The sequence below is a fragment of the Pseudoalteromonas nanhaiensis genome, from assembly GCF_051235485.1.
Taxonomy (GTDB): Bacteria; Pseudomonadota; Gammaproteobacteria; order Enterobacterales; family Alteromonadaceae; genus Pseudoalteromonas; species Pseudoalteromonas lipolytica_C.
This window is the reverse complement of the sequence record NZ_JBPNYQ010000024.1, coordinates 1-56,027: the sequence shown is the minus strand read 5'-3', so window position 1 is coordinate 56,027 and position 56,027 is coordinate 1. Positions and strand designations below refer to the sequence as shown.

The following is a 56,027-nucleotide window of genomic DNA, read 5'->3' as shown; positions in this document are numbered from 1 at the left end:
ATATTTATCATTAAAGTCGAGAGCGACGTCAGTTGTTTCTGAAATACGCGGGTAAAGAGCATTTGCTAGGTTTTGGCTTTCAGGGCCTTTCTCTTTGCAGGCTTTTGCGATGTCGTCATATATTTCAAAGTGACCAGCAGAAAGATAATCCATTAGAATTTGGCAAAAATTCTGAATTTGCAGTTGATCCGGTAGGGCGTGATCTTTCTTCTCGTACGGTGAAAAGCCAGCAATACGACAGAATAACACCAATAATTCTTGGCGCTCTGTTAGCCATTTGTCTATTACAGAGTGACTGCCACCCCATTTTTGTTGAGCTTTTTCCAAACGCGTCAGCATATTTCATCTCCTCGCTGAGTAGGTTTTCCTTTGTATATATAAAAAGGAAATATGACACAAAGATCAACTAAATTCTTAGTGTCTAATTGCAACAGATTGTAAAAGCCATCCTAAGCACGTAATTTTTTACAATGAAATTGCAACGCAACGACACCTGAGGCTAGCTTTTATGCTCTAACAGCAGTGTATGGGAAATAAATCAAAACTACTAGTGTTAATTTTGCATTACTTATCTAATGGGAGAAGGGGTTAATTTGCTGATTCTAAAAAGAAAAAACCACCTATAAAGGTGGTTTAATTCTTTTTCTATGACTTGTTAAAACAAGCGTTCTTATTGTTATGGGAAGATTATTGTTCTTCTTGTTATAAGATTTTTATTGTTGTTATTGTTAACGCGGGATAAGTTATACCAAGCTTTTTGGTATGTTGCAAATTTATTAATGAAAAGTTTTAAAATTATTTTATTTTCGCTCAAAAAACGCACTATAGGCTTAGGCTGACCTAAAAAACATGATCTATATCTAGCCATGATTATCTATCCATAGTGAGACGTGTAATATGGTGGTACAATCTGCACAATTTCATTCAGTTCTAGGATTCTATACGCATGAGCGAATTAAAAAACGATCGTTATTTACGTGCACTACAAAAGCAACCTGTTGATGTCACACCGGTATGGATGATGCGCCAAGCTGGCCGTTATTTACCTGAGTACCGCGCTACACGTGCCCAAGCAGGCGACTTTATGAGTTTATGTAAAAATGCTGAACTTGCTTGTGAAGTAACGTTACAGCCATTACGTCGTTATCCGCTTGATGCTGCTATTCTATTCAGTGATATTTTAACTATTCCTGATGCTATGGGCTTAGGTCTTTACTTTGAAACAGGTGAAGGTCCGAAATTTGAACGTCCGATTTCTTCATTAGCAGATGTTAAAAAAATCCCAAATATCGATCCAACTGATGAGCTTGGTTATGTGATGAATGCGGTAAGTACGATTCGTCGCGAATTAAAAGGTGAAGTACCGCTAATTGGTTTCTCTGGTTCACCTTGGACACTTGCCACTTATATGGTTGAAGGTGGCAGCAGCAAAACATTCGGTAAAATCAAAAAAATGGCCTTTGCTGAGCCACAGACACTGCACTTACTACTTGATAAATTAGCTGACTCAGTGATTGACTATTTAAACGCGCAAGTTAAAGCGGGCGCGCAATCGTTAATGGTATTTGACTCATGGGGCGGTGTATTAAGCCCACGTGACTACAATGAGTTTTCATTACAATACATGCACAAGATTGTTGATGGCTTAATTCGCGAACACGATGGTCGTAAAGTGCCAGTGACGTTATTTACTAAAAATGGTGGTCAGTGGATTGAAGCAATTGCAGCAACAGGCTGTGATGCAGTAGGTCTGGACTGGACTATTAACATCGGTGATGCAAAACGTCGTGTTGGCGATAAAGTCGCGCTGCAAGGCAACATGGACCCAGCAATGCTGCATGGCACGCCTGAGCGTATTCGCCAAGAAGTTGCCACTATCCTAGAAGACTTTGGTACAGGCTCTGGCCATGTATTTAATCTAGGTCATGGTATTACACCAGATGTTGATCCAGAAAACGCAGGTGTATTTATTAACGCCGTTCATGAGTTCAGCGGTAAATACCACAAATAAGCAACAGCTAATCGTAAAAAAAGCCCGCATTAAGCGGGCTTTTTTATTTATTTAAACAAACGATTTAAACCATTTAATGCGGCTACGCGATAGGCTTCGGCCATGGTCGGGTAGTTGAACGTGGTATTTACAAAGTAATCAATGTTATTGCCGCCGTTCTTTTGTTCCATAATTGCTTGCCCGATGTGAACGATTTCAGAGGCACGCTCACCGAAGCAATGCACACCAAGAACTTCTTTGGTATCAACATGGAATAGAATCTTTAAGCTACCTACCTCGGTGCCAGCTATTTGCGCACGCGCTAAATGCTTAAATTGAGCACGGCCTACCTCGTAAGGGATTTTCGCTGCAGTTAGCTCTTGCTCTGTTTTACCCACTGAGCTCATTTCAGGAATTGTATAAATACCTGCTGGAATATCAATGATCAGCTTCTCATCGCAATTACCACATGCAATCGCATCGGCAGCAATACGGCCTTGGTCAAATGCTGCACTTGCAAGGCTTGGGTAACCAATTACATCACCTACAGCATAAATATTATCGACTTCTGTTTGGTATGTTTCATTTACTCTAAGCTGGCCACGACCATCCGCTTTTAGGCCCACGGCTTCAAGGTTTAACGTATCTGTATTACCAGTACGACCATTAGCAAATAAAATACAGTCAGCTTTTACTCGCTTGCCTGATTTTAAGTGCATCACCACACAATCATCACGGGTTTCTACTCTATCAAACTCTTCGTTATGACGAATAACAATGCCGCTATTCCAAAAGTGATAGCTCAGAGCATCTGAGATTTCCGCATCCATAAAGGCAAGCAGGCGGTCGCGGGTATTCACTAGATCAACTTTTGCACCTAAACCTTTAAAGATAGAGGCATACTCACAACCAATTACACCTGCACCATAAATTAGTACGCGATGAGGGTCATGCTCAAGGCCTAAAATTGTATCGCTGTCGTAAATGCGTGGGTGGGCAAAGTCTACACCAGGTGGACGGTAAGGGCGCGAGCCAGTAGCAATAACGATTGTTTGTGCGGTGATAGTTTCAAATGAACCGTCTAAGTGAGTCACCTTAATGGTGTGTTTATCAATAAACTCAGCATCGCCTTGATACATATGAATGCGGTTACGCTCATAAAAGCTGCTACGTAAATTAGATTGCTTTGAGATGACGTTACTTGCATGGTGCAAAATATCAGGGAAAGTTAGGCGGTTAGGACGCTCGCTGATATTAAATAGCGGGTTTGCTTTGTATTCAATGTAACGGCTTACTGAATGACGTAATGCTTTAGACGGGATAGTACCCCAGTGCACACAGCCGCCACCGACCGCTTCTTGACGCTCAATAACAGCCACTTTCTTGTTACTTTTAGACAGGTTCATGGCGGTACCTTCACCGCCAGGACCTGTGCCTATGATGATCGCATCATATTGATAAGATGGAGTATCTTTTTGCTTTACTTGTTGTTTGGCCACAGCCGCTCCTATGTTAACTAAAAGAGGCTTTTAACAACCTCGCATTTAGTGCAAGCCAAGCCTGCTTTTGGTTTTCCCAAGCGGCTTCAAGCTCGTGATATTGTGTCATTAATGCTGATTTTTCGCATTGTTTCATCATTTTGCTTTTCTTGATGTCTAACACGCGTTTTTGCAAGGCACAAAAATGCTGCAACTTCTTCAGCAATAAATCATATTCAGATTGTAGTAATGTAAGCTTATCTTGCGCTAAAGGCAATTTTGCAAGGCGAACTTGGGTTTTATTCATTAAGGTTTCGGCTTTGGCTTTTTCAATACGTTCCACAGGGGTGCGTTTTAGTTTTGAAGCCAGGCCTAGCGCTGCTAATGAGCGGATCATCCACTTCGTAGGATCATAGTGATACCACTTAATGCCATTGCGATAGTCACTAGCAAAAATATGGTGGAAGTTATGGTAGCCTTCACCGTAGGTGAATAATGCTAAAAAGCCATTATCACGTGCCGTGTTTTTTTCGGTGTAAGGGCGAGAACCCCAAATATGCGCAACTGAGTTAATGAAAAAAGTAAAGTGCTGGCTTAATACTAAACGCAGTAAACCGGCTAGTAATAACATACCCCATACATCGCCAAGCATTAAACCTAGCAATAAAGGAATACCAAAATTAGTCGCAATAACTAATTTCATATAATGACGATGTTGCCACATTACTACTTTATTTTTTTGTAAGTCACGGCAGTTGTTGTAGTTACTGTATTCTTCACCTTGATAATCGCGCAGCATCCAACCAATGTGGCTATACCAAAAGCCATTTGTTGCAGCGTAAGGGTCTTTGATTGGATCATCAACTTGACCATGGTGAATACGGTGATCGCTACTCCAGTGCAACGCACTGTTTTGTAATGCAAATGCGCCACCAAAGGCAAAAATCACTTCAATAACTGGGTGAACATCATATGCTTTGTGCGCCCATAAGCGGTGATAACCTGCAGTAATCGATAGTCCTGCATAAAACATACAGCCAACAAATGCGATCCAGTGTGTACTGGTAAAACCGTAAGTCAGACCATACCAAGGTACAAGAGTGATCGCGGCTAAAAATGTCAGGCTAAAAAAGAGGACGTTAGTCCAAATAATAGGTGGTTTTTTCATCTAAATTAATCTCGGCGTACAACTGTACGCTAAAATAGTATTTCAAACTCTTCGCGTCAAGTATTAGACTGTCTCATTAACCGAAAATCATTAAAAGTTCACGCTGGGAGTTTCCATGTCGGGTGTTAGGGCACAACAGAAACAAAAAACACGACAAGCACTAATTGAAGCTGCATTTAATCAACTAAGTGCAGATCATAGTTTTTCAAACCTAAGCTTACGTGAAGTTGCCCGTGAAGCAGGGATAGCGCCAACCTCTTTTTATCGCCACTTTAAAGATATGAATGAACTTGGTTTAACAATGGTTGATGAAGCCGGATTAACGTTACGTCAACTAATGCGTCAAGCTCGTCGCCGAATCGCCAGTGGTGGCAGCGTTATAAGTACTTCCATAGTGACTTTTATGGAGTTTATAGATAATTCAAGTAACCAATTTAGGCTGTTATTACGTGAGCGCTCTGGCACTTCAAAAGCATTTCGTGCTGCAGTAGCACGCGAAATTAAACACTTTATTTTAGAGCTTGCCCATTATCTTGAAAGCGAAACTCCTTGCGATGCGACTCATGCTTATATTCAAGCAGAAGCCATGGTTACGCTCGTTTTTAATGCAGGTGCTGAAGCGTTAGATATCGAAGGCCAGCAACGTGAAGAATTAGTAGAGCGACTGATCTGGCAATTACGTTATATTGCCCGCGGTGCAACTTTGTATGTACGTGATAACCATCAATCTTAAAAGTTAATCTAAACAATACAGTGATTGCTGAACGAATATTTAAACGCCGTTCTCATTAGTTTTGGATATTATATTCATTTTCAATGATTCTTTAGGTTTGTTTTTTCTATTTTGTGTAAATAAAAATGTGATTTTTGAAAAAATTATGCTTGCAAGCTGGTTTTTTGAATGTTAAAAATACAGCTCACTGAACACACATTTAGATAAATACAATGCAAATGATTCGTTTAATTACATTAAAACTAAACCTCTTACTGCTTAAATCAGTGAGCGGGGCTTAGTGTATTTGCATTTGTAGAACATTAAAAAACCCCGCAAACGCGGGGTTTTTTTTATCTCGCTAATGGGTCATTGGGAACGAGGACAGTTTTATGAAAGATAAGGTTTGGATTTTTGACACAACGTTACGTGATGGTGAGCAAGCATTAAAAGCAAGCCTAACCGAAGACGACAAAATTCAACTTGCGCATACCATTAGCCGCTTAAATGTGGATGTAATGGAAGTAGGTTTTCCGGTATCAAGCCCGGCAGATTTTCGCTCTGTACAGCGAATTGCGACTGAAGTGAAAGGGCCAATTATTTGTGGTTTAGCTCGCGCTGTAGCAAAAGACATAGAAGCCTGTGGTGAAGCACTTCGCCCGGCAGAGCAAGGCCGTATCCATACTTTTATCGCAACCAGCCCATTACACCTTGAACACAAATTACGTATGAGCTTAGACGATGCAACAGCGATGGCTGTTAAGTCGATTAAACTTGCGCGTAACTATACGGATGACGTTGAATTTTCTTGTGAAGATGCTGGCCGCACACCGCATTGGGATTTATGTCGTATCGTTGAAAGTGCTATTGATGCGGGTGCATCAACTATCAACTTACCTGACACCGTAGGTTATGTAACGCCAGACGAATACGCTGCGATGATCCATCACTTAATGAACAATGTGCCAAATATCGACAAGGCGCGTTTAAGTGTGCATTGCCATAACGATTTAGGCTTAGCGGTTGCTAACTCAATTGCTGCGGTACAAGCCGGTGCTCGCCAAATCGAATGTACTATTAATGGTATTGGTGAGCGTGCAGGTAACTGCTCGCTTGAAGAAGTGGCGATGATCATGAAGATGCGTGAAGACCACTTAAAAGTGCATACCGATATTCGCAGTGAAGAAATATACCGTGCTTCGCGCCAAGTCGCGAAGATTTGTAATATGCCAGTGCAGCCAAACAAAGCAATTGTTGGTGAAAATGCCTTTGCACATAGCTCAGGAATCCACCAAGACGGCGTATTAAAAGCGCAAAACACTTACGAAATTATGTCGCCAGAAAGTGTCGGTGTACCAAATAACCAATTAAACATGACCTCGCGTTCAGGTCGTCATGTTATTGAGCATCGTTTAGAAGAGTTAGGCTATCAAAAATCTGATTATGATATGGATAGCTTGTATGAAAGTTTCTTAGCATTAGCAGACCAAAAAGGCACTGTGTATGACTACGACTTAGAAGCGATGATTTACTTTAATCAAATCAAAGATAAAGACGAGAAGTACCAACTTGAGTTTGTTAACTCTACGTCTAACTCGCAATCAGTGGCGAGCTCAACAATCGGCATGACAATTGATGGCGAGTCTAAGCAAGAGGCAGCAACGGGTAATGGTCCTGTTGAAGCATCATTCTTAGCAATTGAGCGCTTAACGGGTATGTCGGTCGAAATGATTGAATACAACCTAGAAGCAACAGGCCAAGGTGCCAGCTCACTAGGGCAAGTGAATATTATCGCTAAATACGATGGCCGCCCTTATCACGGCGCGGGCATTGCAGCGGATGTGGTTGAAGCGTCGGTACGCGCCATGATCCGCGTTTATAACTTAATTTATCGTGCACAAAAAGTGTCTGATTTAAAACAACAGAGGAAAGCAGGATGAGTCAATCGAATTACAGTATCGCAGTATTAGCAGGCGACGGGATTGGTCCAGAAGTTATGGCAGCAGCAGAAACCGTCTTGGATGCTGTAAGCGAAAAGTTTGGTTTTACATTGACTCGTCATCACCACGCGATTGGTGGTGCTGCCATTGATGAGTTTGGTCAGGCACTGCCGCAAAGCACTCTTAGTGCTTGTGAAAATGCCGATGCGATTTTATTTGGCTCGGTAGGTGGTCCTAAGTGGGAAAACTTACCACCGAACGAGCAACCTGAACGAGCTTCGTTGTTGCCACTTCGTAAGCACTTTGGTTTGTTCTGTAATTTACGCCCAGCACAATTATTACCAGCACTAAGTGCTGCATCACCGCTGCGTGCAGATATCAGCGCACAAGGCTTTGATATCTTATGTGTGCGCGAGTTAACCGGTGGTATTTATTTCGGTGAAAAAGGCCGCAGTGGCGAAGGGGAGCAAGAAGCCGCTTTCGATACCCAAACATACTCACGTAAAGAAATTGAGCGCATCGCCCGCTTTGCATTTGAAGCCGCTAAGCTGCGTAGCAATCACGTTACTTCGGTTGATAAAGCGAATGTGTTAGCGTCAAGTGTACTTTGGCGTGAAGTGGTCACTGAAGTGAGTAAAGACTACCCAGAAGTGAGCCTTGACTACATTTATGTTGATAACGCGGCGATGCAATTAGTAAAACAGCCAAGCCAGTTTGATGTACTACTTTGCGATAACTTATTTGGCGACATTTTGTCAGATGAGTGCGCGATGATCACAGGTTCTATGGGCTTATTACCATCAGCAAGTTTGAATCAGTCTGGCTTTGGTTTGTATGAGCCAGCTGGTGGCTCAGCACCTGATATCGCAGGTAAAGGGGTGGCAAACCCTATCGCACAAATTTTAAGTGCTGCGCTTATGCTGCGCTACTCACTAGGTCAAGATGAAGCGGCTCGTACCATTGAAAAAGCGGTAGCAGAAGCAGTTGAAGCCGGTGTTGGTACGCCAGATATCTACCCAAATGCAGGGTATACCACCAGTGATGTTGCTGCGGCAATTGTGGCACGTATTTAATTAAAAATTGTTTGCGCTGAGCTCGTCACTCAGCGTAACTAAAATGAGGGAATAGCAAGTGGCCCAAACCTTATACGATAAAATCTGGCAAGCTCATGTAGTCGCCAGCATTAATGATCAAACCGATTTACTTTATATCGACCGTCACCTAGTTCATGAAGTTACATCGCCGCAAGCCTTTGCTGGTTTACGTGAGAAAAACCGCAGAGTACGTTGCCCAGAAAAAACCTTTGCGACCATGGACCATAACGTTTCAACAAAAAGCCGCTCATTAGATGCTGCGAGTGAAGTGTCGAAAAATCAATTAATGGCACTGGATGCAAACTGTAAAGAGTTTGGTATTCAACTTTATGATTTAAATTCGATTAATCAAGGTATTGTGCATGTAATGGGGCCTGAGCAGGGCATTACTTTACCGGGCACAACCATAGTGTGTGGTGATAGCCATACCTCTACTCATGGTGCATTTGGTGCACTAGCGCACGGTATAGGTACTTCAGAAGTTGAGCACGTTCTTGCAACTCAAACGCTACAGCAGAAAAAAGCCAAGTCGTTAAAAATTCAAATAAATGGTCGCCTACGTCCAACTGTTACTGCTAAAGATTTAATCATGGCGGTGATCGGTAAATTAGGCACTGCGGGTGGAACTGGCTATGTTGCTGAATTTTGTGGTGAAGGAATCGAAGCGCTGTCTATGGAAGCGCGCATGACGCTATGTAATATGAGTATTGAAATGGGCGCAAAAGCGGGGTTAATCGCACCAGATCAAACAACTTATGATTATTTAAAAGGTCGCCCATTCGCACCACAAGGTGCTGACTTTGATAGTGCCGTTGCCTACTGGCAAACACTAAAAACTGATGATGGCGCAGAGTTTGATCATGTTGTTGAATTGGAGGCTGCTGACATTCAACCGCAAATTACTTGGGGTACCAGCCCTGAGCAAGTGATTGGCGTAGATGAATGTATTCCTGATCCTGAGCAAGAACCAGATCTAATCAAAGCTGATGCAATTCGTAGCGCACTAAAATATATGGGCTTAAAAGCGGGTGATAAATTATCTTCAGCGACTGTTGATACCGTATTTATTGGCTCATGTACAAATAGCCGTATTGAAGATTTACGTGCTGCTGCGCAGATTGTAGAAGGCAAGCAAGTTGCAGCGGGTGTTGAAGCTCTGATTGTTCCAGGTTCTGGTCTTGTTAAAAAACAAGCCGAAGACGAAGGCCTTGCTGATATCTTCAAAGCGGCTGGTTTTGAATGGCGTGAGCCGGGTTGTTCAATGTGCTTAGCAATGAATGATGACAGATTAGAAGCAGGTAAACGCTGTGCATCTACTTCAAATCGTAACTTTGAAGGTCGCCAAGGTCGCGGTGGACGCACGCACTTAGTGAGCCCAGCAATGGCTGCGGCAGCGGCAATTCATGGTCGTTTTGTTGATATCAGAGGAGAAGCCTAATGAGCGTATTTTTTAGTGGCTTAATGGCCCCGTTAGATAAAAACAATGTTGATACTGACCAAATAATTCCAAAGCAATTTTTAACGTCGACCAGCCGTGATGGTTTTGATGCGGCACTTTTTTACGATTGGCGTTATTTAGATAACGGTGAGCCAAACCCTGAGTTTATTTTGAATCGCCCTTGTTACCAAGGTGCGCAAATTCTTTTAACTCGAGACAATTTTGGTTGTGGTTCATCGCGTGAGCACGCGCCATGGGCATTAAAGCAATATGGTTTTGAAGTTATTTTAGCGGAAAGCTTTGCCGATATTTTCTTTAATAACTGCGGCAATAATCAAATGCTTGCTATCGCATTACCGGCACAAACACTTGAGCAATTATTTGTACTGAGTGAACAGCATGATGATATTCATATTGAAGTTGATTTAGAAAACCAACAACTTCGTAGCGATAAGTTTGACACTATTCACTTTGATATTCGCCATGATATTAAAGAGCGCTTATTAAGCGGCTTAGACTTTATCGGTGTGACTGAAACACTTAACAGTCAAATCGATGCCTTTGAGCAGCAACTTAAAGCTGAGCGTCCTTGGCAATAAGTAGGTTTTACATGTGGAACTTAAACGCGGCGAGAGCCGCGTTTTTATTTTTGGGAACATTTTAGCCAATAACTATGTAAGGTTATGATTGATAGAAGCTTTGCTTTTGGTGATTGGCACTCTTTATTAGTCTAGTAGTCAAAATAAAATAACTCAGCTGTTTAAATTGTCTGTGTTATTTCTGCAAATGATACTCATGTGTTTAAATCCTTTTAAGAATTAATGGTTTAGTTGTTTTGTATGAGCGCAGTCATTTTTAGCGGTTGTTTTATATTGCAATTTGTTGGCGGTATATGAGCGTGCTCACCAGATGGTTTTAGGTTGTTTAGCTAATTTATTTCCTTTCTGCTTAGGGGCAGGCTAGGCTAGCGACATTATAATTCAAATAAAGGAGCACACCATGAAATACTTAGTGGCATCGATACTCGTAGCAGCATCATCAGTAGCGGCTGCACGACCTGCGCCGTTAGTGTCAATTCCAAGCCATGACGGCTTTTTTGATAACATTGCGGCCCATTGCGGTAAAGCTTACGAAGGTAAAGTGAGCGTTGATAACGCTGCAGGCCCTAGCTCGTTTGCGGGCAAAAAGTTAGTAATGCATGTACGTCGTTGTAACGAGCGTGAGTTACAAGTGCCATTTCATGTGGGTGATGATGCATCTCGTACTTGGATCATCACAAAAACGGGCAGTGGACTTAGTTTAAAGCATGATCATCGCCATGAAGATGGCAGCGATGACAAATCAACCATGTATGGTGGTCATACCCTTGATGCGGGGTTTGCTAATGCGCAGTCATTCCCGGCTGATCAATATTCAAAAGAATTGTTTGCAAGCCAAGGTATTCCCCAATCAATGGGTAACACGTGGCAAATGTATATTTATCCAAAGCAATTTACGTATCGCTTAGTACGTGAAGGACGTGAGTTTCGCGTTGATTTTGATTTAACTAAACCTATTACGCCGCCAAGCGCACCATGGGGATATGAAGACTAGTACTATTTAGCTTCGTCTTCACATTGCAAAACAACCGTTAAAGGTGGCTGATAGGCACGTGGTTTAGTTGGAAAACGTTCATACTCCTGCACCCCATCAGTCACTCTTAACATAAACGGTTCATCTTTACAGAGCCGACTTGCGTGACGTAATAAAAAAACGCTTTGGTTTTTGAAGTGTGCGTAATCATCCGATTGAATTTCTAGATGATAGCGGCCATCTGCTAGTTTGGTTTGATAGTAGTGCACCTTTTCGTCGAAGTCGTAGAGCTTTTCTGTTTCGTCTTTTGCTGCGTGCGCATTACTGCAAACCACTAACATTAAAAAGGCGCTAATTAATAGTGCTGGTGTACTTCTCACTTCACTCATAAACACTTAACTCCATGTGATTAAAACCTTGTTTCATAATGATGTTGAACCTGAATTAGCATCCATAGTCAAACTAAGGTAACGTAATGTCTTATACGTAGTCTAACACCCATAGGGGACAAATGTGATGCTCAACAAAATAAAACAACTTTTTTCAACTATGAGTGAGTCGCAATCTAGTATCAGTGAGCATGATCTCAAAACTGCTGTTGCTGCGCTGTTAATTGAGGTTATGCGTGCCGATGATGAATTACAGGATGATGAGCAACAGACCCTGAATGAGACCTTAAAAAAATATTTTTCTTTAACGGATGAAGCTGTTGAAGAGCTTATTGAAGGTGCTTCACAAAGCTTAGATGATGCTATTGATTACTTTCAGTTTTCTAAGCAAATTAATGCTCAGTGCAGTGCCGAGCAACGTATTGATATTATCGAGCTGTTGTGGCGTTTGGCCTACGCTGATGGCAATTTAGATAAGCATGAAGAAATGGTTATTCGCCGCGTCGCAAGCTTACTGTATGTTACCCATGAAGACTTTATCGCTGCTAAGTTAGCAGCGACAAAGCTAAGCTAGGGCGTGTTGACCTTTGTGGATTAAAATTTGTTCACTCTAGGGGCGATTTTATCGCGGCGCGAGATTTGTAACCTAGTGGGCTAAGTAAAAATCGAGCAACAAAGAGTTAATCGTCCCTAGGAAGAACCCGAAGGGCAGCGCGTGTTTGGCATTGATACTGCGTTATCGCCTATTTATGTGGAACAACCACACTACATAGGCTCTGCCTTGCCTAAATACCAAACACACTGCTGCAAAATTAATCATAAAAGGTCAACACGCCCTTATATTACTTATTTAATTTGCTCGCTACGCTGACAAGTTGCTGGGCAAGGCTAGCAACTTTTTCGGCTGTATCAGCATCGCTTATGCGGCCTTGCTCATCTAATTTAGTGTGGATAGCAGGTACTGCGAGTTGATCGGCAAGCACTAAACTACCAATACCCGATAAAATATCACGTACGTGATTTAAACCACGTAAGCCACCTAAGCCACCCGGCGAAGCTGCATAAAGTGCTGTAACTTTATTGCGAAATGCAGGTACTGCACCTTGCTCTGTACGAGATGCCCAATCGATTGCGTTTTTAAGTGGCGCTGTAATTGAACCATTATATTCTGGGCTTGCTAGTAAAATGCCATCAGCTGCGCGAAGCTTATCTTTTAATAATTGTGCGCCAGCAGGTGTACCTTGCGCTTCAATATCTTCATCAAATAAAGGTAAGTTTAAATCGCTTAATTTAATCACTTCTACTTCAGCACCACTTTCGAGGGCGAAGCGTGCAGCTTCATTAATCAGTTTTTGATTAAAGCTGTCTTTACGTAGGCTGCCTGCTAGGGCAATAATTTTAGGTGCTGTCATGATGGCTTCCTTTTTAAGCTTCACTGTTGATATGCTCACTTTAGCAAAAAACAGCTTGCAGAAAAGCCAAATAAACGCAAAACTTATGTGCGTATATGCACACAAGGAGCCGTTATGGCGATTCAATTTGATGATTGGCAAGATGTAAAAGTCGCTTTTGAAGTGGCAAGGCTCGGCACGTTAACCGCTGCTGCCGAATCGTTAGGTGTTCATCACAGCACAGTGCTTAGAAGAATCAACAATTTAGAAGATAACCTTGATGCGCGGTTATTTCACCGTCATGCTCGGGGTTATACAGTGACAGAAATTGGCGCTAAGTTGTTTGCGACTGCGAAATCGATTAACGCTGAACTTGAAAAGCTTCATAACGATATTGTTGCTGCAGATAGCCAACTGCGAGGCAGTTTATTATTAACTACGGTCAGTGGTTTTATTGATGTGCTGAGCGATGTGTGTGAGCAGTTTCAAAGTTTGCACCCGCAAGTGCAACTCGAAGTTATTCTTGATCAAAACCGTTTACGTCTTGACCACGGTCAAGCGCATATTGCTGTGCGAGCGGGCCCTCGCCCTGACGAAGGTGACTATATTGCCCAGCATTTAGCTGAGCTTTCATCAGGATTTTATGCTTCTAAGAGCTATATTGAAAAGTATGGTATGCCAAAAAACCTTCAGCAGTTGCAGCAGCATAGTTTTGTATCTGGGGTGGCTGGCTATAACGGTAAAGTGCCTTATTTTGCATGGGTAGATCAGCACATTGAGCCGGCGCAAATTAAGTTAAGGGTGTCTGAAACATCAGAAGCAACACGGGCGATTGTCAGAGGCTTAGGAATTGGTGGTCTACAGCATGAAGTGGCAAGCCAATACCCTGATCTGCTTCCAGTACTTCCTAAAGAGCTAAACTGGCCAACAGATCTTTGGCTGGTGACACATCACTTGGTGCATCGCACAGCCAAAGTACAAGCATTTAGTCAGCTTTTAAAAGCGTATTTTAAAGCGTTAAAAGCTTAAACAGACTTTTTAACGCTAATGCCTAGCCGTTTGGCTAGGCGCACAAGGTTGGCTCTATCAACGCTTAAGCTGCGTGCTGTGGCTGCCCAGTTGAGGTTGTGTAGTTCAAGCTGTTGCATAATCAACTGATAACTAAACGCATCGGTTGCCTCTTTCAGCGATAAGCGAGCGGTTTTTTGTTCGTTAACAGCAATTGGACTTGGTGTTGCAACCGCTGTTTTAGCAATATCACAATGCTCAGGCTCAATAGTGACAATGCTTTGTTGCCATTGCTGTTGCTTGGCTTTGAGTGCTGCGCGGCTGATCACATGTTCAAGCTCTCTCACATTGCCCGGCCAATTATATTGGCGCAGCAGTAATTGTGTATCGCTACTTAGCTTAAGTTGTTTAATCCCTAGTTTTTTAGACGTTTGTTCAACAAAAAAGCCTGCCAGTAAAATAACATCGTTGTCGCGCTCTTTTAATGGTGCAACATGCAATGGGTAGACGCTTAATCGGTGATAAAGGTCTGCACGAAAGCGTCCTGCAGCGACTTCTTGTTTTAAGTTTCGGTTGGTTGCTGCAATCACTCTAACATCGACATAACGGCTTTGGTCTTCTCCCACCGTTTGTACTTCACCACTTTGTAAAACGCGCAATAGCTTACTTTGCATAGCAAGCGGAAGCTCGCCGATTTCATCTAAAAATAGCGTGCCGCCATCGGCAAGTTGAAACTTACCCTGACGCGCAGTATGTGCGCCAGTAAACGCGCCTTTACTATGACCAAAAAATTCACTTTCGGCTAAGTTCTCTGGTAATGATGCGCAGTTTAAGTGGATCAACGGCATATCACGGCGTTTTGAGTTTAAATGGATATTGCGTGCAACCAGCTCTTTACCGACGCCTGTGTCGCCTTGTATCAATACGCTAAATTCTGAGGCAGCTACGAGCTGGATATCATTTTTAAGGGTCTGCATTGCTTGGCTATTGCCAATAATTTCGACACCTTCTCGTGTTAGCGCTTCAAGATTAAGCTGTTGTGCAACTTGATGGCTGTGCTGTGCGTGTTGCATAAGATGCTGCAAGGTTAGGGCATGCTCAACATAGCCTGCTGCTAGCTGTTTTAGTTGATTGAGCTCGTTCACTGCTAAAGCGTCAAAGGCATGTTCATCTAAACTATCAAAGGTCAAAACACCCAATAGTTCGTTGTTATCTTTGCTGCTCAGCAGCGGCACGCCCATGCAGGCATGAACAGGAAAGTCTCCATGCTGGCTTTGTAATAAACCATCGTAGGGATCGGGTAGGCCACAATCTTTGGCAAATTTAAGCGGCTCACTGCCACGGCATATTTCAAATAAGCGAGGATGCTCTGCTATTTTAAAGCGCCTTCCTAACGTATCGTCCGACAATCCATGCTGGGCTACGGGCTTTAACACATCACCTTGTTTCAATAACAAGGCAACGGCATCACATTCAAGCCAATCATTAATGCAACTCAACAAATAACTGAAATTGTGATCAACTCTGCTTGCCTTGGTAAGGGCAAGAGCAACATCAAGAAGGGATTTTTTGAGTGCCATGTCAATTTGACCTGAATGTGTGTTTTTGATGCTTTTAATGGTGTGTCATTTTGACTTTTTTATCAAGCGTTAAAGTTTAATTGCCTGATATTTAATGGTTTTTATTTTTGGCTTGAACTGTGCAATAGCTAGGGAAATTAAACCCTGAGAGCACTAATGAAAGTCATTAATTTAACTGAACCTATGCCAGCTAAAATCAAATTTTATCAACTCAGCCAGTGGCCGTTATGGGCATTAGCATTTCGGCCTTTTTTCTTGGCAGCGGGTGCCTTAGCTGTGTTTGCAATGAGTTACTGGTTTTTAGTCTTAGCGGGTTATGCACAGTGGCATCTAACAATGCCCGCAACACTTTGGCATGCCCACGAAATGCTGTTTGGCTTTGCAGGGGTCGTTGCTATGGGCTTTTTGCTCACCGCTGCACAAACTTGGACAGGTGTGGCGAGTGTAAGTGGCATTAAGCTCTGTTTGCTGAGCATAATTTGGCTTGCTGCACGACTTAGTTTTTTTATTGATATTGCAGGGTACGAGCAGCTAAACCTTTATATTGTAAGTGCATTACAACTCGTTTGGTGGCTGGCTGGAATTGTTATTTTAGCTGACATGCTGATACAGGCGAAAAGCCGCCATAACTATTTATTTATTGTCATCGCATCTTTGCTCTGTGCACTCAATGTGATTTTTTTGAGTTTAGTTGTGCTTAATAAAATGTCGCTGGCACTGGGGGTTGTTGATACTGGCGTACTTATCATGACGCTGCTGGTTGGTGTTGTGGCTGGGCGAGTTGTGCCATTTTTTACCGCGCGCGGTCTTAACTTAAGCGAACAAGTTAGAACCCCCAAGCTCGATAAATTAGTCCTATTTAGCTCATTGTTCGCCATTGCATGGTTCTTTATGAGTCAGCTATTTTTTAGCGCAATGAGTACTGGTTGGGTTTTTGCTTGGCTTGCTTGTTTACATGGTGCTCGGTGTGTTGTGTGGTGGCATAAAGGGATTTTAAAAGTGCCTTTGCTATGGTCATTACACTTGGCTTATTGGGCTTTATCGGTTGGTTTTGTGCTTATCGCGCTCAGTTATTTCAGCCCTATTATCTTATTCAAAGACGCGCTTCATCTGATCACTGTTGGCACCATCGGTTTAATGATCATCGCCATGATGATACGTGTCTCTCACGGTCACACAGGGCGCATATTACAAGCCCCTGCGTTTATTAGTTTGGCATTTTTACTCATTGCGTTAGCTGCCATTGTACGTTCGTTACTTCCCGTTTATTTAGGTCATCACCTTGCATGGCAGTTAAGTGCGTTGCTTTGGATTGCTGGCTTTAGCTTATTTTTATTTCATTGTGCGCCCATTTTAGTCAATCGTCGTGTTGATGGTCGCCGCGGTTAATCTCTCCAATAGGAAAAACTATGTTATCTGAAAAAACGATCCAGATTGTTAAAAGTACTTTGCCTTTGCTTGCACAGGCAGGACCTCAAGTTACGGAATATTTTTATGATCGTATGTTTAGCTACAACCCAGAGCTTAAAAATATTTTTAATATGACACATCAGCAATCGGGCACTCAGCAATTCGCGTTGTTTAATGCTTTGGCGGCCTATGCTGCAAATATTGATAACTTGGCAGTGTTAAAAGGAGCGCTTGCGCGCATTAATCACAAACACACCAGCTATCATATTTTGCCAGAGCATTACCCTATTGTTGGTGGGCATTTGATTGCGACTTTAAAAGAGTTGCTGCCTGAGCAATTTACCCCTGAGGTCGAGTACGCGTGGCGTGAAGCTTATTCTTTATTAGCGGATGTATGTATCACCGAAGAGATGGCGTTATACCAAACGACCAAAAAGGCGCCGGGAGGCTGGTTTGGTACCCGTACTTTCACCATTACAGAAAAACGGATGGAATCAGCGCAAATATGTAGTTTTACATTAACACCTGTCGATGCAAAACCTGTTGTGGCGTATTTACCGGGCCAATATTTAGGGATAAAAGTTACGCCAGTAAACAGCGACTTAACTCAAGTTAGGCAATACTCATTGTCGCAACAAAGTAACGGTCGAAATTATCGAATTAGCGTGAAAAAAGAAGGCTTAGTATCTAATTACTTACATAGCTTAACAGAGGGAGATGAGGTAGAGGTTTACCCACCCGCGGGAGACTTTGTGCTTCGCGAAATTGATTTTCCTGTCGTGTTGATTTCGGCAGGTGTTGGTCAAACCCCAATGATGGCCATGCTCGAGACATTATTAAGTAATCAACATAACCAGCCAATTCATTACCTGCATGCTTGTGACAGTGAGACGCAGTTTGCTTTTAAAGAGTATTTATTAAAACAACAGCAAGCGCACGCTTCATTACATTGTGTTACTTGGTTTAAAGATGGCAAGGGGGGAGATTTTGCGGGTTTGATGGATGTAAATCACATTGCTGCTAGCTTACCAATTAGTAAAGGTGATTTTTACCTGTGTGGTCCAATCGCATTTATGGCAATGATAAAAGAGCAGCTACTTAGTTTAGGGGTTGCAAGTGAGCGAATTCATTATGAGGTGTTTGGCCCTCATCAACAGTTATAAAACAACGAAAGGCCCAGTGGGTCACTGCGCCTTTATTGTCTATTCTGCTTCACATTCTACATTTGGTAGTGGTACTCGCAGCTCTTTTTTTGGGTAATAGAGCAAACACTGTTCACCCATTTTTTGCAGCACAAATTTTTCTGAAGGGATACTATGCGCCCCCATAATTGGCAATCCATCGGGCCCTTTATTTGTTCCATGATCTATCAATAGTTCAGCACTTTTAGTAAACACATTATCAGCTAAAGTAACCAATGGGCCCCCTTTAGCTGATTGAATCGCTTGTTGTATTTCAGTGATTACGCCAGGATTTACGCGCGTTAACGTGGCGTTTTGTGGCTCCTCTGCTTGGGTGCTTTTACAGCCCGTTAAACTCACTAATAGTGCGCAAGTGAAAAGTGCTTTATTGTTCATTGTTGTCGTCCTTAGCCGGTGATGGACGTGTTAAGTCCATGTTTTCCTTATAAAGCGGTTGTTTATAAGAAAGTGGGATTCCACTGGCTTGTTCTGCTTGAGAGGCAAAGCTTGGTTGTTTGATGCTATTTGTTTGTACAACAATAGGACAGCTGCCATTCTCAATATGATGTATTGCTGTTGAAAATAAGCGTTCTTGTGTATCACCTAGTTTGTTATCAAAATCATCAGCAACTACGCAGCCTTTAACATCTGCATCAAACTGAGGTGAAGGAGTTGGTTTAAAACCGTCCGCATATTCCCCAAAGCCTTTATCATTAGCTCCAGAGAATTGGATAGTGTAGTAAGTAGTGGCGCAATTATGAGTGGGTGTAAAGCCATAAGGCTTGCCGCAGGTCGTATCACCAATAAGTATGACTTCTGCATCTATACCTTTTAAACCATTTATAAACGCTTCTGACGCAGAACAAGTTCCTGCTGTACTTAGTACATATACTTTAGATAAGTTGAGATCAGGAAGTCTGCTATTGGTTGTTTGAAATGTAGAGTAATCTATTTCACGGTCAATAAATGGGTAAGGAGCCTCTTGTGGTTGCTTGTCGTTTTTGATGGTTTGATAGTAGTAATAGTCATCAGTATTAGCTGGGCCGGCAACCATGTAAGCAAGCTGAGATGATAACGCTAATAAGCCGCCACCATTATACCTAAAGTCAATTACTAGCTCGTCAATGTTATCGCTTTTAAACTTGTTAACAGCGCTTATCAGCTCTGGTTGAGCAATACTAATAAAACTATTAAATTGCATATAGCCGATTTTTGTACCATTGGCGGTAGTGATGGTATTAACATTCTGAACAGGTGTTTGCGCGATATTGCCCGCTACAAGTGTGAATGATTTTTCACTGCCATCGTTACTGCGCACAACAAAGTTATGCGAATCCCCCGCTGTTGGTCCAAAAAGCGCTTCATTTAAAATATCTACGCCTTCTTGGGTATTAGTGTTAATACTAACGCCGTCGACCATTAAAATAGTATCACCGCGCTGTAATCCGACATTTTTAGCTGGTGAATCATCTTCTAAATAAGCAATACGTAATTCACGAGGGGGGACATTGCTTAAAAATGCCCAGTTAATACCGTAGCCAGAAACCACGCCTGATTGTGCTTCTTTATAGTACTCTTCGGTTGGGCGACTGAAGTGGAAGTTATCTTTATATGCCCCTGAGTCAGTTGTTTGATATGTTTTTAATTGCGCAAAATAAGCGGCGACAGAGTTGAAGTTGTCTGGGTCGTTATCTTCAATCTCATCGTACCAAAGGTAAGTTTCATCACTCCATGAACGTAACCACATTTTTTCTGTAAACTCACTGCCAGCAGTATCTGGGTAAGGTCTATTATTATTGTAAGGGTCATTGCCTGTTCGAGGAACCGCACATTGGTTTTTAAATTCACTTGATGGGGCGAAAACTCCTGCCGTCCAAGATGGCTCAGAAGTTGTTGGCGGTGGCGGATTAGTTGTACTATCAGACGAGCCACTTCCTCCTCCGCATCCTGTTAAAGAGAAGCCAGACACTGCCAGAAACACCGCTAGAGCAAGTTTATTACAATTAAACATATGAATTACTTTCCTGTAAATATTTGCTTAAAACGTATCAATAACTATAGCCCATAGCAATAGATAGCCGCCCCTTTTTTATGAACATTATTGCTCTAAACTAGAGTGCTTTACGGTCATTTACTTGAGCCACTTCAAGTCGTTGCCATGCCTCGAATAGCTGTCGTTGTTTATCTGAAATTTTTAATCCGTAGGTTTGCTGCATGTAGAAATAGGCATCAGCAATACGTTTTCGTGCATAAATAGGAGGCTCAAACACCCGTTGCTTAAAATCTATTTTAATAGGACAAGCACCGTATTTAGGACTATGGGATGTGACCATTCCATAGCGAAAATTAGAGCGATCAGCGTTGATTTCACCTATTGCAGGTGCCAGATTATTGATATCAGCTTCCATTTTTCGGAATTTTTCGCTGACTTTTCGGCAATTTTTGCGTCCGCCGTTCTGCCAACATTGTAACTGATGGCCAAATTCCCACGCAGGTACTATGTGCTCCCACTCAATTCGTTTTGCGCGAACATTTTCTTTGCCTGAACGTGTCATTGCATTTCGAGGTATATAGCCACATCCATTAGGATCTGGTACGAGTTTCTTACCTTGGCGTTTTATGTCACATCCACAGTAAAGGCTTTTACTATTGTCTGGTAGGGTTTTTATTAAGTGCTTTTTGGCACTAGAAAAGCTTGAAAATTGCTCTGCATTTACAGAGAAATTGATTATTAAACAAAGGGTAAAGTAGAGAAATAAACGCATATCCATCACATCAGTGAACTACAGGAAAGCTCATTTTAGAGTGACTATTCTAAAAGGAAAAGTTTTTCAACTCAGCTATAGTTGTTAGGCCGTTTTCATTAAAGGAATTACAACTATGTTACTAGGTGCTTTTTCTGTGAGTTTAAATGTAAAAGATATCCATGCCTCTAAGCTGTTTTATGAAAAGCTGGGTTTTAAAGAGTTTGCCGGCGAAATAGAGCAGCATTGGCTAATTATGAAAAACGGTGAGCATTTAATTGGTTTGTTTCAAGGAATGTTTGATAAAACCATGCTGACCTTTAACCCGGGTTGGGATCAAAATGCTAAAACGTTGGCTGAGTTTGCTACTTTTGAGCAATTAGCTCTGCATTTTCAGCAGCAAGGTTTAGCAATACAAAAGGCCGGTGAAGCGAGCTTTATTATCACCGACCCAGATGGCAACCCTATTTTGATAGACCAACACGTGTAGCTGGTTTTTTACGCTTTATACGAACGTTTTGCAGTAACAAAACAATTCCGGTAATACAAAACAGCACGCTGGTGGCTGAGAAGCTGATAAGCAGTGGGTTATTAAAGTTTTCTCGCTCGTCGTAATCCATAATATGCAGCATCCAGAAAAAGTCGAAAATACGCCACAGGGTGCTGCGCACAGTGATGACTTTACCGTTTTGGCTGTCTAAATATATGGTTGTCGCAAGCCAATCATCGAAACGAACTTGCCATATGTTTTGTTTATGTGCAGCTTCGCGGGGGCCTTGTTTTAATTGCTGTACTTGCAAAACATTGGCATCAATCAGTAAGTGTGCTTTGGCGTTCGCGATAATTTCAGCCTCACTGGGTTTTGCCATGGGAGCTCCAGTATGACCATTAAAGCTGACAGTGCTTTGCTCAGTAGTAACTTCAATGATTGGTGCATTTAAAAAGTGACTATAGTTAATCGCTTTTATTTGTTGAAATTGGGCGGTTATCCGATCAACTGATGCTGTGTAATCGGCTATCATAAATGGATTATCTAAACTGCGTTTTGCTAAATGTTTACCATGCACTTTTTCGAGGGGGAGTGAACTCATTACTAAGCCTCCCGATAGCCATAGAAGTAGCTGAATGGCTAGCAGATAGCCAAGCCATTTATGCCCTTTTCGAGCATATTTGAACATGCGTTTATTCATCATTACTCCGTTATTATTGTTGTATGGGAGCTATTTTAGGTTGTTTAACTGTATTGCCAATGCGGCATAATGTCGCATTAACTGTATTCTAGATTTGGTATATATACAAAACTGAGTTAAAGTTTCAGTCGATATCAATAGAGGGTAAAAACGAGAGTATGTCGGAAATTCAATTTTTAAATGTGGATCTGGAGCTTGAATCAAAGCACGATATTAGTGCACTTGTTGCTGATTTAAAGAAAAATGCCATGGTTTTACATTACGACCAAGATGAATACCGTCAACTAGCGCGTATTGAGGCTGCTGCTGATATCAGTACACCAGACAAAGCGATTAATCAGTTGTGTGAATTAATTGAATCGTGTTCACGAAATGCTCTTAAGCAGTGGTTATCGTGCTCTAAACGTACATTTGATATTGGCTTTGAATCAGGCGTTTCACCAAAATGTTTTAATCAAGCCCTGCATGCTGATACTTTGCTGCGTATTTCAGCGATTGGCGCAGGGGTTGAAATTACGATTTATCCAGTCGAAAAATAGCCTGAGCTTAGCGCTCTACAACAGCTGCGGTCATTCTTGATACGCAGCAAAGCTCTCCTGCGGCATTGGTAATTTTAATATCCCACACTGAAGTGCGCTTACCTAAATGAAGAGGCTTTGCTGTAGCCGTTAATACACCCTTACGAGATGCTTTCATATGGTTGGCATTAATTTCTTGGCCAACAGCATAAAATTTATTGAAATCAACCACAAAGTTAGCCGCATAGCTTGCCACTGTCTCGGCTAACACAACGTTCGCTCCGCCATGTACCATGCCCATAGGGTTATGATGCTCAGGAATGGCAGGCATAGTCGCCACTAAATAATCATCACCAATTTCAGTCACCTCAATGCCCATGGTTTTCATTAAAGTACCTTGCCCGGTGATCCCTTGCTCTAAACTTTTACAAAGCTCTAGTGTGATTGGTTGATGCCAAATACTCATTGTATTTCCTTGCCTGCAAATTAAAAATAATACCTTATGGCATCTTTATACCTGGTTCAATGTTAGTTTTGTAGCAATATGATGGCGTTAATTTAAATTTGCGATTTTCAGATAACTGTATATACTCACAGTTAAATGTACTGTATGGAAAACCAGTTGTATGCGCCCATTAACAAAACGCCAATCGCAAATTTTAGAACTAATTAAAGTCTTTATTAAAGATACAGGCATGCCACCTACGCGTGCTGAAATAGCTCAAACATTGGGTTTTAAAAGTGCCAATGCTGCCGAAGAGCATTTAAAAGCACTGGCAAAAAAAGGCATGATCAAAATGAAGCCTGGGGCGAGTCGTGGTATTCAATTAATTGAAGAAGACGAACCTGAGCAATTAGGTTTACCTTTAATTGGACGAGTTGCAGCGGGTGAGCCCATTTTGGCGCAAGAACATGTTGAAAGTCATTGTCAGGTTGATCCTTCACTATTTAAACCTGCGGCTGACTTTTTACTGCGTGTAAATGGTATGAGTATGAAAGACATTGGCATCATGGATGGTGATTTACTCGCAGTACATAGAACGCAAGTTGCTGAAAATGGTCAGGTTGTTGTTGCTCGTGTTGATGAAGATGTAACTGTTAAGCGTCTTGAAAAAGCTGGGCGTAAAGTATTTTTACATGCTGAAAACGAAGAATTTTCGCCAATTGAAGTTGATCTTGAGCATGAATCTTTCAATATTGAAGGGTTAGCGGTGGGTGTTATTCGTAATGCCGACTGGATGTAACTGTTTCTAAAATAGTGCACCAAATTGCTGTAATTTGGTGCGTTGCTTGTTTTTTATTATTTAGCATTGATTTGTAAACCCTTACTCTTTGTATAAAGCCTTATATGGCGCAGTTTTTCACTCTTTTTTTACTCTCACTCTGCCTCTCATTTTAAAATAACGCGCTGATTATAGTTGTTATTTTTGCACCAAAATAAACATTTATTACTACTAAAACTTGCTTATTGCTCATTTTTTAACTAATTGGTTAATACAGTGTATTAACACCTGATTAATAAAAATACACTCAAATGTGCTAGGTGTTAAACATAGGGTTGGTATCATCGCTGGGTCAAAATGATACGTAGTCGCTCTGAACAATAAAAAAAACGAATGGGCACCTTGTTGTATCGCCTTTTCGCTTTGCGTCTTGCAATAGCATTAAAAGGAGCCGTCACATGGGTAAACTGCGTTATGCCTTGTGGCTTATATTACTCGCACCTGTGCAGTTAGCATTGGCAAATAGCCAATTTAATATGCGTAAAGGGGTGACTGATATAAGTAATAGTGTTTATGAATTACACATGACGATATTCATTATCTGTTGTGTGATAGGCATCATCGTTTTTGCGGTGATGTTTTGGGCTTTGATCCACCATCGAAAGTCGAAAGGAGCCAAGCCTGCACAATTCCACGAAAGTACCAAGGTTGAAATTCTTTGGACTGCCATACCATTTGTGATCTTAATCGCCATGGCAATTCCAGCTACAAAAACACTGATAGCGATGGAAGATGCTTCTAAAGCCGATATTACAATTAAAGTAACGGGCTCACAGTGGAAATGGCATTACGAGTACATGGGCGAAGACATTGCTTATTACTCAATTCTATCTACTCCAAAAGACCAAATAGATAACCAAGCTGACAAAACAGAACATTACTTACTTGAGGTTGATAAGCCTTTAGTACTTCCTATCAATAAAAAAGTTCGTTTTCTAATGACCTCAGATGATGTTATTCACTCATGGTGGGTGCCTGACTTTGCGGTTAAAAAAGATGCGAACCCGGGCTTTATCAATGAGGCATGGACACGCATAAATGAGCCAGGCATCTACCGGGGTCAGTGTGCTGAGTTGTGTGGTAAAGATCATGGTTTCATGCCTGTTGTTGTGCAAGCGTTGCCTGAAGACGAATTTGCTAACTGGCTAGCAGAGGCTAAGCAAGAAAAGGCCAATGCTGCAGCAGCTGATGCGGCTTTATTAGATCAAACACTACCGAAAGAAGAATTAATGGTTCTTGGGGAGCAAGTTTATATGGCAAGTTGTGCGGCTTGTCATCAGCCTACAGGAATGGGCTTGCCGGGAGTGTTTCCTGCTCTTAAGGGGAGTCCAATTGTGCTTGGAGATGTAAAAGACCACATCGACATCGTATTACATGGTAAGCCGGGTACAGCGATGCAAGCATTTGATAAACAGCTTTCAATTAAGCAACTTGCTGCGGTTATCACATATAAGCGAAATGCATGGGGTAACGACACAGGCGATGTGATTCAACCAAGTCAAATTCAAGCAGCTATCGATGCAGCAACGGAGGCGAAAGAATGAGCAACGTTATTAATGAACAAGCCACTGAGCATGCGCATCATGACCATCATCCTGCAAAAGGTTTCAAACGTTGGCTTTACACCACCAATCATAAAGATATTGGCAGTTTATACCTGATATTTTCGCTCACTATGTTTTTAATTGGTGGCGCGATGGCAATGGTGATCCGCGCTGAATTGTTTCAACCTGGTTTACAACTAGTCGATCCACACTTTTTTAACCAAATGACCACAGTGCATGGTTTGATAATGGTATTTGGTGCGGTAATGCCGGCATTTACAGGGCTTGCTAACTGGATGGTGCCTATGATGATCGGTGCACCCGATATGGCGCTACCACGGATGAATAACTGGAGTTTTTGGATTTTACCATTCGCGTTTTTAATCTTGTTGGCTTCGTTACTTATGCCGGGTGGTGGCCCTGCATTTGGTTGGACTTTTTATGCGCCACTTTCAACGACCTATAGTAACGATAATACAGCCTTGTTTGTGTTTGCTATACATATCATGGGTATTAGTTCAATCATGGGCGCGATTAACGTTATTGTGACTATCGTTAATATGCGAGCGCCCGGCATGACATGGATGAAGTTACCACTGTTTGTGTGGACTTGGCTTATTACGGCATTTTTGTTGATTGCTGTGATGCCTGTTTTAGCTGGGGCGGTCACTATGGTGTTGACCGATAAATACTTTGCAACCAGCTTTTTTGATGCGGCGGGGGGCGGTGACCCTGTGATGTTCCAGCACATCTTTTGGTTTTTCGGTCACCCTGAAGTGTACATCATGATTTTGCCGGCATTTGGTATTATTTCAACCATCGTGCCGACCTTCTCACGCAAGAAGTTATTTGGCTACGCTTCTATGGTGTATGCGACCTCGTCGATTGCACTTTTGAGCTTTATTGTATGGGCACACCACATGTTCACCACAGGGATGCCTGTAGCCGGTGAGCTGTTCTTCATGTATGCAACCATGCTCATTTCGGTACCAACTGGGGTTAAAGTGTTTAACTGGGTTGCAACCATGTGGCGAGGCTCAATTAGCTTTGAAATTCCGATGATGTTTGCCATTGCCTTTATTGTGCTGTTCACCTTAGGTGGGTTCTCTGGTTTGATGCTGGCGATTACACCGGCAGATTTCCAGTATCATGATACTTACTTTGTGGTTGCGCATTTCCATTATGTATTAGTGACAGGGGCTGTGTTCTCAATTATGGCAGGAGCCTACTACTGGCTACCTAAATGGACTGGCAACATGTACAACGAAACACTTGCGAAATGGCATTTCTGGCTATCACTGATCAGTGTCAACGTGTTGTTCTTCCCTATGCACTTTGTTGGCCTTGCGGGTATGCCGCGCCGTATTCCTGATTACGCCCTTCAATTTGCTGACTTTAACGCCATTATCAGTATTGGTGGTTTTGCCTTCGGTTTATCACAGCTACTGTTCGTGCTTGTTGTTTTTAAATGCGCACGAGGCGGCGAAAAAGCACCTGCTAAGGTATGGGACGGTGCAGAAGGTTTAGAGTGGGAAGTTGATTCGCCCGCACCGTATCACACCTTTGAAACACCGCCGGAGATCAAATAATGAACCATGCACCTTTGCTCAAAAAGCTGTTGTTAGCATGCTTAGGTATGTTTGCATTCGCCTTTGCATTGGTGCCACTTTACGATGTGTTTTGTGATGTCACAGGCTTAAATGGTAAGCCATCACTCGAACAAGCAAAAGAGAGTGAAACGGTAAGCATAGACCGTCAAGTTGATGTGAGTTTTACAACGCATGCGCAAAGTGGTGCGCCTTTTGATGTGCAATCAACTCAGTACAGTGTGGTTGTTCAACCAGGAGCGATGCGAGAAGTAAAGTTTACAGCCAAAAACACCAGTAATAACGACAAAGTGATGCAGGCTATTCCGTCTGTATCACCGGGAAAAGCAGCAAAATACTTACATAAAATCGCGTGTTTTTGTTTTGATCAACAACCACTAAAAGCGGGCGAAGAAGTTGAGTTTACCTTGTTGTTTTATGTTGATACGGAATTACCCGACGATGTAGAAGAGCTGACATTGTCCTATACCGTGTTTGATATTAGCGGGCAAGTTGTGGCTAAAAACGATTAAGCCGCCAAGCTAATTGCTAATTGGGAGCAAACAAAATGAGTCAAAATTACGAAAAATATTATGTTCCGGCCCAGAGCCCATGGCCAATAGTGGGTGCGATTGCAATGTTCTTAATTGCTGTCGGGGCAGGCCTGACAGTGATGCAAGTAAGCGCAGAAGCTAGCAGTGGTCAATATGTGTTGTATTTAGGCATTGCGATACTATGTTACATGCTGTTTAGCTGGTTTAAAAACGTCATCGAAGAATCACACAGTGGTTTATATTCAGCGCAAATGGATCGTTCATTTAGACAAGGAATGAGCTGGTTTATTTTTTCTGAAGTTATGTTTTTTATGGCATTTTTTGGTGCTCTGTTTTATGCCCGCATGATTTCAGTACCTTGGCTTGGTGGTGCTGGAAATAATGCCATGACCAATGAGGTACTCTGGCCAACGTTTGAAGCAGTATGGCCGCTGTTAACTACGCCTGCAGGTGATACAACTCAAGCAATGGGGTGGCAAGGTCTACCTCTTATTAATACGCTCATCCTACTCACCTCATCAGTCACTATCCACTTTGCTCACGTTGCAATGGAAAACAATAAGCGGGGTGCTTTAAAAGCATTTTTATCACTTACCGTGCTATTAGGCGCAATCTTTTTGGGTTTGCAAGTGTATGAATATATGCATGCTTACCAAGATTTAGGTTTAACACTGGATGCTGGCGTTTATGGAAATACCTTCTTTTTATTGACGGGTTTTCATGGCATGCATGTGACGCTTGGGACCATTATTTTATTTGTCGTACTGCTAAGAATTTTTAAAGGCCACTTTACGAGCGAAAAGCATTTTGCATTTCAAGCGGCTGCTTGGTATTGGCACTTTGTAGATGTGGTGTGGTTGTGTTTATTTGTATTTGTGTACGTGCTGTAGCTTTGTGAAGCGGCGACGGATTGGTGTGAATAAAGCCCAATTTCATTGCGGCAATAATGAGGAGCAGCACAATACCTGAAAACAGCACCCGACGACCTAAGTAATGCGACATGGGTTTCGAGTGCTCTTTTGCTGACATCATCACAAACAGCGCTCTAAATAGGTTGAACAGAATATAAAGTAATAACAAAACAATAATGATTTTAATCATATTAGGTATTCCAAATGCAGTTAATTTTATGGCGTAAACAAAAGCTTAGCTCAATTATCGCAATTTGCGTTGTGGTTATTGCAGTGCTTATTTGTTTACGACTAAGCGTTTGGCAATACCAGCGAGGCGAGCAAAAACAGCAGCAACTAAGCCAGTTAGCCGTTTCGAAAGAGCAAGGAGTTTTGAGCTGGCAAGAGCTGCAAAATTTACCTAGAGAGCTGAATAAAACGGGCTTGCAAGTCAAGGTCTCTGGCGAGGTAAATAAACAGCAGTACTGGTTACTTGATAATCAAATTTATCAGGGGCAAGTGGGCTATGACTTACTAGTCGCGATGACAATTGCAGGTGAAACCGCACCTTTAATCGTTAACTTTGGTTGGCTAAAAGCTCCAACAAACCGTAACCAGTTGCCAACCGTTGTGTGGCCAGAATCAACAAGGCTTACGGCCACAGTGCAATTGAAACAAGGCAACTTACAAGGTTTTACACTTGCCGATGATATTGGTGCAGAGCAAGGCTGGCCCAAGCGCATTCAAGGCATCGATTTAGCAATTTTTAGTGCTCAATTAGCAAAGCCCTTACAAGGCTTTATTGGTTATCGCAATGAAGCAGATGGTATAGCAACCCCGCATTATCAGAGTGTTGTGATGGGACCAGATAAACATTACGCCTATGCCGTGCAGTGGTTATTAATTGGCTTGGCTTGTGTGGTTATTGCTTTTTTTGCGATGAGAAGGAGAGGTTATGAAAATAAACCCGCTTAGTTTATTCGTTTTATGCTGCTTTGTGCCGCTGGCACTTGCTTATGCAGCATTAAAGCTTGAGTGGTTACCGAGTGGTTCGAGTAATCATGGTGAGCTTTTAAGGGAAGAAGTGAAACTAGCTGATTGGCAACAAGGCGAGCCTAAACAATGGACTATTGCGCTCAATTATCCAAAAGAGTGCAGTGAAGTGTGTGAAAACCAATTAGCAAGTTTAGACAACCTCTACGTCGCTTTAGGGAAAAATCAGCAAAAAGTAGATGTGGCGGTACTGACGAATCAACAGCAGGTATCGGCTAATTGGCGTCAATTAGCAGTAAGTCCAGCGCTCAAAGCGGGAGACTTATATTTGGTTGATCACATGGGCTTGGTGGTTTTGCATTACCCCTATACGGCTGAGCCCGAACAAAACAGACTTATTCAAAAAGGCTTACTTAAAGATTTAAAAAAACTACTTAACTATGCGCGTTCAAGTTAAACCTCATTAAGGGGATAAAGATGTATAAAAATTATAAATATTTAGTCTTAATTACGGTTTTCTTTTCTATTTTGGTTGTTGGGCTCGGTGCTTATACACGGCTTAGTGATGCAGGGCTTGGTTGTCCTGATTGGCCAGGGTGCTATGGGTTTTTGACTGTACCAAAACATGAAACTGCTCTGTTACATGTTGAACAAAACTACCCTGATATGATGTTTGAGGCAGCAAAAGCCTGGAAAGAGATGATCCATCGCTATTTTGCTGGTGCCCTTGGTCTACTGATTCTAGCTTTGTTTGTTTTTGCATGGTTAAAACGTCAATATCCAAATACGCCAGTTAAACTGCCATTAGCGCTATTACTGCTGGTGATTTTCCAGGCTGCATTAGGCATGTGGACAGTCACCATGAATTTACAACCCTTGGTCGTAATGGGGCATTTGCTAGGCGGCTTTAGTATTCTATCCTTGCTTTTTCTTCTTTATTTACGGCTAACAACAAAGCCGATCGCAGGAGGTGATGCAGGAGCAAGACCATTTTATCGCTTAGCGCTTGTTGGTTTAGTGGTTTTGGTTTTACAAATCGCATTAGGCGGTTGGTTGGCTGCAAACTATGCAGCTCCTCATTGTAATGGCTTACCTTTATGTAGCTACGGACAACCTTTTTCGTTAAAGAGTGTGTTTCAGCTTCCACTTGAACATAGCACTTACGAGTATGGTGTGCTGTCACAACAGGCTCGTATGTCGATTCACTTACTACATCGCATTTGGGCGTTAGTCACTTGTGTGGTGCTAGCGCTTATTATGTGGCGTATATATTCACAGAGTTTTTCCAGAAAAATTAAGCATTGTACAGTAACAGTATTAGTCGCCTTATTGTGCCAAATCTGTCTCGGCCTTGCTGTTGTGCATTGGCACTTTCCATTAAGTGTAGCGCTTGCTCATAACCTGATGGCTGCACTGTTATTGTTGAGCATGGTACGTCTGTGCTTTCATTTAAAAGCAAGAACTTAGGAGGCTATTATGGCGATATTATTAAGCACAGAGAAGTCGTTAATAAGTCAATCAACAGAGCGATTGAAGGATTATCTTGCCATTAGTAAGTTTAAAGTTGTTGCTATGCTTGTTTTAACTGCATGGGTCGGTTTAGCGCTTGCTCCTGATATGGGGCGAGGGTTGTTTGTTCAATTAGCCAGTTTGCTTGGAATTGGCCTGTTATCTGCGGCAGCAGCGGTGATAAATCATGTTGTAGATAGTGAAATAGATAGCAAAATGGCGCGAACCCGTCATCGCCCTGTTGCTAAAGGACGTTTAAGTAAGCAGCATGCGCTGAGTTTTGCTGCGATAATTGGCTCACTTGGTTTCACTATGCTCATAGTCTGGGCAAATACATTAACTGCCGTGCTAACTTTATTTGCACTGGTTGGTTATGCCTTTATTTATACCTCTTTTTTAAAGCGAGCAACACCGCAGAATATTGTGATTGGTGGCTTAGCTGGCGCGATGCCACCGTTATTGGGCTGGGTGTCTGAAACAGGTCACATGGCAGCAGCGCCTTGGCTGTTGGTAATGATTATTTTTACTTGGACACCGCCGCACTTTTGGGCACTCGCGATTGCTCGAAAAAGCGATTATGAACGGGCAAAAATTCCAATGCTGCCAGTGACTCATGGTATTGAATTTTGTAAAACCTGCGTTGTAGCTTATTCAATATTGTTAGCCTTGGTCTGCGTATTACCATACTTGATTGGAATGTCGGGAGTAATTTATTTACTTGCGGCATGTGGCTTGAATACGGTGTTTATTTACAAAGCGCTGAAATTAAAAATTGCCCCTAAAGATGACACCGCAATGGATTTATTTCGTTTTTCAATTGTCCATTTAATGCTACTCTTCATCGCCTTATTTATTGATAAATGGTTAGTTTTATGACTCGAATAGGCGCTTTTTTGTGTTTGAGTGCGGTATTGTTTGTAACCGGTTGTGGTAAAAGCAACACCGCTCCTGAGGTCGAAGCACTGGTGTATGAGCAAGCAAAGCCGATTAGTCCGTTTTTATTAACCGATCAACATGGTGAGCCCGCTGATAACAGCCAGTTTATGGGACATTGGAATTTAGTCTTTTTAGGCTACACCAGTTGCCCAGATATTTGCCCAATGACATTGGCAAAGTTAACAGCAGTACAAAAGCAGTTAAGCCAAGATTACCAAGTGCAAGTGTGGTTTGTGGCAGTTGATCCAAAGCGCGATACCACTGAAAAACGAAAAGCCTATATTGATTATTTTAACCCTGAGTTTCTTGCTGTATCAGGCCCCCATAAGCAACTTTTCCCCTTTGTTAGGGAGCTTGGCTTAATTTACGCAATTAATGATAGTGATGAGCAGGAATATGCCGTTGACCACAGTGCCTCAGTGGTGATGGTTGATGCAAACGGCGCCGTTCGGGCTATTTTTAAGCCTGAGTTTAAGGCTGGTAGTGTGCCATTAATCAACGCCACGACATTGACTGAAGAGTTCCGAAAAATTGCAGATTATTACATAAATTGATTTTTTTAATATTTTGTAAAAGTTTGCTCGAAAGAAAAGCTTTATTTTTTGCAATAAATGTCTAAGCTACTAAAAAATTTTACTATTTTTTGATTCAAATTATGGCATTTTCATTAACTAGGACTAAGCTTTTGTTATGAGTTGCTTTGAACGGGGAAAGTATTAAGAATGTTAAAGCTCCCTACAGAATTAGCTATTACTCAGGTCGAGTCATTACATCAAGATTTACTGCATGAATTATCTGCAAACGATGATATCTGTCTTGATATTAGTGAGGTTACTCGGGCTGACACGGCGTCGGTTCAGCTGTTATGTGCGTTACAAAAACATTTACTCTCTGTGCATCATAAAATTATATGGGTGGGCGAGAGCGAGCCATTGCAGCAGGCAATAAATAGTTTGGGTTTAGGCCATTATCTTGTGCTTGAAAATGCCAATTAAGAGGTTTATATGAAAAGAATTTTAGCAGTTGATGATTCAGCATCTATGCGCCAAATGGTTGGCTTTACGCTTAAAAAGGCAGGGTTTGATGTAACGGAAGCAAAAGATGGTAGTGAGGCATTAAGTATTGCCAAACAGCAAGGTTTTGATGCTGTTATTTCCGACGTTAACATGCCGGTAATGGATGGTATTACACTGATTCGCGAGTTACGCAGCTTACCTAACTATAAGTTTACGCCATTGCTAATGCTCACCACTGAGTCAGGTTTAGACAAAAAAACAGAAGGTAAAGCAGCGGGTGCTACTGGGTGGATTGTTAAACCTTTTAACCCAGAGCAATTGTTAGCGGTATTGAAAAAAGTGATTCGCTAACAATAGGAGCGAGGCATGAGTATAGATCTAAGCCAATTTTTTGAAGTGTTCTTCGAAGAAAGCTGAGTTATTAAACTTGGTTCCCGGCGAAGAAGATCAGGAAACTATAAATACCATTTTCCGTGCCGCGCATTCAATTAAAGGAGGTAGTGGTACTTTTGGTTTTAGTGCTGTTGCAGATTTTACTCATGTCCTAGAAACTCTGTTAGATCAAATACGTGAAGGTACACGAGACTTAACAGCGGAACATGTTAATTTACTCCTAAAGTCAGTCGATTGTTTACGTGCATTACTCAGAGCCTTACAAGCTGAACAACAACCTGATTTAGCGGAAGCGGATGAACTTCGAATAAAATTTGAAGAAATCCTTGGTATGCGTGCAGCGAGTCAGGCATCGGAACAAGTCGAAGAAACAGTTGCCGAAAGCAGCTTTAATACTTACCAAATCGACTTTAAACCCCATCATCATTTATTCAAAACGGGTAATGAACCTCTTTATATGATCAGCGAGTTAGCTGAACTTGGTGAGCTTGAAACACATGCTTTTCAAGATGGTATTCCCGACATTACTAATTACGCACCAGAAGATTGCTTTTTAGCCTGGCGATTCTTCTTAACCACAGACAAAGAGCAAAGCAGTATTGAAGAAATCTTTGAGTGGGTCGAAGATGATGCCGATATCACTATTACACTGTGCGGGGGCTTGTTTGGTGCTGAGGTAGAGCCATCATCAGCAAGTGAGCCTGCAAAGGAAACGAACACCAACACAGTTGAACCTATTGCTAAAGCAAGTACTGATGCTAAAAAAGCGGCACCAGTAAAAACGGCGACTGCAAATGCAGAGTCAACGTCTATACGGGTTGGTATCGACAAAGTTGATTCACTCATCAATATGGTGGGTGAGTTAGTAATCACACAAGCTATGTTAAGCCAGCTTGGTGAGCAGGAGATAACCGAAGCAACGATCGCCTCGTTGCAAGAAGGTTTGGCTCAATTGGCACATAACACACGTGATTTACAAGAAAACGTCATGCGTATTCGCATGTTACCGATTAGTTTTGTATTTAGTCGCTTTCCGCGCTTGGTTCGAGATATCTCACAAAAGCTTGATAAACAGGTTGAATTGAAATTACTTGGTGAACAAACCGAGCTTGATAAAACAGTGATGGAAAAGCTGTCTGATCCTATGGTCCACCTCGTAAGAAACTCTCTTGATCATGGCTTAGAAACCGTAGATAAACGTGTTGCGGCAGGTAAGGATCCTGTTGGTACAGTGACACTTAATGCGTTTCATCAAGGTGGTAATATTGTGATTGAGATTATGGATGATGGACAAGGCCTAAATACTACCAAAATACGTGAAAAAGCGATTAAAAATGGTCTGATCTCAGAATCAGATGATTTATCTGACAATGAAGTTAATGAGCTTATATTTTTACCTGGCTTTTCCACCGCAGATCAAGTGAGTGATTTGTCTGGCCGTGGTGTGGGTATGGATGTTGTACGTCGCAATATTGAAGCACTGAGTGGCTCTGTTGAAGTGTCATCTGCCCCAGGTGTTGGTTCAACCTTTACAATTCGCTTGCCATTGACGTTGGCAATTCTCGATGGGCAATTAGTACGTGTTGCCGAGCACACTTATATTATTCCGCTGATTTCGATTATCGAGTCACTGCAAATAGATATCACAAAAGTTAGCCGAGTTGGGAAAGATCTCGACGTATTGCGCTTACGTGATGAATACATTCCTATTTTACGGTTGTACAACATATTTAATCACCAAGGAGCGATTGAAACGTTGGATAAGACCTTGCTGGTGGTTGTAGAAAGCGATAACCAAAAAGTGGGCTTGTTAGTTGATGACTTATTGTCGCAACAACAAGTCGTTATAAAAAGTTTAGAGGCTAATTATCAAAAAGTAGATGGTGTCTCAGGGGCAACAATTTTGGGCGATGGTCGAGTTTCATTAATTGTAGATATTAGTGGCTTAATTAAATTGTCAGGACTGAGAAAACCTGGCAGCCAAGAATTAATCATCGAGTCAAAAGCGAATTTGGAGGCATCATGATTGCACAGCACGATGACCTGCATAACAAGCTTAATTTAGAACAAAATCAAGATGTAAAACAGTTTCTAACTTTCTTTATGGCTGAAGAAGAGTACGGAGTTGATATTTTAACGGTGCAAGAAATTCGCAGTTGGGAAGAGATCACTGTAATCCCTAACTCCCCTGATTTTGTTAAAGGGGTAATCAATTTGCGCGGCACCATAGTGCCTATAATCGATTTGCGACTTCGCTTTGGTATTCCAGCCATTGAGTATGGGCCATTGACTGTTGTTATTGTTTTAAAAGTAAAGTTAGAAAACGCGAGTAAAATTATGGGCATCGTTGTCGATGCTGTTTCGGATGTCTATAGCATTGCTGAGCATGAAGCTAAAGCGGTGCCGCATTTGTCAGACTCAGATAATGCGCAATATGTTGCGGGTTTGGTCAATGTGGGTGAGAAAATGGTTGCGCTATTGGACCTACAAAAAACAATGGACATTTAACTGGGTAGATTAACAAGAAGGTGAAGGGTATGGGTTGGTTTAGCAGTCCTAAAAATGTTGAGTCGAACAATGATTTAATTGTTACGGCACTAAACAAGTCGCTTGCAGTAATTGAATTTCAGCCGACAGGATCGATTATCACAGCCAATGCTAATTTTTTAAGCGTAATGGGCTATCGACTTGAAGAAATTCAGGGACAACATCATGCTATATTTGTCGCTGATGATGAATCAAAAAGCCCTGAGTACCAGCAGTTTTGGCAGCGCTTACGAAACGGTGAATTTATTTCTGACGAATTCAAACGTTTTGGTAAAGGTGGCAAAGAAATCTGGATTCAAGCCACATATAACCCGATTATTGATGGTAACGGCAATGTCATCAAAGTCATCAAATTTGCAACCGATATCTCCGCACAGAAAGAGTTAGAAAAACAATCGAAACGTGATGCTGATCTGTCTAATGCATTACGAGTATGCCAAGCGAATGTGATGATTGCCGATAACGATCTGAAAATTATATTCGTGAATGAGCAAGTAAAACAAATGCTACAAGCACGCGAGTCGACCTTACAGACAGTGCTGCCAAGCTTTTCAGTGGCTAACTTAATCGGTACATGTGTTGACGATTTTCATAAACAGCCAAGCCATCAACGTGAGTTATTGAAATCATTAAAAGAACCTTATAAAACAACGTTACGTTTGGCTGGTCTTATTTTTAGCCTGATTGCAACGCCTTGGTTAAGTGCATCAGGTAAGCGTTTGGGAACAATTGTTGAATGGCAAGATATCACTGATCGAGTGAATAAAGCCGAAGCTGAAAAACGTGAAGCGGAAGAGAATTTGCGCGTACGTCGTGCACTTGACCGTGTAGCTACTAACACTATGATTGCAGACTCTGGGAATAACATCATTTATATGAACGAGGCCGTTCTTAATATGATGAAAATCGCAGAAAGTGATTTACGGAAAGACTTGCCGAATTTCAACAGCAATAATTTGATTGGTCAAAATATTGATGTATTTCACAAAAATCCGGCACATCAACGCAACATGCTAGCTAAATTAAGCAGTACTTACAGTACGGAAATTCAAGTCGGTGGTCGCACTTTTGGTTTGGTTGCGAACCCTATTTTCACTCCTGAAAATGAGCGTATTGGTACTGTTGTTGAGTGGGAAGATAGAACGGCTGAAGTCGCGATTGAAAAAGAGATTGCGGGTCTTGTTTCTGCTGCAGGTAAAGGTGACTTAGAAGCCCGTGTTGAAGAGACGGGTAAACAAGGCTTCTTCTTACGGTTAGCGCAAGGTTTAAATAGCCTTGTAAGCATTGTTGATGATGCAGTTAAAGATACAGGCAATATGCTGGATGCCATGGCGAATGGTGACTTATCAAAACGTATTGAGCAAGACTACCAAGGTTCATTTGAGAAGCTAAAACGTGATGCAAATGCCACGGCTGATAAGCTTACTGAAGTGATTAATCGCATTAATACCTCAGCAACTCTGGTTGCAAGTGGCGCAGAAGAAATCTCACAAGGTAATGCTGATTTAAGTCAACGAACTGAAGAGCAAGCTTCATCACTTGAAGAAACAGCATCTAGTATGGAAGAGATGACCAGTACGGTTCGCCAAAATGCGGATAACGCAAAAGAAGTGAACGAGCTGGCAGAAGAAACACGCACGAAAGCACAAAAAGGCGGTGAAGTTGTAAACCGTGCTGTAGTGAGTATGTCTGCAATTAACGAATCAAGTAAGAAAATTGCAGATATCATTAGTGTTATTGATGAAATCGCTTTCCAAACAAATTTACTCGCATTGAATGCTGCTGTTGAAGCTGCACGTGCAGGTGAGCAAGGTCGAGGCTTCGCAGTTGTTGCAGGTGAAGTTCGTAATCTAGCGCAGCGCTCTGCAGCGGCTGCAAAAGAAATTAAAGAATTGATCCGAGACAGTGTTGGAAAAGTTGAAGACGGTACATTACTCGTTAATGAGTCAGGTTCAACATTACAAGAAATTGTCACAGCGGTGCAACGAGTGACTGCGATGATTTCTGATATTGCTCAAGCATCAGAAGAGCAAAGCTCTGGCATTGAGCAAGTTAATAAAGCAATTACACAAATGGACGAGATGACTCAGCAAAATGCTGCCTTAGTTGAGCAAGCATCTGCGGCAGGGGAATCAATGGCAGAACAAGCAAATGACATGCGACGCTTATTAAACTTCTTCTCGTTATCGAAAGAAGAGGTAGATGTCTCGAGTCGAGTAAGTGCAGCACCTGCGGTTAAGCAATCGAACTCGCCTGTACGTCCAGCACCGAAAGGCAATAACTTTGTTGACCCTAGCGATGAGTGGGAAGAGTTCTAATACTCTTCCCTATTAACAGAAAAAATTAGGTTATGTAGTGTATCTAATGTCTAGGCTGCAGGGTCAAAAACATGAAAGAGTTTTTATTAACAGATAGTGACTTTAAAGCTATTTCGTCGCAAGTTTATGATGCTTGTGGCATTGTTTTGGCCGAGCATAAGCGCGAGATGGTTTACTCGCGCTTAGCCAGACGAATCCGACATCATAAACTAAAAAGCTTTAAAGAATATTTAGACTTTCTTGAAGAAAATAAAGAACGAGAGTTTAGCGAGTTTATTAATGCGATAACCACTAATCTAACGTCTTTTTTTCGTGAGCCCCACCACTTTAACTATTTAAAAAACACCATTGTTCCAAAACTACTTGTGAGTAATGCTAAGCATAAACGTGTACGTGTTTGGTCTGCTGGGTGTTCAACGGGGGAAGAGCCATACACTATTGCAATGACATTAAGTGGTTTGTTTCCTTCTGATTGGGATGTGAAAATACTAGCCACTGATCTTGACTCGAACGTATTAGCCAAAGCTCAAGCGGGAACATACACAGCGTCGAATGTTAATGGTTTAGAGAAAGCTCAACTAAAGCGCTGGTTTTTAAAAAGTCATGATGGGCAGTTATACAAAGTTAAGCCAGAGCTACAAAAAAACATATTTTTCAAAAGGTTAAATTTACTTCAAGGTTGGCCAATGAAGGGACCATTTGATGTTATTTTTTGCCGAAACGTGGTTATCTATTTTGATAAACCAACAAAAGATACGCTGTTCAAGCGTTATTATGACCTACTGACCGACTCAGGCCATTTATTCCTGGGGCATTCGGAAACACTGGGTAAGGATCACAAAGAGTTTAAGAATTTAGGCCAGACGATTTATCTAAAAGGTGGTCTATGAGCAATCATTTTAAACCTGTGTTACCTGGTTTCGAGCATGTTAAACGATTTTGGGATAACCAGAGACAAAAAGTGGTCGCAAAGGTTTTGCCTGGCGAGTTTTATGTATCAAAAACAGATGAACTGATTACCACGGTGCTTGGTTCATGTATTGCCGCATGTATTTATGATGAAGGACTCGGCATAGGTGGCATGAATCACTTTATGTTGCCAATGGAAAAAGGGGTCGACCCAGCGAATGCACATAGCTTAAATTGTCGCTATGGTAACTGGGCAATGGAGTATCTGATCAATGAAATCTTGAAAAATGGTGCTTCAAAACGTAATTTAAAAGTCAAACTGTTCGGTGGCGGTAAAATTATTCGCTCAATGACAGACATAGGAGTAGGCAATATTCGTTTTGCAAATGCCTATATACTTGAGGAAGGATTAGATTTAGTATCTCATGATGTGGGTGGCCCTTGGCCTCGAAAAGTATTATTTAATCCACAAACAGGTTCAGCGCAGGTGAAAAAAATGCGTGAATTACATTCTGATAAGCTTGAAAAACGTGAAATTAAATACTTACACGATATTGAGCATCAAGATGCTGAAACGAATATTGAATTATTTTAGGAGCGCATATGATCAAAGTACTCATTGTTGATGATTCTGCTTTGATCCGTGGTTTGCTCAAGGAAGTACTGGAACAAGCCGATGATATTCAGGTTGTTGGTGTTGCAGAAGATCCTTATCAGGCACGAGATTCTATTAAACGGCTAAATCCTGATGTATTAACACTTGATATAGAAATGCCAAAAATGGATGGGTTGAGTTTTTTAAAAAACTTAATGCGCCTACGTCCTATGCCTGTTGTGATGATCTCTACCCTAACTCAAAAAGGCTCGCCAATTACACTTGAAGCACTAGAGATTGGTGCGGTCGACTTTATTGCAAAACCAACTGCAAATGTATCAGAAAATATTCAACGCTACGCTCACTTATTACAACAAAAAGTACGCACAGCGGCTTCTGCCAGAGTACGTACCTTTAAAGCGCAAAAGGTGGAAGATGATAAATCTTTAACTTCTTTGCAGTTTAAACAGAATGCTGTTTTGGCAATTGGCGCTTCAACAGGGGGAACCGAAGCAATTAAAGAAGTGTTGGTTCGTATGCCAGAAAATTGCCCACCTATAGTGATCACTCAGCATATTCCGCCGGTATTTAGTACCTCATTTGCGATGCGTATGGATCGAACGTGTAAAATTAACGTCAAAGAAGCTGAACAGGGTGATAAATTAAAGCCGGGTTGGGCTTATATTGCACCGGGCGATCAGCATTTAAGTGTTGTTAAAAAAGGCAGCGCTCTATATTGCCAACTCGATGCTAATGAGCTGGTAAATCGCCATCGTCCAGCTGTCGATGTGTTGTTTAATTCACTTGTTATAGCTTGCCCTAAAGTAACTGTTGCAGCATTGCTAACCGGTATGGGAAGTGATGGCGCTCAAGGCTTACTGGCGTTAAAACAAGCGGGTGCTTATACAATTGCACAAGATGAATTGTCGTCAGTGGTGTGGGGAATGCCAAAAGCCGCAGTGGAGCTCAATGCGGCTCATGAAGTTGTGCGCCTTGATAAAGTGACGGCACAAATGCTGAAACAGGCTATTACTGCGTGATAACCCAAGGTTGTGAGAACCAATAATAGCTGCCTTTTTTCGCGATTGAAGGGGCTGTGCAGTTAAAGCGAGAGCGACCTTTTTTCAGTTTTTCAGGTGAGGTGATCTTCACCGTATCTTTGCTAAGCCAAGCTAAATCTGCTTGGCCAATACCTGAAACATAACAAGCAAACTGACTTTTATGAAAATCTTGCATATCAAATTGCATCGTTAAACTAGGTGGGTTTTCGTCTGTCACACTATCTGAGTAGGTAAGCTGTTTGATAGTGAATGCTTGTGAGTCGAGTTTAGTGGCAAGCGTATCAAGCTTTGAATAAAAGCCTGATGCCGGAAAACGTGGTAATCGAGTAAAGTCAGAATGGATCCCTACAGCACCCGAATGCTGACCTATACCAACAAACCCGAGTGATTTAACTAACTGCTGTAATGAATTATTAAACTCGCCATAAGGGTAAGCAAGGTATTTATAATCATGACCAATTTCTTCTTTTATGCGCTGCTGGGCAGATAGAATGTCGTTCTTAGTACGCGCAAGCCATGCTTGCTCAGTTTCGTCTGGCTGTTTGCGATGCAAGTAATTATGAGTTTGCGTGTGGTTGCTAATTAAGGCGCCTTTACTTGATAGCTCTTTTAGCTGTTGCCAGGTCATCACATAGCTTTTGCCTTCATCAATAAGTTCAGGGTTTACGAAAATAGTATACGGATAGCCAAACTTTTCTAAGATAGGAGCAGCTTCTTCGTAATTGTTTTTATAGCCATCATCGAAGGTAATCGCGACAGTTTTATCTGTTAAAGGGTGTCCCGCTTGTAACGAGGTGATGAGGTCATTTAATGGAATAACTTTGAAGTTATTGTCTTTTAAATATTGCATGTGTTCAGTGAATGTTTCGCTGCTGACACTGGTTACCGCAGGAAGGCTTTCACTGACGTGATGATACTGTAGAATGACTGCGCCATGGGCACGCAAAGATAAACCTAACAGGACTGCAAATACTACATGAAACATTTTCTTAAACGTCATAAGGCACACCATAAAAGTTTACTGTTATTAGCCGGTCCGATGATTTTATCAAATATTACCGTGCCAATGTTAGGTTTAGTTGATACTGCTGTAATCGGTCATCTAGGAAGCGCTCACTATTTGGCAGGTATAGCACTCGGTTCAGCAGTTATCTCGTTATTATTTTGGCTAGCAGGCTTTTTACGCATGAGTACCACAGGTTTGGTTGCACAGGCCTATGGAAAACACGATCACAGCTTACTTGCTGAGCTATTAAAGCGCAGCTTGCTACTAGCAACAGCGGTTGCGCTGCTATTAATAGCGCTGAGTATACCTATTCAATCCTTAATGGCATATTTATCAAATGCCAATGAAGCTGTTTTAGAACAAGCAAATAGCTATTTTTCGATTCGTATTTTTAGTGCACCTGCCGCCTTATGTAACTTGGTGTTGCTTGGTTGGATGTTAGGAGTGCATTATGGCCGGGGGCCATTTTATTTATTACTTATTACTAACATAACCAATATCGTGCTTGATATTTATTTTGTAGTGTTTCTTGATTGGGGCGTTGCAGGAGCTGCGTGGGCATCTTTAATTGCTGATTATATTGCGCTTGCTTTTGCACTTATGTTAGTTGCACAACTAGCTAAAAAACAAGGTGTTAACCTTGCTGTGAAAGACTGGTTAAGTGTTGCTAAGTTACTTGATTTAGTGAGCTTAAATCGTGATATTTTTATTCGCTCACTAGCACTGCAATTATGTTTTAGTTTTATGACTTTTTATGGCGCACGTATCGGCGAAACAACCTTAGCGGCTAATGCCGTGTTGCTAAACTTTTTAATGTTGGTGAGCTTTGCGCTTGATGGTATTGCTTATGCAAGTGAGGCAAAGGTCGGCAAGGCTAAAGGTGAGCACAGCGCTAAGCAGATTAAGTTATGGGTTAATTTGAGCTTGTTTTGGGGCGGGTTATTTGCACTGTTTTATAGCCTTATATTTTTATTATTTGGCGAGGCAATTATTCGCTTACTTACCGATGTTCCAGAAGTTATTGAAATGGCAACCGATTACTTGCCTTGGGTAATTATATTGCCTATTGCGGCGATGGGGTGTTTCTTATTTGATGGCGTATTTGTGGGGTTAACCCGTGCCAAAGACATGCGTAACACTATGCTATTTAGTGCTGTAGTGGGCTTTTTCGGGCTGTTTTGGTTAGTGAGTAGCTGGCAAAATCATGGTTTATGGTTTGCGATGACCAGCTTCATGCTAATGCGCGGATTAACGCTGTGGTTTCGCTACCGTAAAATTGTCAACAACCAGCAATTATTAGAGTAAATTATTTCCACAAATCGGGGTCATGATCTTTTGGGGATGAGCGCTCTAAAACTTGCGCAAACCGGTTGGCAAAAATGCCTAGGTAACCCCAACCAGCAAAGAATAAAGCTATTGCTAATACGACTAAGCCGATTAATTGAAAAAATGCGGGTCCATAGTAGCCTATGGCAATAAAAATCACGGCTAGCACAAAGAGTGCTAGGCCGCGAAGAAAGCGTTTTAAGCTTAACTTGGGGTCGCTACCTAAGCGAAATACCCACTTTTTAAGCATGCTTTAGAGACCGGTTAGTAGTAAGAATGCTCACCAGATTGGTGATCAGTGATGTCTCTTACACCATTGATTTCATCAAACTTGGCAATCATTTCTTTTTCGATGCCTTCTTTTAGTGTGACATCAATCATTGAACAACCGTTACAGCCACCGCCAAATTGCAGTACTGCAATGCCGTCAGCAGTAATTTCTACTAGGCTAACTTGGCCGCCGTGGTTAGCGAGCTGTGGGTTCACTTCAGTTTCAAGCATGTGTTGTACACGCTCTTGTAATGACGCATCATCGCTAAGTTTACGTGCTTTTGCATTTGGTGCTTTAAGTGTTAACTGAGTACCCATTTTGTCAGTTACAAAATCGATTTCAGCTTCTTCCAAGAAAGGGGCACTTTCAGCATCAACAATGGCATCAAAACCATTAAATGGTAGACGAATATCAGTCGCTTCAACGGCGTCTTCAGGGCAGTAAGAAACACCACACTCAGCCTGCGAAGTACCTGGATTTACAACAAAAACACGAATGTTAGTTTGTTCAGCTTGGTCTGCTAAAAGTTTAGCAAAATGAGATTGTGCAGATTCAGAAATAGAGATCATAAAACGGACTATACTTGACTAAATTACTCGGATACTGCCTATCATACTCCGCTCATCGTGTTGTCGCCAGTGTTGAGCGTAAAAAGTTGCATCTATTTTATCGAATGGTAGCGTTAAAACATCAAATAATTATGGGTGCTATCTATGCGTTTTATAATAACAATATTAACTATGCTAGTGAGCGTTAGCGCATTAGCAAAACCTCTTTCTTATTACTTTGAACAAGATGTGAAATTTGACCCAAATATTCCTACCCCTGAGCAGGTACTAGGTTATGAGGTGGGTGAGTGGCATGTGCGACATGATCAGCTTGTGCAATATATGCAAATTCTGGCCGAAAAAAGTGACCGAATGAACTTTAAAGTAATTGGTCGCACTCATGAGCAACGCCCGCTGGTGATGTTAACGATTACTGCACCAGACAAGCTAGGCCAAGTTGAATCTATTCGTAAAGCTCATTTAGCGCGTTTAAATGGTGGGGCTACTAACTCAAGCAAACAGCCGGCGGTTGTTTGGATGGGTTACAGCGTACATGGCAATGAATCATCAGGTAGCAATGCATCGCTATTGGTTGCCTATTATTTGGCCGCTGCACAAGGGCCAGAAATTGACACCTTACTGAATAACACGGTTATTTTGCTCGACCCATCATTAAACCCTGATGGCTTAGCGCGTTTTGCAAATTGGGCAAACAGCAACCGTGGTATGAAGTTGTCATCAGATCCACAAACTCGCGAGCATATCGAAAGTTGGCCGAGTAGCCGTACTAACCATTACTTGTTTGACTTAAACCGTGATTGGTTATTGCTGCAACACCCTGAATCACGTGCACGTATCGCACAGTTTCACCAGTGGAAGCCAAATATTCTGACTGACTTCCACGAAATGGGCCCGAATAGCACGTATTTTTTTCAGCCAGGGATCCCAACTCGTAAACACCCAATCACGCCTGAAGAAAACGTTACGCTGACTAAAGCAATTGCAAATTATCATGCAAAGACACTTGATGAGCATAATGCGCTTTACTTCACTGAAGAAAGCTTTGATGACTTTTACTATGGTAAAGGCTCAACTTACCCAGACGTAAATGGCGGTGTAGGTATTTTATTTGAACAAGCAAGCTCACGTGGTCACTTACAAGAAACCATCAACGGCCCGTTAAGTTTTCCGTTTACGATTAAAAATCAGTTATTAACTAGCTTGTCGACGTTCCAAGCGGCGATTGATAACCGTACTGACTTACTTGATTATCAAGCCAAATTTTACAACAAAGCGATAGATCTTGCTGGCGATGAAGACTTCAAAGGTTATGTTGTTAAAGGTGGTGCTGATACGAGTCGCATGCAGTACTTCCTTGATTTATTGAAGCAGCATCAAATTAATGCGTATGTGCTCGAAGAGCCGTTAAAAGTAAATGGTCAAAGCTTTTCTGAAAAAAGTTACTATGTGCCATTAGCACAGCCGCAATTTCGTTTAATTAAAGCGATTTTTAGTGAGCAACAGCGTTTTGTCGATAACACGTTTTATGATGTATCTGGCTGGACTCTTGCGCATGCTTTCAATCTAGAGTTTGCTAAGGTAAGCAGCAATTGGGGCTTAAATGTTGCTAAAGAGCCTTGGCAACAGCCTGTAAAATCAAGCTATGCAGCATTACCACAAAGCTATGCTTATGCATTCAAATGGGATGATTATTTAGCGCCAAAAATGCTTAATAGCTTACTCGAACAAGGTGTCAAAGCGCGTGTGGCATTAAGCCCACTCACAGCAAAAACGCCTATGGGTGAGATTGCTTTTGAGCCTGGAAGTATCCTTGTGCCTGCAGGTCTGCAAACAGATAGCAACTGGGTTAGCTATTTAAACCAAGCACAAAACGAGTTTGGCATTGAAATTACACCAATTAGTTCAGGCTTAACGGTGAAAGGTGCTGACTTGGGCTCTCGTTCAATGGCGGTAGTGAAAGCGCCGAAAGTGCTATTAGTCGGTGGTGAAGGGAGCAGCCAGTATGAGCTTGGCGAGGTATGGTATTACCTAGACCGTTTCGTTGGCACAGCGCCAAGCATTGTTGAAATGCAACGTCTTGATGATATTGATCTTGAAAACTACAGCCATATCATTCTAGCGCACGGTAATTACAATCGTCTTGATGATGCAACGAAAGTGGCAATTAAGTCGTGGGTTCGTAAAGGCGGAGTTATTTGGGGACACAAAGGCGGAGCTAAGTTCCTAGCCGATCAACAATTATTAAAAGCTAATTACTTATCTCGTCGTGATGTAGCCAGCGCCTTTGATACAACAGGGCTTACCTATGCTGATAAAGATGACCTCGCTGGTCGTCAGCGTATTGCGGGTGCAATTTTTAATACCTCAGTGGACTTATCTCACCCTCTGACGTATTCGCTGAACCGTAATACATTACCTGTATTTAAGAATAGCACTTGGTTGCTTGAGAAATCAGACGCACCTTTTGTTAACGTACTTACTTACACAGACAAGCCGCTTTTAGCTGGCTTTACTGATGACGTAAACGTGGAGCAAGTAGCGGGTGCAGCAGGACTGATTGCACACTCATACGGTAAGGGGAGTGTCATTGGTATGACTGATAACCCAGTATTTCGTGGTTACTGGTACGGCACTAGTCGCTTACTGAGCAATGCATTATTTTTTGGTAACGCATTCTATGCCTCAGCTGACTAATCACCTTTAATGTGCACCTAACGGAGTTAAGCAGGTAAGCATAGCCCACACCTGTTTAGCTCCGGCTTCTTTAATGACCTCAGTCGCTGCATTTAAAGTTGCGCCAGAGGTCATCACATCATCAATGATTGCCACGGTTTTTGCAGACAAATCCTGCTGGCAAATAAACGCACCCTTTAAGTTTTTAATTCTGTTCGTTTTACTGAGCTTTGATTGTGCTTTTGTAGCTTTTAGCTTTTGAAGAGGCGAAATAATAGGCTCATTTTGTGTTTGGAGTACAGGCAACCATGTTTGACTGACTTGGTTGAAGCCACGGGTTAAAAATCGCTGTTTATGTAATGGCATTATAATAAAAGCGTCTGGCCAGTGGATATTTACTTTGCGAGCAACTGCAAGTTGCTGGCTAATGATTTGTTGTAGAGCAATCTTATAATACTGTTGGTCATTAAATTTTAACTGCTTTAACCATTGATTTAAGGGCGCTTGGTACCAAGCGCAGGCAATTAAGTGGTCAAACTGACAGTCAGGAAAAGCATCACAGACATCAGGCCTGTGTAACAGGTTTGGGTGGCGTTCTAAATCAAATAAGCTTAGATCTTGCAAACAATAACTACATAAAGCATGGTTAGGATTAATATGGCTGTTACAGCCAATACAAAAGTTTGGAAATAACGTGTCTAAACCTAGTTTTAAAGCATGGGTTAAACGAGACATTGCATTCATTCCTTTAAACGCTATCATGAGCGCTAAGTGTGGTCCGGAATGATGAAATATGCAAAATGATATGGTGTTACTACATGGTTGGGGAATGAACCAAGGCGTGTGGCAAGTAATAATGCCTGAACTGGAATTTTTCCATGATGGTGAGGTTCGTTGCTTGGATTTACCGGGATTTGGTAATGCACAAAACTGCCCAGCCCCTTACACCTTGCATGCCGCTGCTGAGCAACTTAGTGAGCAATTGAATGAAGGGTCATTACTCGTTGGATGGTCATTAGGTGGATTATTTGCTTTGTACATTGCAGCTCATTGGCCAGAAAAGGTGGCTAAAGTTGTGCTTGTTGCATCAACGCCTTTCTTTGCCGAGCAGAATGACTGGCCAGGTATTAAACCGAATGTATTAAATACCTTCAAAGAGCAACTTGTTAGTCACCGCGAAAAAACCATTGAGCGATTTTTAGCAATCCAGGCGATGGGCAGTGAATCGGCCCGTGACGATATTAAACAACTAAAAACTTTATTAAATCAGTATCCAGCACCACAAGAGCAGGCTTTAAGCGCAGGTTTAGAAATTTTGCAGCATGACGATTTACGCTCACTGTTTGCTGAGCTAAGTGTGCCAGTATGTGGCATTTTTGGTCGCTTAGATTCACTGGTTCCTTATCGAGCAATTGAAAAAATGCATGCTTTACAGCCTGAGTTTGAGTATGAAGTATTAGATAAAGCATCGCATGCCCCGTTTATCTCCCATAAAAAAGCATTTATAACAGCACTGAAATCAATGTGTTAATTTAAACTCGGCCGTAGGCCACAAAAATAGCGGGATTTAGCTTTATTTTGCTCGTTTTATGAGCGATACTTAACAAGTGAATCTCACTGTTGGAGGGTGTTATGCCAATCAGTTCTGTTTTTAATAATGCGGTAGAAGGTTATAACCGTGCAAGCCAAGGTATCGAAAAGGCGAGCGCTGAGATTAGCCGTGCCTCAATTGATCAGCAAGATGATGCCCAACTAGCTCAACAACGTCAATTACAAGCGGCAACTCCAAATGAAGCTGTAACTCCGCCAGTTTCACAACCTGCCCCAATCGATGAGTCGCTTGTTAATTTGAAAGTTGAAGAATTTAATGCAAAAGCAAACATCAACACCATTCAAACTGCTGATGAAGTGCTGGGTACGTTAATTGATATCAAAGTTTAGCACTTATGAATATCGTTACTCCGTTTCCCTCGATTAATATCAACACGGCGAATGTGCACACCGAAAGTGCTCGCCGTGATAATCAGTTACGTGAAGTAATCCCGCCACCCGCTGCTACTAAACCAAGTAATGCCGAAAATAAAACGCTTAGTGATGGTGATAAAACCAAGCAACCGGGTTCTGAGGCTGGTACTTACGATGCCAAAGGTCGTTTATCTGAAGATAAAGTGATTGAGGAGCGTCAACAAGGCAGTGAACAAGGCGATCCAGAGCAATCAGAACAAGACGCTAAACAAGAACAGAAAAAAGAGCAAAAGGTTGCTGAGCAAGAGCAACAAGACGCTGAACAAATAAAAGAATTAAAAGCGCGTGATACCGAAGTGCGTATTCATGAGCAAGCGCATGCCACAGTAGGGGGGCAGTATGCGGGCTCTCCTAGCTACGAGTATCAACGTGGCCCCGATGGTACAAACTATGCTGTTGGCGGTGAGGTGCAAATTGATGTTGCTGAAATAAAAGGTGACCCACAAGCCACAATCGAAAAAATGCAGACGGTGCGTGCAGCGGCACTTGCGCCACAAGAGCCTTCAAGTGCTGATCGCTCAATTGCTGCAGATGCCACACAAAAGCTTATGGCAGCGCAGGCTGAGCTTGCCAGCCAATCAGCTGATGGCGATGCTGACTCAGGCAAATCGACCTTCAAAATAAACAGTGAGTATACCGAAGATAGCGCAACTCAAAGCAGTGAAACAAAAACAGCAAAGCGTGATGTTGAAGTAGATGAACGTGCCGCACGTATTGCTAATTTTTATCAAGCAGCTACCTCGCCCACTAATCAAAACCAGTTCTCTGCTTTTATTTAAGCTTCTTAAATTAAAAAACCGCGTAAGTTAAAACTCACGCGGTTTTTTATTATCGATTTACACCTATAGGGTATTATTTTTTCACTTTTGCATTGGCAAATGCATCAGCAAAGGCATTACCCATTGCTGCATTACCAAAATCACGTTTTTGTTTAGGTGCTGCACTTTTCGCTTTCGCAGCTGGCTTAGGTTTGCTAGCTGGTGCTGCTTTATTACTAGTATCAACATCATCGTCTAAACGCATAGTAAAGCTGATACGTTTGCGTGCTGCATCTACTTCAAGTACTTTTACTTTAACAATATCGCCAGCTTTAACTACTTCGCGTGGATCAGAGATGAACTTGTTGGTAATAGCAGAAATATGCACTAAACCGTCTTGGTGAACACCCACATCAACAAAGGCACCGAAGTTCGCAACATTCGACACTACACCTTCTAGGATCATACCCGGTTTTAGGTCGTTAATGGTTTCAACACCGGCTTTAAATTCAGCTGTTTTAAACTCAGGACGCGGGTCACGACCCGGTTTATCAAGCTCTTTAATAATATCGGTAACTGTTGGTAAACCAAACTTTTCGTCTGTGTAGTCGTTAGCAACCAGTTTATTTAAGATATCAGAGTTACCAATTAAGCTATTTACATCGAGGTTGTTCTTTTCGCAGATGCGTTTAACAACCGGGTAAGCTTCAGGGTGAACAGATGACTTATCAAGAGGATCTGTACCATTAGTGATACGTAAGAAACCAGCCGCTTGTTCAAAGGCTTTTGGCCCTAAACGCTCTACTTTTTTCAGTTCAGAGCGTTTGCTAAATGAACCATTCGCATCACGGTAGCTAACAATATTTTGTGCTAACGTTTTATTTAAGCCCGATACGCGAGTAAGTAGTGGCACCGAGGCCATATTTAAATCTACACCTACTGAGTTTACACAGTCCTCTACAACTGATGTTAGCGTTTGTCCTAGCTGGCTTTGTGATACGTCGTGTTGGTATTGGCCCACACCGATTGATTTAGGCTCAATTTTTACCAGCTCAGCAAGAGGGTCTTGTAAGCGACGCGCAATTGACACCGCACCACGCAGTGAAACATCAAGGTTAGGGAACTCGTTGGCAGCAAATTCAGACGCTGAATAAACAGATGCACCTGCTTCACTGACCATGATTTTATTTAGTTTAAGTTCACTGTTCGCTTTGATAAGTTCAGCAACTAACTTATCTGATTCACGTGAAGCTGTTCCATTACCGATGGCGATTAGCTCAACTTTGTGCTGGCGACATAACTGCTCTAAGGTACGTAATGATTTTTCCCAGTGGTTTTGGGGTGCATGAGGGAAAATGGTTTGCGTGGTTAAAAGCTTACCTGTGCTGTCTACAACGGCAATTTTACAACCTGTACGTAAACCAGGATCAAGACCTAGAGTAGTACGCGGGCCTGCAGGTGCAGCCATTAATAAATCTTTTAAGTTTTTCGCAAAAACGTCAATTGCGCCAGTTTCAGCTTTTTCACGCATTGCGCCTAAAAACTCATTCTCAAGGTGAAGGCTTAATTTAATCTTCCACGCCCATTGCACCACACTCATCAGCCAGCTACTTGCAGCAGAGTTGCTTACATCTAAGCGATAATGATCGGCAATCATCTGTGCGCACACTTGGGCTGGGTTTTCTGCGCTAGGTTCAGGGTTGATACTGAGTTGTAAAACCCCCTCATTGCGAGCACGAAGCATAGCAAGTGCACGGTGTGATGGTACTTTCTTAAGTGGCTCTTGATGCTCAAAGTAGTCGCGGTACTTAGCGCCATTATTTTCTTGGCCTGCTATTATTGTGCTTTCTATTTGACCATGCTGTGAGATGTGGCTGCGGAATTTAGCCAATAACTTAGCATCTTCTGCAAAGCGTTCCATCAGAATAAATTTAGCGCCATCAAGTACAGCCTTACTATCAGCAAAGCCTGCATCAGCATTTATGTAATCAGCTGCGAGTTGTTCTGGATCGAGGTTTGGATCATTAAATAATGCATCGGCAAGCGGCTCAATGCCGGCTTCAATAGCAATTTGACCTTTCGTGCGACGCTTAGGCTTGAACGGTAAATATAAATCTTCAAGCTCAGTTTTACTGTCAGCGTTATTAATATCAGCATTTAGCTCTGCTGTTAATTTGCCTTGTTCTTCAATGGTGGCAAGAATAAAACTGCGGCGTTCTTCTAATTCGCGTAAATAAGATAAACGTTGTTCAAGTAAACGTAATTGTGTGTCGTCTAGACCACCAGTTACTTCTTTACGATAACGGGCGATAAAAGGGACTGTGGCACCTTCATCAAGTAATTTGATTGCAGCAACAACTTGTGTTTGCTGGGCATTTAGCTCGGTCGCTAAGCGTGCAGAGATATTGCTCATGCATAAACCTTTTTAGAAATAGAAAATCAGTAAAACTGAAGATTAATTGCCTGAATAATATCACAATAAGAAGGCCTTAAAAGCACTGCTTTTAAGGCCCGCAAAAATAGTTTTACACAACGCTGATTTTAGGCGTTAGTGTGGGTGGTCAATCTGCTGCATGACTTCACTGAAGCTGTTAGCTATTGGATTGATATTGACCGGAATATGGAGTTTCTTAGCGATTTCTCGCGCAGAAATCAAACCGCAAATTTCATGGTTTGCACTAGTCACTAATAAGAACATCATACCTTGATGCTCCATAGTTTGCAGTGCATCTCCAATACATGCATAGCTGATGCTCTGCAAGCTTACTCCCGCTAAATTGCTAAGTGGTGTCATTACATCGTGTAGTGTTAATTCATCACGGTGTAAGTTTAAACGCTGCGCAAGAATCATAATCTTTGAGCTTTGTAAATCTGCGCTAGAGGTGATCCCGAGCAGTTTATCTTCGCCATCAATCACTAAAATAAAATCTGAACAGCAACTATTTGTTTGTTTTAACGCATCAACGATAGATGTGCCATAGTGGGCACGAAGCGGGTCTTTTTTAGTAAAGCTATTAAGTACTTTAAGTGCAGAAGAAGTGAGATCTAGTGTTGGCTCAACTTCATTTACTGCATTAGATAATGCGCCATTAGAGATATCTTGTAGACGTAATTCTTTGAATTTATTCATTTTGTTCACCATACATTTTAATAAAACTGAAATAGAAAAATTTGAGTTAATTAAAAAGCAGGTGGCCCTCGCTGGTGTGCGCTATAAACAGACGCCTTGTTACAAGGTTGAGCATACAACACAACACGTGCATCTGGCAGTGGTTGGGCTACATTGGCGATGTACGCAGGTGTATGTTTGTCTAGGTCGGTATCTAGATTGGCAGGGTCTGCACTATCACACGCAATAAAATGTGCGGTTGGTGTAACACTGTCTGAGTGGCTTTCTATATCGTTGGCATAAGATATCAAACTCACACATATTAAAAGTGCGAATACAATTGCATTACTTATTATGCGTTGCATTGCGTTTGACATAATTACTACCTTCTAAAACTCAAGTAATGATTTATCTTGAGTATCTTTAGTTATAGATCACATTTTTAGACTAAACAATCATTAATTAACGCTTTCTGAATTTTCTGGGAAAAATTATTTTGCATCAGGATAGGTTATCTCATTGATGAACCACTCTTTTGTACCTTCAGGCGTGTTTACCGTAAAGTCATCATCGACCTGTTTGCCAAGCAGTGCCCGAGCCATTGGTGCATCGATAGATATGTAGTCTTTACGCTCGTAAATTTCATCAGGACCAACAATACGAAAGCGTTTTGTCTCGCCTTGTTCGTTTTCAATTTCGACCCAAGCACCAAAGAAAACTTTACCCGCTTGCTGTGGATTGTAATCAATGATTTTAAGATCTGGCATACGTTTACGAAGATAGCGTACACGGCGGTCGATCTGTCGTAAAACACGTTTATTAAACTGATAATCGGCGTTTTCAGAACGATCGCCTAGGCTTGCCGCCCAGGTAACAATTTTGGTAATTTCTGGGCGCTTTTCATGCCATAAGTAATCATGTTCTTGTTGTAATTGCTGATACCCTTCTCGGGTTATTAAATTTGTCTTTGCCATTTTATTCAGCCTAAAAAGAAAACCAGCCGCAAAGTATACCCTTTGTCGAGCAGGATTTTGAAATGTTCAGTAACAATCTAAGCGCGTAATTCGTTTTTTATTCTTAACTTTTTCATTTATATTAATAAGTAACATATTACAAAAAGAATGAAAGTTATGGGACACGAAACGACAAAAGTATTGGTTGTTGATGATGATATGCGCTTACGCAGTTTGCTAGAGCGTTACCTTGTAGAACAAGGTTTTATTGTTCGTACAGCAGCAAATTCAGAGCAAATGGATCGCTTACTAGAGCGCGAAAACTTCCACTTGATTGTATTAGATTTAATGTTACCGGGTGAAGATGGTCTTTCAATTTGCCGTCGTTTACGTCAAAAAGAAAATGACATTCCTATTGTAATGCTCACAGCAAAAGGTGATGAAGTAGACCGCATCATTGGTTTAGAGCTCGGTGCAGATGATTATATTCCTAAACCATTCAATCCACGTGAGTTACTCGCGCGTATCAAAGCAATTTTACGTCGTCGTGCTAAAGAAGTGCCAGGCGCCCCTGCTGCCGAAGAAAACGAAATTAGTTTTGGTGAGTTTACTCTTAACCTTGCGACCCGCGAAATGAGTCATGGTGACAAAACAATGTCGTTAACCAGTGGGGAGTTTGCTGTATTGAAAGCCTTGGTAACACATCCTCGTGAACCGCTTAGTCGCGATAAGCTAATGAACTTAGCACGTGGCCGTGATTACAGTGCACTTGAGCGCAGTATCGATGTTCAGGTATCGCGCTTACGTCGTATGATTGAAGTTGATGCGGCTAATCCTCGTTATATACAAACAGTATGGGGCTTAGGCTACGTATTTGTGCCAGATGGTGAAAAATAACAATAATGGGCATGTTTCCACGTAGTGCGTTTGGACAAACGGTATTTTTGGTTGCGGCCCTGCTGTTAATCAATCAAATAGTCTCTTATATCACAGTCAGTTTTTATGTTGTTAAACCAACGATAGAACAAGTAAACCTTATTCTCTCAAAACAGGTGAAAACCGTGTTTATTGAATGGGAAGAGGGAGTGGAGGTAAGCAAAGAAGCCTCTGACAAGTTTTTTGAGATCACCGGCATTGAAGTCATGACGCAGCGCCAAGCTATGCGTGAAGGGTTGGCTGAAACTCGCGAGTACTCTATGCTATCGCGCAGCATGTCGAAAGAGCTTAATGGCTCTGCGCGGGTACGTATTAGCCAAACCGATCCGCTTGTGTATTGGGTTGAAGCTCCGCAAGCGCCAGGTTATTGGGTACGTGTGCCGCTCACCGGATTGCAAGAAAACAACCTAAAGTTCTTAACCTTTTATTTATCGAGTATTGGCTTTTTAAGTGTACTCGGTGGTTGGTTGTTTGCCCGTCATCTAAATAGACCTTTAAAAGCACTGCAACAAGCCGCTGTTAAAGTAGGGGTAGGTGACTTTTCTACCAAACTAGAAGAGCAGGGCTCTACAGAAGTGATTGAAGTAACCCGAGCGTTTAACCAAATGTCGCGAGGTATTGCTGCCCTTGAGAATGATCGCCGATTATTAATGGCAGGTGTTTCACATGACCTACGTACCCCGCTTACGCGGATTCGTTTAGCGACCGAAATGATGTCGGACGATGAAGATTACCTGCGTGAAGGGATCATTCATGATATTGAAGATATGAACGCCATTATCGATCAATTCATTGAATATTTACGCCATCACAAACGCGAAGAACTCGAACTTGAAGACTTAAATGCGATTGTTTCAGAAGTCGTTGAAGCTGAGCAAAAGCATCATCGCACTATTACCTTTAAAGAAAACCCTAGCTTAGGCGAAGTGCCAGTAAGCACGGTGGCAATAAAACGTGTTGTAACCAATATGATTGAAAATGCAATTCGCTATTCAGACGGTGATATTGAAGTTGAAACTCGCGTGAGCAGTAATAAAAAGTTTGCCATGGTGGTGGTGAATGATCACGGCCCGGGTATTCCTGAAAGCGAACTTGAAACCGTATTTGAACCGTTCAAACAAGGTGATGCGGCACGTGGTAGTGAAGGCAGTGGCTTAGGTCTTGCGATAATTAAACGTATTGTCGATATGCATGGCGGCCGAGTACAGCTACTTAATCGCCCTGAAGGTGGCCTCAGCGCACAGATTTATTTACCGTTTTAAAAGCCTTAAGCTATAAGTTTAAAGCAGCCCGAGATGGCTGCTTTTTTGTTAATAAAAAAGCGCGACATCAAATGCCGCGCTTTTAATAATGTTTAGCAACTAGCAACTAGCAACTAGCAACTAGCAACTAGTACTCTTTCACATATATTTTGATCAGTTGCCCCTACTTAAATTCAGGTAACTGATCTTTTTCAATCAATAA

Annotated in this window: 58 protein-coding genes (1 of these 58 running past the window's edge); 38 read left to right on the top strand and 20 right to left on the bottom strand. The window is 41.8% G+C overall.

The window, feature by feature from the left end:
* On the bottom strand, positions 1–339 hold the 5' portion of the coding sequence (gene rsd, locus ACSFVZ_RS17125) for a sigma D regulator (protein WP_135922935.1). It extends 132 nt beyond the left edge of the window; only the first 339 of its 471 coding nucleotides appear in the window; it begins with the start codon at positions 337–339; the stop codon falls past the left edge of the window.
* A 607-nt stretch (positions 340–946) separates the two neighbouring features.
* Between rsd and hemE the strand changes: the two genes are divergently transcribed.
* Positions 947–2,011, top strand: coding sequence for a uroporphyrinogen decarboxylase (gene hemE, locus ACSFVZ_RS17120; RefSeq protein WP_054562901.1), 1,065 nt, complete (start codon positions 947–949; stop codon positions 2,009–2,011).
* A gap of 47 nt (positions 2,012–2,058) precedes the next feature.
* Here hemE and sthA read toward each other — a convergent pair whose 3' ends face one another.
* Both sthA and ACSFVZ_RS17110 read right to left on the bottom strand, forming a co-directional pair.
* The gene (sthA, locus tag ACSFVZ_RS17115) at positions 2,059–3,489 is read right to left on the bottom strand and encodes a Si-specific NAD(P)(+) transhydrogenase (protein ID WP_135922934.1); all 1,431 of its coding nucleotides are present in this window, start codon (positions 3,487–3,489) and stop codon (positions 2,059–2,061) included.
* Positions 3,490–3,502: 13 nt separating this feature from the next.
* Positions 3,503–4,636: an acyl-CoA desaturase gene (locus ACSFVZ_RS17110; RefSeq protein WP_135922933.1), complete on the bottom strand. Its 1,134-nt coding sequence runs from the start codon at positions 4,634–4,636 to the stop codon at positions 3,503–3,505.
* 115 nt (positions 4,637–4,751) lie between these two features.
* On the opposite strand from ACSFVZ_RS17110, the gene fabR reads away from it, so the two are divergent.
* From fabR to ACSFVZ_RS17080, 6 genes are all read left to right on the top strand, one after another.
* Positions 4,752–5,369, top strand: a complete 618-nt coding sequence (fabR, locus tag ACSFVZ_RS17105) for an HTH-type transcriptional repressor FabR (RefSeq protein ID WP_135922932.1) — start codon at positions 4,752–4,754, stop codon at positions 5,367–5,369.
* A 371-nt stretch (positions 5,370–5,740) separates the two neighbouring features.
* On the top strand, positions 5,741–7,288 hold the full coding sequence (gene leuA / locus ACSFVZ_RS17100; RefSeq protein ID WP_063702502.1) for a 2-isopropylmalate synthase: 1,548 nt from the start codon (positions 5,741–5,743) through the stop codon (positions 7,286–7,288).
* Positions 7,285–8,361, top strand: a complete 1,077-nt coding sequence (gene leuB / locus ACSFVZ_RS17095) for a 3-isopropylmalate dehydrogenase (protein ID WP_062568366.1) — start codon at positions 7,285–7,287, stop codon at positions 8,359–8,361. The genes leuA and leuB overlap by 4 nt, the downstream gene beginning before the upstream one ends.
* Positions 8,362–8,419: 58 nt before the next feature.
* The gene (leuC, locus tag ACSFVZ_RS17090) at positions 8,420–9,820 is read left to right on the top strand and encodes a 3-isopropylmalate dehydratase large subunit (RefSeq protein ID WP_435559287.1); all 1,401 of its coding nucleotides are present in this window, start codon (positions 8,420–8,422) and stop codon (positions 9,818–9,820) included.
* Positions 9,820–10,419 (top strand): 3-isopropylmalate dehydratase small subunit, encoded by a 600-nt coding sequence (leuD, locus tag ACSFVZ_RS17085; RefSeq protein ID WP_138558509.1) that lies wholly within the window; start codon positions 9,820–9,822, stop codon positions 10,417–10,419. Before leuC ends, leuD begins: the two co-directional genes overlap by 1 nt.
* Before the next feature lie 400 nt (positions 10,420–10,819).
* Positions 10,820–11,413 carry a hypothetical protein gene (locus ACSFVZ_RS17080; RefSeq protein WP_253039432.1) on the top strand — a complete coding sequence of 198 codons (594 nt, stop codon included), beginning with the start codon at positions 10,820–10,822 and terminating at the stop codon, positions 11,411–11,413.
* A 2-nt stretch (positions 11,414–11,415) separates the two neighbouring features.
* Here the strand turns inward: ACSFVZ_RS17080 and ACSFVZ_RS17075 are convergent, their stop codons facing one another.
* Positions 11,416–11,733 (bottom strand): hypothetical protein, encoded by a 318-nt coding sequence (locus tag ACSFVZ_RS17075; protein WP_421967724.1) that lies wholly within the window; start codon positions 11,731–11,733, stop codon positions 11,416–11,418.
* A 175-nt stretch (positions 11,734–11,908) separates the two neighbouring features.
* Here ACSFVZ_RS17075 and ACSFVZ_RS17070 point away from each other — a divergent pair, with 175 nt between their 5' ends.
* The gene (locus ACSFVZ_RS17070; protein WP_138558511.1) at positions 11,909–12,355 is read left to right on the top strand and encodes a tellurite resistance TerB family protein; all 447 of its coding nucleotides are present in this window, start codon (positions 11,909–11,911) and stop codon (positions 12,353–12,355) included.
* Between the two features lie 268 nt (positions 12,356–12,623).
* On the opposite strand, the gene ACSFVZ_RS17065 is transcribed toward ACSFVZ_RS17070, so the two are convergent.
* The gene (locus tag ACSFVZ_RS17065; RefSeq protein WP_295509196.1) at positions 12,624–13,193 is read right to left on the bottom strand and encodes an NADPH-dependent FMN reductase; all 570 of its coding nucleotides are present in this window, start codon (positions 13,191–13,193) and stop codon (positions 12,624–12,626) included.
* A 114-nt stretch (positions 13,194–13,307) separates the two neighbouring features.
* Here ACSFVZ_RS17065 and ACSFVZ_RS17060 point away from each other — a divergent pair, with 114 nt between their 5' ends.
* Complete coding sequence (locus ACSFVZ_RS17060) at positions 13,308–14,201, top strand: LysR family transcriptional regulator (RefSeq protein ID WP_135922924.1); 894 nt, start codon at positions 13,308–13,310, stop codon at positions 14,199–14,201.
* Here ACSFVZ_RS17060 and norR read toward each other — a convergent pair.
* On the bottom strand, positions 14,198–15,760 hold the full coding sequence (norR, locus tag ACSFVZ_RS17055) for a nitric oxide reductase transcriptional regulator NorR (protein WP_435559286.1): 1,563 nt from the start codon (positions 15,758–15,760) through the stop codon (positions 14,198–14,200). The two genes, ACSFVZ_RS17060 and norR, sit on opposite strands and share 4 nt — an antisense overlap.
* Positions 15,761–15,916: 156 nt before the next feature.
* On the opposite strand from norR, the gene ACSFVZ_RS17050 reads away from it, so the two are divergent.
* Both ACSFVZ_RS17050 and hmpA read left to right on the top strand, forming a co-directional pair.
* A complete protein-coding gene (locus ACSFVZ_RS17050; protein WP_435559285.1) occupies positions 15,917–17,149 on the top strand; it encodes an NnrS family protein in 1,233 nt (410 codons plus the stop codon).
* Between the two features lie 20 nt (positions 17,150–17,169).
* On the top strand, positions 17,170–18,333 hold the full coding sequence (gene hmpA / locus ACSFVZ_RS17045; RefSeq protein ID WP_435559284.1) for an NO-inducible flavohemoprotein: 1,164 nt from the start codon (positions 17,170–17,172) through the stop codon (positions 18,331–18,333).
* A gap of 39 nt (positions 18,334–18,372) precedes the next feature.
* Here the strand turns inward: hmpA and ACSFVZ_RS17040 are convergent, their stop codons facing one another.
* The 3 genes from ACSFVZ_RS17040 to ACSFVZ_RS17030 all read right to left on the bottom strand — a co-directional run bounded on the left by ACSFVZ_RS17040 (position 18,373) and on the right by ACSFVZ_RS17030 (position 21,116).
* The gene (locus ACSFVZ_RS17040) at positions 18,373–18,747 is read right to left on the bottom strand and encodes a hypothetical protein (RefSeq protein WP_138558517.1); all 375 of its coding nucleotides are present in this window, start codon (positions 18,745–18,747) and stop codon (positions 18,373–18,375) included.
* The gene (locus ACSFVZ_RS17035) at positions 18,737–20,362 is read right to left on the bottom strand and encodes a S41 family peptidase (protein ID WP_435559283.1); all 1,626 of its coding nucleotides are present in this window, start codon (positions 20,360–20,362) and stop codon (positions 18,737–18,739) included. Before ACSFVZ_RS17035 ends, ACSFVZ_RS17040 begins: the two co-directional genes overlap by 11 nt.
* Before the next feature lie 100 nt (positions 20,363–20,462).
* Positions 20,463–21,116 (bottom strand): endonuclease, encoded by a 654-nt coding sequence (locus ACSFVZ_RS17030; protein ID WP_235382592.1) that lies wholly within the window; start codon positions 21,114–21,116, stop codon positions 20,463–20,465.
* Positions 21,117–21,231: 115 nt separating this feature from the next.
* Between ACSFVZ_RS17030 and ACSFVZ_RS17025 the strand changes: the two genes are divergently transcribed.
* Positions 21,232–21,585, top strand: coding sequence for a VOC family protein (locus tag ACSFVZ_RS17025; protein WP_135922917.1), 354 nt, complete (start codon positions 21,232–21,234; stop codon positions 21,583–21,585).
* Here ACSFVZ_RS17025 and ACSFVZ_RS17020 read toward each other — a convergent pair.
* On the bottom strand, positions 21,560–22,285 hold the full coding sequence (locus ACSFVZ_RS17020; protein ID WP_435559282.1) for a hypothetical protein: 726 nt from the start codon (positions 22,283–22,285) through the stop codon (positions 21,560–21,562). The two genes, ACSFVZ_RS17025 and ACSFVZ_RS17020, sit on opposite strands and share 26 nt — an antisense overlap.
* A 158-nt stretch (positions 22,286–22,443) precedes the next feature.
* On the opposite strand from ACSFVZ_RS17020, the gene ACSFVZ_RS17015 reads away from it, so the two are divergent.
* The gene (locus ACSFVZ_RS17015; protein WP_135922915.1) at positions 22,444–22,824 is read left to right on the top strand and encodes a hypothetical protein; all 381 of its coding nucleotides are present in this window, start codon (positions 22,444–22,446) and stop codon (positions 22,822–22,824) included.
* A 7-nt stretch (positions 22,825–22,831) separates the two neighbouring features.
* Here the strand turns inward: ACSFVZ_RS17015 and ACSFVZ_RS17010 are convergent, their stop codons facing one another.
* A complete protein-coding gene (locus ACSFVZ_RS17010) occupies positions 22,832–23,269 on the bottom strand; it encodes a PaaI family thioesterase (protein ID WP_135922914.1) in 438 nt (145 codons plus the stop codon).
* A 160-nt stretch (positions 23,270–23,429) separates the two neighbouring features.
* Here ACSFVZ_RS17010 and lexA point away from each other — a divergent pair, with 160 nt between their 5' ends.
* From lexA to ACSFVZ_RS16985, 5 genes are all read left to right on the top strand, one after another.
* On the top strand, positions 23,430–24,047 hold the full coding sequence (lexA, locus tag ACSFVZ_RS17005; protein ID WP_063702469.1) for a transcriptional repressor LexA: 618 nt from the start codon (positions 23,430–23,432) through the stop codon (positions 24,045–24,047).
* A gap of 437 nt (positions 24,048–24,484) precedes the next feature.
* A complete protein-coding gene (gene coxB / locus ACSFVZ_RS17000) occupies positions 24,485–25,630 on the top strand; it encodes a cytochrome c oxidase subunit II (protein WP_253039423.1) in 1,146 nt (381 codons plus the stop codon).
* Positions 25,627–27,219, top strand: coding sequence for a cytochrome c oxidase subunit I (gene ctaD, locus ACSFVZ_RS16995; RefSeq protein ID WP_135922912.1), 1,593 nt, complete (start codon positions 25,627–25,629; stop codon positions 27,217–27,219). Before coxB ends, ctaD begins: the two co-directional genes overlap by 4 nt.
* Positions 27,219–27,749, top strand: coding sequence for a cytochrome c oxidase assembly protein (locus tag ACSFVZ_RS16990; protein ID WP_135922911.1), 531 nt, complete (start codon positions 27,219–27,221; stop codon positions 27,747–27,749). The genes ctaD and ACSFVZ_RS16990 overlap by 1 nt, the downstream gene beginning before the upstream one ends.
* A gap of 35 nt (positions 27,750–27,784) precedes the next feature.
* Positions 27,785–28,660 carry a cytochrome c oxidase subunit 3 gene (locus tag ACSFVZ_RS16985; RefSeq protein WP_135922910.1) on the top strand — a complete coding sequence of 292 codons (876 nt, stop codon included), beginning with the start codon at positions 27,785–27,787 and terminating at the stop codon, positions 28,658–28,660.
* Here ACSFVZ_RS16985 and ACSFVZ_RS16980 read toward each other — a convergent pair.
* Positions 28,560–28,871: a DUF2909 domain-containing protein gene (locus ACSFVZ_RS16980; protein ID WP_135922909.1), complete on the bottom strand. Its 312-nt coding sequence runs from the start codon at positions 28,869–28,871 to the stop codon at positions 28,560–28,562. The genes ACSFVZ_RS16985 and ACSFVZ_RS16980 overlap by 101 nt on opposite strands.
* Positions 28,872–28,885: 14 nt before the next feature.
* Between ACSFVZ_RS16980 and ACSFVZ_RS16975 the strand changes: the two genes are divergently transcribed.
* From ACSFVZ_RS16975 to ACSFVZ_RS16915, 13 genes are all read left to right on the top strand, one after another.
* On the top strand, positions 28,886–29,635 hold the full coding sequence (locus ACSFVZ_RS16975; RefSeq protein WP_435559281.1) for an SURF1 family protein: 750 nt from the start codon (positions 28,886–28,888) through the stop codon (positions 29,633–29,635).
* Positions 29,616–30,110, top strand: a complete 495-nt coding sequence (locus ACSFVZ_RS16970) for a redox-active disulfide-containing membrane protein (RefSeq protein ID WP_135922907.1) — start codon at positions 29,616–29,618, stop codon at positions 30,108–30,110. The genes ACSFVZ_RS16975 and ACSFVZ_RS16970 overlap by 20 nt, the downstream gene beginning before the upstream one ends.
* A gap of 20 nt (positions 30,111–30,130) precedes the next feature.
* Entirely contained in the window at positions 30,131–31,120 is a 990-nt protein-coding gene (locus ACSFVZ_RS16965; RefSeq protein WP_435559280.1) for a COX15/CtaA family protein, read from the top strand.
* 9 nt (positions 31,121–31,129) lie between these two features.
* On the top strand, positions 31,130–32,038 hold the full coding sequence (gene cyoE, locus ACSFVZ_RS16960) for a heme o synthase (RefSeq protein WP_199527103.1): 909 nt from the start codon (positions 31,130–31,132) through the stop codon (positions 32,036–32,038).
* A complete protein-coding gene (locus ACSFVZ_RS16955) occupies positions 32,035–32,652 on the top strand; it encodes an SCO family protein (RefSeq protein ID WP_435559279.1) in 618 nt (205 codons plus the stop codon). The genes cyoE and ACSFVZ_RS16955 overlap by 4 nt, the downstream gene beginning before the upstream one ends.
* 168 nt (positions 32,653–32,820) lie before the next feature.
* Positions 32,821–33,093 carry an STAS domain-containing protein gene (locus tag ACSFVZ_RS16950; protein ID WP_135922903.1) on the top strand — a complete coding sequence of 91 codons (273 nt, stop codon included), beginning with the start codon at positions 32,821–32,823 and terminating at the stop codon, positions 33,091–33,093.
* Positions 33,094–33,102: 9 nt separating this feature from the next.
* Complete coding sequence (locus ACSFVZ_RS16945) at positions 33,103–33,465, top strand: response regulator (RefSeq protein ID WP_135922902.1); 363 nt, start codon at positions 33,103–33,105, stop codon at positions 33,463–33,465.
* Positions 33,466–33,505: 40 nt separating this feature from the next.
* Positions 33,506–35,533, top strand: coding sequence for a chemotaxis protein CheA (locus ACSFVZ_RS16940; protein ID WP_435559278.1), 2,028 nt, complete (start codon positions 33,506–33,508; stop codon positions 35,531–35,533).
* Positions 35,530–36,015, top strand: coding sequence for a chemotaxis protein CheW (locus ACSFVZ_RS16935; protein WP_135922900.1), 486 nt, complete (start codon positions 35,530–35,532; stop codon positions 36,013–36,015). The genes ACSFVZ_RS16940 and ACSFVZ_RS16935 overlap by 4 nt, the downstream gene beginning before the upstream one ends.
* Before the next feature lie 29 nt (positions 36,016–36,044).
* The gene (locus ACSFVZ_RS16930) at positions 36,045–38,372 is read left to right on the top strand and encodes a methyl-accepting chemotaxis protein (RefSeq protein ID WP_435559277.1); all 2,328 of its coding nucleotides are present in this window, start codon (positions 36,045–36,047) and stop codon (positions 38,370–38,372) included.
* 71 nt (positions 38,373–38,443) lie between these two features.
* Positions 38,444–39,262, top strand: coding sequence for a CheR family methyltransferase (locus tag ACSFVZ_RS16925; protein WP_135922898.1), 819 nt, complete (start codon positions 38,444–38,446; stop codon positions 39,260–39,262).
* Positions 39,259–39,876 carry a chemoreceptor glutamine deamidase CheD gene (cheD, locus tag ACSFVZ_RS16920; RefSeq protein WP_135922897.1) on the top strand — a complete coding sequence of 206 codons (618 nt, stop codon included), beginning with the start codon at positions 39,259–39,261 and terminating at the stop codon, positions 39,874–39,876. Before ACSFVZ_RS16925 ends, cheD begins: the two co-directional genes overlap by 4 nt.
* Positions 39,877–39,884: 8 nt before the next feature.
* On the top strand, positions 39,885–40,916 hold the full coding sequence (locus ACSFVZ_RS16915) for a protein-glutamate methylesterase/protein-glutamine glutaminase (RefSeq protein WP_135922896.1): 1,032 nt from the start codon (positions 39,885–39,887) through the stop codon (positions 40,914–40,916).
* Here ACSFVZ_RS16915 and ACSFVZ_RS16910 read toward each other — a convergent pair.
* The gene (locus ACSFVZ_RS16910; protein WP_240704480.1) at positions 40,906–41,937 is read right to left on the bottom strand and encodes a polysaccharide deacetylase family protein; all 1,032 of its coding nucleotides are present in this window, start codon (positions 41,935–41,937) and stop codon (positions 40,906–40,908) included. The genes ACSFVZ_RS16915 and ACSFVZ_RS16910 overlap by 11 nt on opposite strands.
* Here ACSFVZ_RS16910 and dinF point away from each other — a divergent pair.
* Positions 41,914–43,248: an MATE family efflux transporter DinF gene (gene dinF / locus ACSFVZ_RS16905; protein ID WP_435559276.1), complete on the top strand. Its 1,335-nt coding sequence runs from the start codon at positions 41,914–41,916 to the stop codon at positions 43,246–43,248. The two genes, ACSFVZ_RS16910 and dinF, sit on opposite strands and share 24 nt — an antisense overlap.
* A 1-nt stretch (position 43,249) precedes the next feature.
* Here dinF and ACSFVZ_RS16900 read toward each other — a convergent pair whose 3' ends face one another.
* Positions 43,250–43,519, bottom strand: a complete 270-nt coding sequence (locus ACSFVZ_RS16900; protein ID WP_281547151.1) for a hypothetical protein — start codon at positions 43,517–43,519, stop codon at positions 43,250–43,252.
* A 14-nt stretch (positions 43,520–43,533) separates the two neighbouring features.
* Positions 43,534–44,109: a Fe-S biogenesis protein NfuA gene (gene nfuA / locus ACSFVZ_RS16895; protein WP_063702428.1), complete on the bottom strand. Its 576-nt coding sequence runs from the start codon at positions 44,107–44,109 to the stop codon at positions 43,534–43,536.
* Positions 44,110–44,253: 144 nt separating this feature from the next.
* On the opposite strand from nfuA, the gene ACSFVZ_RS16890 reads away from it, so the two are divergent.
* Positions 44,254–46,803, top strand: coding sequence for a M14 metallopeptidase family protein (locus ACSFVZ_RS16890; protein WP_421967705.1), 2,550 nt, complete (start codon positions 44,254–44,256; stop codon positions 46,801–46,803).
* Between the two features lie 6 nt (positions 46,804–46,809).
* Here ACSFVZ_RS16890 and ACSFVZ_RS16885 read toward each other — a convergent pair whose 3' ends face one another.
* Complete coding sequence (locus ACSFVZ_RS16885; protein ID WP_281547149.1) at positions 46,810–47,517, bottom strand: ComF family protein; 708 nt, start codon at positions 47,515–47,517, stop codon at positions 46,810–46,812.
* 58 nt (positions 47,518–47,575) lie between these two features.
* On the opposite strand from ACSFVZ_RS16885, the gene bioH reads away from it, so the two are divergent.
* The 3 genes from bioH to ACSFVZ_RS16870 all read left to right on the top strand — a co-directional run bounded on the left by bioH (position 47,576) and on the right by ACSFVZ_RS16870 (position 49,586).
* Entirely contained in the window at positions 47,576–48,313 is a 738-nt protein-coding gene (bioH, locus tag ACSFVZ_RS16880) for a pimeloyl-ACP methyl ester esterase BioH (protein ID WP_135922891.1), read from the top strand.
* A 101-nt stretch (positions 48,314–48,414) separates the two neighbouring features.
* Positions 48,415–48,723 carry a hypothetical protein gene (locus ACSFVZ_RS16875; RefSeq protein WP_054554434.1) on the top strand — a complete coding sequence of 103 codons (309 nt, stop codon included), beginning with the start codon at positions 48,415–48,417 and terminating at the stop codon, positions 48,721–48,723.
* Between the two features lie 5 nt (positions 48,724–48,728).
* The gene (locus ACSFVZ_RS16870) at positions 48,729–49,586 is read left to right on the top strand and encodes a putative metalloprotease CJM1_0395 family protein (protein WP_435559275.1); all 858 of its coding nucleotides are present in this window, start codon (positions 48,729–48,731) and stop codon (positions 49,584–49,586) included.
* A 73-nt stretch (positions 49,587–49,659) separates the two neighbouring features.
* On the opposite strand, the gene ACSFVZ_RS16865 is transcribed toward ACSFVZ_RS16870, so the two are convergent.
* From ACSFVZ_RS16865 to greB, 4 genes are all read right to left on the bottom strand, one after another.
* Positions 49,660–51,978, bottom strand: a complete 2,319-nt coding sequence (locus ACSFVZ_RS16865) for a Tex family protein (RefSeq protein ID WP_281547146.1) — start codon at positions 51,976–51,978, stop codon at positions 49,660–49,662.
* 135 nt (positions 51,979–52,113) lie between these two features.
* Complete coding sequence (locus ACSFVZ_RS16860) at positions 52,114–52,695, bottom strand: CBS domain-containing protein (protein WP_135922888.1); 582 nt, start codon at positions 52,693–52,695, stop codon at positions 52,114–52,116.
* 50 nt (positions 52,696–52,745) lie between these two features.
* Complete coding sequence (locus ACSFVZ_RS16855; RefSeq protein ID WP_435559274.1) at positions 52,746–53,051, bottom strand: hypothetical protein; 306 nt, start codon at positions 53,049–53,051, stop codon at positions 52,746–52,748.
* 114 nt (positions 53,052–53,165) lie between these two features.
* Positions 53,166–53,648 (bottom strand): transcription elongation factor GreB, encoded by a 483-nt coding sequence (gene greB / locus ACSFVZ_RS16850; protein ID WP_435559273.1) that lies wholly within the window; start codon positions 53,646–53,648, stop codon positions 53,166–53,168.
* A 156-nt stretch (positions 53,649–53,804) separates the two neighbouring features.
* On the opposite strand from greB, the gene ompR reads away from it, so the two are divergent.
* Together ompR and envZ are read left to right on the top strand one after the other, a co-directional pair.
* On the top strand, positions 53,805–54,524 hold the full coding sequence (gene ompR, locus ACSFVZ_RS16845; protein WP_063702407.1) for an osmolarity response regulator transcription factor OmpR: 720 nt from the start codon (positions 53,805–53,807) through the stop codon (positions 54,522–54,524).
* A gap of 5 nt (positions 54,525–54,529) precedes the next feature.
* Positions 54,530–55,825 carry a two-component system sensor histidine kinase EnvZ gene (gene envZ / locus ACSFVZ_RS16840; RefSeq protein WP_135922885.1) on the top strand — a complete coding sequence of 432 codons (1,296 nt, stop codon included), beginning with the start codon at positions 54,530–54,532 and terminating at the stop codon, positions 55,823–55,825.
* The last annotated feature ends 202 nt before the right edge of the window (positions 55,826–56,027 follow it).

Excerpts from the sequence above, each read along its gene's own strand:
- hemE (WP_054562901.1), top strand. The coding sequence starts at position 947 with ATGAGCGAATTAAAAAACGATCGTTATTTACGTGCACTACAAAAGCAA.
- ACSFVZ_RS17110 (WP_135922933.1), bottom strand. The coding sequence starts at position 4,636 with ATGAAAAAACCACCTATTATTTGGACTAACGTCCTCTTTTTTAGCCTG.
- fabR (WP_135922932.1), top strand. The coding sequence starts at position 4,752 with ATGTCGGGTGTTAGGGCACAACAGAAACAAAAAACACGACAAGCACTA.
- leuA (WP_063702502.1), top strand. The coding sequence starts at position 5,741 with ATGAAAGATAAGGTTTGGATTTTTGACACAACGTTACGTGATGGTGAG.
- leuB (WP_062568366.1), top strand. The coding sequence starts at position 7,285 with ATGAGTCAATCGAATTACAGTATCGCAGTATTAGCAGGCGACGGGATT.
- leuD (WP_138558509.1), top strand. The coding sequence starts at position 9,820 with ATGAGCGTATTTTTTAGTGGCTTAATGGCCCCGTTAGATAAAAACAAT.
- ACSFVZ_RS17080 (WP_253039432.1), top strand. The coding sequence starts at position 10,820 with ATGAAATACTTAGTGGCATCGATACTCGTAGCAGCATCATCAGTAGCG.
- ACSFVZ_RS17075 (WP_421967724.1), bottom strand. The coding sequence starts at position 11,733 with ATGTTAGTGGTTTGCAGTAATGCGCACGCAGCAAAAGACGAAACAGAA.
- ACSFVZ_RS17070 (WP_138558511.1), top strand. The coding sequence starts at position 11,909 with ATGCTCAACAAAATAAAACAACTTTTTTCAACTATGAGTGAGTCGCAA.
- ACSFVZ_RS17065 (WP_295509196.1), bottom strand. The coding sequence starts at position 13,193 with ATGACAGCACCTAAAATTATTGCCCTAGCAGGCAGCCTACGTAAAGAC.
- ACSFVZ_RS17060 (WP_135922924.1), top strand. The coding sequence starts at position 13,308 with ATGGCGATTCAATTTGATGATTGGCAAGATGTAAAAGTCGCTTTTGAA.
- norR (WP_435559286.1), bottom strand. The coding sequence starts at position 15,760 with ATGGCACTCAAAAAATCCCTTCTTGATGTTGCTCTTGCCCTTACCAAG.
- ACSFVZ_RS17050 (WP_435559285.1), top strand. The coding sequence starts at position 15,917 with ATGAAAGTCATTAATTTAACTGAACCTATGCCAGCTAAAATCAAATTT.
- hmpA (WP_435559284.1), top strand. The coding sequence starts at position 17,170 with ATGTTATCTGAAAAAACGATCCAGATTGTTAAAAGTACTTTGCCTTTG.
- ACSFVZ_RS17040 (WP_138558517.1), bottom strand. The coding sequence starts at position 18,747 with ATGAACAATAAAGCACTTTTCACTTGCGCACTATTAGTGAGTTTAACG.
- ACSFVZ_RS17035 (WP_435559283.1), bottom strand. The coding sequence starts at position 20,362 with ATGTTTAATTGTAATAAACTTGCTCTAGCGGTGTTTCTGGCAGTGTCT.
- ACSFVZ_RS17030 (WP_235382592.1), bottom strand. The coding sequence starts at position 21,116 with ATGCGTTTATTTCTCTACTTTACCCTTTGTTTAATAATCAATTTCTCT.
- ACSFVZ_RS17025 (WP_135922917.1), top strand. The coding sequence starts at position 21,232 with ATGTTACTAGGTGCTTTTTCTGTGAGTTTAAATGTAAAAGATATCCAT.
- ACSFVZ_RS17020 (WP_435559282.1), bottom strand. The coding sequence starts at position 22,285 with ATGAATAAACGCATGTTCAAATATGCTCGAAAAGGGCATAAATGGCTT.
- ACSFVZ_RS17015 (WP_135922915.1), top strand. The coding sequence starts at position 22,444 with ATGTCGGAAATTCAATTTTTAAATGTGGATCTGGAGCTTGAATCAAAG.
- ACSFVZ_RS17010 (WP_135922914.1), bottom strand. The coding sequence starts at position 23,269 with ATGAGTATTTGGCATCAACCAATCACACTAGAGCTTTGTAAAAGTTTA.
- lexA (WP_063702469.1), top strand. The coding sequence starts at position 23,430 with ATGCGCCCATTAACAAAACGCCAATCGCAAATTTTAGAACTAATTAAA.
- coxB (WP_253039423.1), top strand. The coding sequence starts at position 24,485 with ATGGGTAAACTGCGTTATGCCTTGTGGCTTATATTACTCGCACCTGTG.
- ctaD (WP_135922912.1), top strand. The coding sequence starts at position 25,627 with ATGAGCAACGTTATTAATGAACAAGCCACTGAGCATGCGCATCATGAC.
- ACSFVZ_RS16990 (WP_135922911.1), top strand. The coding sequence starts at position 27,219 with ATGAACCATGCACCTTTGCTCAAAAAGCTGTTGTTAGCATGCTTAGGT.
- ACSFVZ_RS16985 (WP_135922910.1), top strand. The coding sequence starts at position 27,785 with ATGAGTCAAAATTACGAAAAATATTATGTTCCGGCCCAGAGCCCATGG.
- ACSFVZ_RS16980 (WP_135922909.1), bottom strand. The coding sequence starts at position 28,871 with ATGATTAAAATCATTATTGTTTTGTTATTACTTTATATTCTGTTCAAC.
- ACSFVZ_RS16975 (WP_435559281.1), top strand. The coding sequence starts at position 28,886 with ATGCAGTTAATTTTATGGCGTAAACAAAAGCTTAGCTCAATTATCGCA.
- ACSFVZ_RS16970 (WP_135922907.1), top strand. The coding sequence starts at position 29,616 with ATGAAAATAAACCCGCTTAGTTTATTCGTTTTATGCTGCTTTGTGCCG.
- ACSFVZ_RS16965 (WP_435559280.1), top strand. The coding sequence starts at position 30,131 with ATGTATAAAAATTATAAATATTTAGTCTTAATTACGGTTTTCTTTTCT.
- cyoE (WP_199527103.1), top strand. The coding sequence starts at position 31,130 with ATGGCGATATTATTAAGCACAGAGAAGTCGTTAATAAGTCAATCAACA.
- ACSFVZ_RS16955 (WP_435559279.1), top strand. The coding sequence starts at position 32,035 with ATGACTCGAATAGGCGCTTTTTTGTGTTTGAGTGCGGTATTGTTTGTA.
- ACSFVZ_RS16950 (WP_135922903.1), top strand. The coding sequence starts at position 32,821 with ATGTTAAAGCTCCCTACAGAATTAGCTATTACTCAGGTCGAGTCATTA.
- ACSFVZ_RS16945 (WP_135922902.1), top strand. The coding sequence starts at position 33,103 with ATGAAAAGAATTTTAGCAGTTGATGATTCAGCATCTATGCGCCAAATG.
- ACSFVZ_RS16935 (WP_135922900.1), top strand. The coding sequence starts at position 35,530 with ATGATTGCACAGCACGATGACCTGCATAACAAGCTTAATTTAGAACAA.
- ACSFVZ_RS16930 (WP_435559277.1), top strand. The coding sequence starts at position 36,045 with ATGGGTTGGTTTAGCAGTCCTAAAAATGTTGAGTCGAACAATGATTTA.
- ACSFVZ_RS16925 (WP_135922898.1), top strand. The coding sequence starts at position 38,444 with ATGAAAGAGTTTTTATTAACAGATAGTGACTTTAAAGCTATTTCGTCG.
- cheD (WP_135922897.1), top strand. The coding sequence starts at position 39,259 with ATGAGCAATCATTTTAAACCTGTGTTACCTGGTTTCGAGCATGTTAAA.
- ACSFVZ_RS16915 (WP_135922896.1), top strand. The coding sequence starts at position 39,885 with ATGATCAAAGTACTCATTGTTGATGATTCTGCTTTGATCCGTGGTTTG.
- dinF (WP_435559276.1), top strand. The coding sequence starts at position 41,914 with ATGAAACATTTTCTTAAACGTCATAAGGCACACCATAAAAGTTTACTG.
- ACSFVZ_RS16910 (WP_240704480.1), bottom strand. The coding sequence starts at position 41,937 with ATGACGTTTAAGAAAATGTTTCATGTAGTATTTGCAGTCCTGTTAGGT.
- ACSFVZ_RS16900 (WP_281547151.1), bottom strand. The coding sequence starts at position 43,519 with ATGCTTAAAAAGTGGGTATTTCGCTTAGGTAGCGACCCCAAGTTAAGC.
- nfuA (WP_063702428.1), bottom strand. The coding sequence starts at position 44,109 with ATGATCTCTATTTCTGAATCTGCACAATCTCATTTTGCTAAACTTTTA.
- ACSFVZ_RS16890 (WP_421967705.1), top strand. The coding sequence starts at position 44,254 with ATGCGTTTTATAATAACAATATTAACTATGCTAGTGAGCGTTAGCGCA.
- ACSFVZ_RS16885 (WP_281547149.1), bottom strand. The coding sequence starts at position 47,517 with ATGTCTCGTTTAACCCATGCTTTAAAACTAGGTTTAGACACGTTATTT.
- bioH (WP_135922891.1), top strand. The coding sequence starts at position 47,576 with ATGCAAAATGATATGGTGTTACTACATGGTTGGGGAATGAACCAAGGC.
- ACSFVZ_RS16875 (WP_054554434.1), top strand. The coding sequence starts at position 48,415 with ATGCCAATCAGTTCTGTTTTTAATAATGCGGTAGAAGGTTATAACCGT.
- ACSFVZ_RS16870 (WP_435559275.1), top strand. The coding sequence starts at position 48,729 with ATGAATATCGTTACTCCGTTTCCCTCGATTAATATCAACACGGCGAAT.
- ACSFVZ_RS16865 (WP_281547146.1), bottom strand. The coding sequence starts at position 51,978 with ATGAGCAATATCTCTGCACGCTTAGCGACCGAGCTAAATGCCCAGCAA.
- ACSFVZ_RS16860 (WP_135922888.1), bottom strand. The coding sequence starts at position 52,695 with ATGAATAAATTCAAAGAATTACGTCTACAAGATATCTCTAATGGCGCA.
- ACSFVZ_RS16855 (WP_435559274.1), bottom strand. The coding sequence starts at position 53,051 with ATGTCAAACGCAATGCAACGCATAATAAGTAATGCAATTGTATTCGCA.
- greB (WP_435559273.1), bottom strand. The coding sequence starts at position 53,648 with ATGGCAAAGACAAATTTAATAACCCGAGAAGGGTATCAGCAATTACAA.
- ompR (WP_063702407.1), top strand. The coding sequence starts at position 53,805 with ATGGGACACGAAACGACAAAAGTATTGGTTGTTGATGATGATATGCGC.
- envZ (WP_135922885.1), top strand. The coding sequence starts at position 54,530 with ATGGGCATGTTTCCACGTAGTGCGTTTGGACAAACGGTATTTTTGGTT.